This window comes from Leptolyngbya sp. FACHB-671, assembly GCF_014695745.1.
Classification (GTDB): Bacteria; Cyanobacteriota; Cyanobacteriia; order Elainellales; family Elainellaceae; genus JAAUTN01.
Window position 1 is genome coordinate 115,343 of the sequence record NZ_JACJOV010000150.1, and the last position, 40,427, is coordinate 155,769.

Genomic DNA, 40,427 nt, shown 5'->3' on the forward strand with positions numbered 1-40,427 from the left:
AACGTTTCAGGTCGAGAAAAATCGATATGATCTGGAATCCCTACCCCATTGTCTTTCATATTCAACTGAATGGTTGATTTTTCTGCTCCTGTAGAAATTGTAAAAAGCTGTAAGTGTATCGATAGATTGTTCTGGTTCCTGTCAGGAAACGCATATTTAAGAGAGTTGCTCAACAGCTCATTGATGATTAATCCGCAGCGAATTGCTTTATCAATATCTAGGAAAATGGGTTCAATTTCGGTCCGCACTGCAATCTGCGTGTGGCTGAGGTTATAAGTACTAAAAAGGTTTGTAACTAGACTGGGAATGTACTCTGCTAAGTTGATGTGGGACAGGTCTTCAGACTGATAAAGCTTTTCATGGATCAGGGCAATCGACTCAATCCGACTTTGGCTTTCAAGTAAAGCATTGGCGGCTAGCTGATCCTTTAGTTTTCGGCGCTGCAACCGTAGCAAGCTATAGACAATTTGCAAATTATTCTTAACTCGATGGTGAATTTCTTTTAGTAGCACCTCTTTCTCTTTTAGAGACGCTTGAAGGCGCTCTTCGGTGTGTTTGAGGTTAGTCACGTCTCGCCCAACGGATTGAAACTCAACAAATTTTCCCTGCTCGTCAAACAGCATTCGATTGTTCCATTGCGTCCAGCGAATTTCACCATCGATAACTACCCGATTTTCAATCATCACCACAGGATTTTCTGGGCTGATTGAAGCAATGAGTTGGACAACGGCTTCTCGATCCTCTTCAAAAATCACGGGCTCATAGCTTCTGCCAATCACTTTCTCTGACTGGACTCCAAAGTAGCGACAGTAGGATTCATTCACAAACACAATGTCACCGTTTGCTAGAAAACGAGCAATCAATTCTGTCTGGTCTTCTACAATGCCACGATAACGGGCTTCGCTAATTTTTAGGGCTTGTTCAGCTTGCTCACGCTCAGCTTCGATGTGCTTACGTTCAGTAATGTCTGTGACTCGCACTAAATTAAAGGTGCGTTCAGCAACGGCAATCGGTTTGGCTGCAATATTGCCCCAAAAAAAGTTTCCTTTGCAGGTTACATACTCAAGTTCCTGGCTCCAAAACCCTGCTGACTGAATTTGGGAGACGATCGCCTCTAACTCATCAGTAGAAAATTGGTATCGCTGCAAAGTATGCCCCTCGATACCAATTAGCTCGGCTTTGTCAGTTGCTTGAAAAAGTTCTACTGCCCGTCGATTGCAATCTACGGTGTGTAGCGTCTGCGGATCAACTAAGAATAAAGCGTCTGCAGATTCGTTAAAAACTGCCTCTCGCAAATCTTTGGTATAGGTGAGTTCTCTTTCAACTTTTTGACGCTCTATAATTTCTTGTTGCAGCGCCCAGTTTGCCACTTCAAGATCTAGCGAACTGGGAATCGCTAATGCTTTGGGCACCAATGAAAAAAGTGCGATCGCGGTACCTAGAGACACAACGGCTGTGATTGCTTTGACCCCACCCGAGAGCCAGTAGGTTGGATGCCAAAGCGTCCAAACTGACATCAAATGAGAAGTGCCGCAGGCAGTAATGAACGCTGCAAATAAAACAAAGACCCAGTTGAAGGGTAAATCCTTTCGCCGTTGAATGAAACTAGCCAGCGTTAAGGAAATGGAATAGTAAGCGAGGGCGATCGTTGTGTCGGATACGATGTGAAGCCAAACTAATCCAGGTCGCCACAAAAAACAATGCCCGTGAGGAATGAAGCTTCCTGAACTAAAAAGCTCTTTGAGCAGGTCAAGCATAAGCATGTTTCTAGGAGAGAGAGCTCATCTCCACACTATAGACTTTACGGGTGAAACTGTACGAGCGTGTTGTCTTTGCAGAAGATTAGAAGGTTTTAGTCACTCTTACCCATCATCAGAGTGTTGCTACAACACTATTTTTGCCAGGAAAATTTTGGGGCGGGAAGGCAATTACAGCAATTTCTACTTGGATAAACCACATATCCCTGTGGGGGCCGTTCGCGAACGGCCCCTAAGCTATGGCTTACCCAGTCGAAAATGGCTGTAAATTCTTTCTTTCGACCGAAGTTTATCCCAGTCACCAAAACTACCGTGTTGCTAGTTGTGACTTTAAAGATATGGCTGAAGCAGTCTTCAAGCCTTGCGGGCAGAGGAGAAAATTGTGAATCAAATGAAATCCCTACCAAAACCCCTGCGGGTAGCGCTGTTGCTCATTCCGCTGCTGGTTGTAGTAGGTTTTTTGGGTTATCGAGTTGAAATTGCTTTACCTACTGCTCCACCTAAATTGAGCAGTACGTTTACACCAGTAACACAAGTTTCTTCTCAAGAGATTGGTTCTTATGATTTGTTGGGCTACACGATCAGCAAAGCAGAAGCCGATCGCCTATCACTCACCGAGGAAGGGAAACAGCAGCTTTCTCCTGAAAATGGGGCGATCGCCATCACTCAAAATCTAATTAACTTAGGACGCGATGCCTTTTATCGAGAGACTTTTGGTAATGAGTATTTTTTTACAGATGTAGTGGGTGCGATCGATGGTCCCATTAATCTGGTGAGTATGGGGAAGGCGATCGCAGCTTTGGGAGGCAAACACACCACTAATCTGCAAATCCCCCTGGACGAAGATGTAACCATTGGCGGACGTAACTTTGCCGCAGGAACCTTGTTAAACACAGGACTAGACGTACCTGCTGGTTCACCCTTTCCTCTAGGAATGCAAACCAAAATTAAAGGTGGCAAAATTCTGTTGTTGCTAACTCTGAGCAACTGGGGCTGGGTGGCACTTCAATTAGCAATATTCCGCCTGATCCAGAGGCAAGTTTGCGAGTGTTGTTGGATCGAGATTTGAGAGAGTTGGCGATCGCCAATAACCAATCCAACGCTGATCTCCAGGCAACTAACGTAGACGGCAGTGGACATGAATATTGGGTTGACCCAAAAGCAGGATTTTCAACCGAAGAGCAAACTGCTCTGATTCAATTTTTGCTGTCGATTGATGACGATCCAGCCGTACTGCCAAATTCAGCACTGGCAGAAAACCAGTAGATACTGCGTGTAGCGAATACTCCCTCATAGGGAGTATTCGCTACTTGCCAAACTTCCAATACCGTTCCTACAAAACAGGCTACAGGAAAAGGAACGCCCTCGAAGGAGGATGCCCTTTTACCTGTAGCCCTCATCTAAAGCTATCTTTTCATCACCTTAAACAGGATTGCTGGATGATGTGTTTGTCCAACTTGTTGGACAAACGAAGGTTGATTGGACAGTTAGAAACGAACGATACCGTAGTAATAGCTGATTGCCAGAACCAGAATTGTGAGAACGCCTATCGCCGTGCTGATGACCAGCACTTGAGAGGATTTTGGATCTGGATCTTGTTTGTTGTTCTTAATTGACTCGCCGGTTACATTAGCAGGGTTGTTAGGATTAGTTGGTTCTTCAGTTCTCATTGGTATTAATATGAAAAACAATGCTTTTCATGCTGGGCTGAAACCTGCAAAACTTCATCTAACTTAGGGACTACTCGGTTTTTGTAGAAGGATTAGAATTTGCTGGAAGAAGGTAGGAAAGCCGACCCGCTTAGCTGGTGCAGAGGAGAGAGTTTGCTGAGCGATTCTCCTGATTCCGGAGCATGAGGGTTTGGTCAACACTGCTTTAGCGAGAAAGCCTTATGCTGTGAAGCAGGTGAAACAGAGATCTCAACCGATGCATCAAACTCAAGAGCGTCCCAAAGTAGTCATCGTTGGAGCAGGGTGGGCTGGTTTAGGAGCAGCCTACCATCTTGCTCAACAGGGGTATGATGTTACCTTACTGGAGGCAGGAAGGTACCCAGGTGGGCTGGTGGCAGGATGGAAGACAGCCCAGGGGCGATCGATTGAAGCTGGCATTCATGGCTTCTGGTATCCCTACCGCAACATTTTTTCCCTGGTTAAGCAACTCGGTCTAACCCCTTTTACCGATTGGACTCGCTCTTCCCAGTATTCCCCAGCAGGTCTGGAAGTGGAGTCACCTATCTTTCAACAGGAACCTCGGCTACCCACGCCACTGGGCACGTTCTTGTATACACGATTTAAGCGGCTCCCGCTGAGCGATCGCCTCTCTGCCCTACCCTTACTCTATGCGCTGGTCGATTTTGACAACTCAGATGCAGCTTGGCAACGGTATGACCCGGTTACTGCCCGTGAACTCTTTAAGCAATTTGGAGTCTCTGCCCGTCTCTACAAAGAGTCGTTTGAGCCGATGTTATTGGTGGGATTGTTTGCACCGGGAGAACAATGTTCAGCGGCGGCAGCGTTAGGAATGCTGTATTACTTCATCTTGGCTCACCAGTCGGATTTTGACGTGGTCTGGTGTCGCGGTACCGTGGGAGACTTAATTTTTCGCCCCTGGGTTGAGCAAATTGAGCAGAGGGGCGGACGCGTACTGACTCAGCAACGAGTCACTGATTTGATAATCAAGTCACAGGAAGGAGGAGATACAAGCCCTCAAGTGACTGGTGTGGTCTGCGGGGATGAAGTGTTTGAAGCAGATGCCGTGATTTTTGCTGTCGGAGTGACTGGAATGCAGAAAATTGTGAGTAGCAGTTCAGTGCTTCGGAAATTGCCTGAATTTTGCGACTTGATGAATTTGGGTGCGATCGATGTGCTAGCAACCCGGCTTTGGTTTGACCGCAAAGTTCCGGTGCCCTTGCCCTCTAATGCCTGCTTCGGATTTGATAACACTACCGGCTGGACATTTTTTGATCTGAATACGCTGCACGACGAATGGAAAGATGAACCCGGTAGTGTGATTGAAGCAGACTTTTACCATGCCAATCAACTGTTGCCGCTTGATGACGAACAAATCATTGCCAAAGTGCATCAGGATTTGGCAACTTGTGTTCCTCAATTTCACCATGCCAAAGTGATTGATAGCAGTGTTGTGCGGTTGCCTAAAGCGGTCACGCACTTCTCTCCTGGAAGCTACCAATCGATGCTGCCGGGAAAAACAAGTTTGTCTAACCTATTCATGAGTGGGGATTGGATTATTACTCGTCATGGTTCTTGGTCCCAGGAGAAGGCGTATGTCACCGGGTTAGAAGCAGCCAATCGAGTGATTGAGCAGTTTGGAGTGGGGACATCTGCCCCAATTATTGAAGTTGAACCAGATGAACCTCACATCGAATTCGCTCGCTCAACAAACCGCGCCTTGCGGGATTGGACTAGCCAATTTCTGCCGCCTCTGTGGCTCCCTTAGAAGCTTAGGGATGAGAGGTTGCTACTACTCCATGTTGTGATAAGACAATTCGGCGGGTGGAGTGATAGAGATACCGATTCCGATATACATAGACTATAGTTTTGCTTAACTATTGCTAATAAAAATATAAAAACCGCTTATAGCGAACTTTGAATATTGACATTTTACAAAACTATGTTCTCAAACCACGATGAGTGTAACGAAGCAGAAACACTCAAGTTACGAGGAGAATCTTCATGGTTGCAGTTACGCTCCAACCGCTTGCTGTTCAGCCGCCAGCACGTCTGACGATGCAGACAATCGAGATTGCGCCCGAAACAACTGCAATGCGATCGCTTGACTGGGATCGAGAGCGCTTCGACATTGAATTTGTCCTCAACAATGGCACGACCTACAACTCCTTTTTGATTCGCGGCGATAAGGTTGCCTTAGTTGATACAAGTCATCAAAAGTTCCGCTCACTTTATTTGAATCTGTTGACAGGTTTAATTGATCCACAGTCGATCGATTACTTGATCATCAGCCATACCGAACCCGACCATAGTGGATTGGTGAAAGAAGTACTGCAACTTGCCCCACAGATTACCGTTGTTGGCGCAAAAGTGGCAATTCAGTTTCTGGAAAATATGGTGCATCAGCCATTTCAGCACCTGCTGGTGAAGAATGGCGATCGCCTCGATTTGGGTCAGAGTCACGAATTGGAATTTGTTTCAGCTCCAAATCTGCACTGGCCCGATACCATTTTCACCTTTGATCACAAAACTGGTGTTCTTTTCACCTGTGATGCATTTGGAATGCATTACTGCGATGATCACACCTTTGATCAAGATCCAGAGCTAATTGCTGCCGATTACAAATACTATTACGACTGCTTGATGGCTCCCAATGCCCGATCGGTGTTGGCTGCGCTCAAACGAATTGAGAAGTTAGAGATTCAAACGATCGCGACAGGGCATGGACCATTACTGCTTCATCACCTATCTAACTGGGTCGATTCCTATCGGACGTGGAGCCAGGAGCAGACTAAAGCAGATGTGTTCATTGCAGTGTTTTATGCAGAAGAATACGGCTACGCAGAGGAGTTGGCACGGGCGATCGCTCATAGCATCATCAAAACCGAAGCCACTGTTGAACTGGTTGATTTGATGACTGTAGAACTGCAAGAAGTTCGTGAGCTAGTCAACAGTGCCGCCGGACTGGTGATTGGAATGCCACCTCAGTCAAATATTAGCGCTCATGCCGCTTTGAGTACTATTTTGGCGGCTGCACATTCCAAGCAGGCGATCGGATTGTTTGAGTCGGGTGGGGGTGAGGATGAGCCAATTTATCCTTTACGCAACCAGTTTGAAGAAATTGGATTAATGGAAGCGTTTCCGCCAATTTTGCTGAAAGCAGCACCAACGCAGGCAATCGAACAAATCTGCGATGAAGCAGGGGTTGACCTGGGTCAGTGGGTGACTCGCGATCGCACGATCAAGCAGATGAAATCCATTGATTCGCAGCTTGAGCGGGCGCTCGGAAGACTCAGCAACGGACTGTATTTACTCACCACCCAGAAAGGTGATGTTTCCAGCGCTATGGTTGCGACGTGGGTAACGCAGGCTAGCCTGGAGCCGCTGGGTGTAGCGATCGCAGTTGCTAAAGATCGGGCCATTGAGGCGCTATTGCATCCGGGCGATCGCTTCGTCCTGAATGTGTTTCAGGAAGGTAAGTCTCAGCCTTTGATGAAGCACTTTCTGAAGCGCTTTGCACCCGGGAGCGATCGCTTTGCAGGGGTAAAAACCTATGCCGCTGCAAATGGTTCACCAATTCTAGCGGATGCTCTCGCCTATCTCGAATGTGAGGTGACCAGCCGCCTGGAAAATAACGATCACTGGATCATCTACAGCATTGTTCAGACGGGACGCGTTGCCCAGTTAGATGCACTCACCGCTGTGCATCATCGCAAAGTTGGCAATCACTATTGAACCTCAAATTGCTTGCACTACCTCATCTTGGAGTTCTTCAATGCAAAAACCCTTTAGAAATACAACAGGTCACTGGTCAGATTTACTTTATAGCGGCGGAGTCATTCGCATTCTTGAAGCCATTCAAGATCTGATTGTGATTTCACTTTGCATCGGGCTGTTTAGCTTTATGGTGATGCAGCTTCGGGAAATGGTGTTGTCACTATTGCCGCCAGCAGATCTGCAAAATGTCACGTCCGATATTTTGTTTCTGTTAATTTTGGTAGAGCTGTTTCGCCTGTTGATCATTTATTTACAGGAACATCGGGTGTCGATTGGGGTTGCGGTTGAAGTGTCGATCGTATCCGTTTTGCGCGAGGTAATTGTGCGCGGCATTCTCGAAACTCCCTGGACGCAAGTACTAGCAACCTGCTCTTTTCTGCTGGCGCTGGCGGTTCTGCTGATTGTGCGCGTTTGGCTACCACCTACGTTTGAAGGCGTTGATCCCGAAGAACAAGTTTCGCGTCGCCATCGTGCCCGCCATGCCGATGAAACGGCAGAATCTGGACTGCGCGCAGCTATGACTACGCCCATTGCTACTATCCTCGATCGCTCAGAACTGTAAGGATAAGGAGAAGACCATGCTTCATAACACGCTTGCCCAAAGTCAGCGCGATGTTCAGGTTGCCGAAATTAGTTCGCACACTACAATTCTGCGATCGCGCACTTGGGACCGTCTTAAGTTTGAGGTGGAATATGCCCGTCAGCGAGGCACAACCGCCAATTCCTACCTGATTTGGGGCGATCGCACCGCCCTGATCGATCCGCCAGGAGAATCATTCACTCAAATTTTTGTGCAGGAACTAGAGCATCAAATAGATCTTGCAAAACTTGACTACATCATTTTGGGTCATGTGAATCCCAATCGAATCGCAACGCTGACCGTTCTGCTCGAAAAAGCACCCCAAGTCACGATTGTTTGCTCTAAGCCTGCTGCGATTGCTTTAAAAGCAACCCATTCCAACTGGAAGATTCAAGTTGTGCGATCGGATGACACGCTGGATCTGGGGCAGGGGCATCACCTGCAATTTATTCCTGTTCCGACACCACGCTGGGCAGATGGGCTCTGCACCTATGACCCGCAGACGCAAATGCTTTATACCGACAAGCTATTTGGCGTGCATCTGTGTGCCGATGAAATAGTTGATGAAAACTGGAAGCAGCTTGATGGCGATCGCCGCTACTACTTTGACTGCCTGTACGCTGCCCAAGCCAAACAGGTTGAAGCTGCGCTCGACAAGATTGCCCCTTTTTCTGCTAAAGCGTATGCGCCTGGGCATGGGGCGATCGTGCGCTACAGCCTGAGCCGCCTCAGCCATGACTATCGCCAGTGGTGCCAGCAGCAAAAATCGCAGGAGCTGAGAGTCGCGCTGCTGTATGCTTCTGCCTATGGCAATACGGCAACCTTGGCACAAGCGATCGCCCAGGGCTTGATTCGCTCAGGCGTAGCGGTCGAGGCAATCAACTGTGAACAAGCAGAACCTACTGAGATCACGCGATTGGTTGAAATGTGCGATGGTTTCATCATTGGTTCTCCGACTTTAGGCGGTCACGCGCCAACCCAAATTCAAACTGCTTTGGGATTGGTGCTATCAGCAGCGGCGAAAACGAAGTTGGCAGGCGTGTTTGGTTCCTATGGCTGGAGCGGCGAGGCGATCGACTTAATTGAAACAAAGTTGCAGGATGCCAACTATCGCTTTGGATTTGAACCAATCCGGGTTCGCTTTAGTCCTGATGCGACCAGCTTGCAAAGTTGTGAAGCAGCGGGGGCTGAGTTTGCCCAGGCTCTAAAGACAACCCGAAAACTGCGATCGCCCCGTCAAGTCATTGCCCCAACCCAAATCGATCGCACTGCTCAAGCCATCGGGCGCGTCGTCGGTTCGCTCTGCGTCGTGACGACACGATCGGGTGACGACCACAGCGGCATCCTCACCTCCTGGGTGTCACAGGCATCTTTTAATCCACCGGGATTGATGCTGTCTGTCGCTACCGACCAAAACGCTGAGCAGCTCACGTCTCCGGGCGATCGCTTTGTGCTTAACATTCTTAAAGAAGGACGCAACCTGAGACGGCACTTTTCCAGCCATAGCCAACCCGGGATGAATCCGTTTGCCACACTTGACACTCAGCTTGCCAGCAACGGTTGTCTGATTCTCAATGATGCTCTGGCTTTTGTGGAATGCACCGTGCAGCAGCGGATGAGCTGTGGCGATCGCTGGCTGATTTACGCCACCGTAGATGGCGGGCAAGTTCTGGAACCCAAAGGCATCACCGCTATTGCTCACCGCAAGTCAGGTAGCTCTACTTGATCAGATTTGCCTGCGTAGGGCAGCAGGCAATAGGTGCTTCAAAGCAGCTATCCTTTTGTCAAAGGTAAGCCTACGAAACTTTGTGAAACGAATCGCGATCGTGCGATTCCTCAAAATCGATAACTGGTCCCTTAGGTACAATTTGATTTGGATTGATATCAGTCATGCTCTTGTAGTAGCCGCGTTTCGTATGGTCTAAGTTACAGGTCGCTTTGAACTCAGGACGCTGATAGAGATCCTTGAGATAATTCCAAAGGTTTGGATAGTCGAGGATTCGCCGTAAGTTGCACTTAAAATGACTGTAATACACAGAGTCAAAGCGATATAGGGTTGCAAACATGCAAATATCGGCTTCTGTGAGGCGATCGCCGCACAAATACCGCTGCTGACTCAGAACAGTTTCCCAGTGATCTAAATGCTCGAAGAGTTCAATTACTGCCTCTTCATAGGCTGCTTGTGAAGTGGCAAAACCAGCACGATATACTCCAACATTGACTGGCAAATAAAGCGCGTCGATTGTTTCATCAATTCTTTGCTGAAGGTCGCGTGGGTACAAATCAATTTTCTGTGTTGCCAATGCTGCAAACTCTACGTCAAACATTCGCATGATTTGGCAGGATTCATTGTTTACGATGGTTTGAGTTTGCTTATCCCACAACACTGGAACGGTAACTCGCCCAGTGTATTTTGGATTTGCTTTCACATAAATTTCTTGCAGGTATTGAGCATGATTCACCGAGTCAGGAACAGCTCCCGCTGCTTCAGAAAATGCCCAGCCGTTCTCGCCCATGATCGGATCAACGATCGAGACTGAAATAGCAGCATTCAACCCTTTGATTTCTCGCATAATGAGGGTGCGATGTGCCCACGGACAAGCTAAAGCAACGTAGAGGTGATAGCGCTCTGCTTCGGCTTTAAACCCGCTTGACCCATCAGCAGTGACGCGATCGCGAAACGTCGTCGGTATTTCCTTGAACTTACCGCTGGAATCAGATTGATTCCTATGGGCTGTCCACTTGCCTGCGATCATCATGCCTGTAGCCATAATTTTCTCCTAACCATAATGGTTTAACATCAAATGTTTTTGGTAATTTACGGATAGTTTTTGATAAGAATGCGATCGAATTGCCATCAGCGTCACCGTTAAACCGATCAATCCAGTGAGTGTAAATAAAAGTGCAATTCCGCGATCGGTTCCTGTGCCAAACCAACCGCCCAACAGATCTACACCTGCACCTGTTGTCATAAACGGAATGAAGATAAATTGGGCGATCGGACCAATCATAAAGGCGGTGAGTGGTGAGGCGGCTTGCTCGATGCTTTGGGCAAAGCCAAATACTCGTCCCTGACGTTCAAGTGGGATTACAGTTTGAAGGATGGTTTGTTCCGCAGCTTCAACGACTGGAATTAGGCAGAGATACCCAAACATACCGACGGACAGCAGAATAATAGATGCCTGAATCGTGAAGAAAGTGGCAATAATCCACATCACGATATTAGTTAGAAACAACGTTCGCAGAGGGTTCTTCCCTAAGCCATTTCTGGCAACCCATAGCCCGCCTACAATGAAGCCTAAGCTCAAGAATCCCCATAAAATGCCCCAAGCCTGCACTGAAACGAGTGATAGACCATAGGCATCCATCAGCGACATGAAGACTCCGCCTAAGAAGTTGTTGAAGCAATTGAAGAAAATTAATGCAAACAGTCCAGGAATTAGACGAATGACGCGAATTGTGCCACGAATATCAATCTGATTGGCTTGAGTTTCAGTATGGATAACCCTCTGTTCGGGAATAGACATTGTCCCTAAATGCAGAATGGTGAGAAGCGTCAGTCCGATCGCAAAAATCAGCATCCAAGATACGCCGAGAAATCCGATCACCATTCCACTGAAGATAGAAGCAACTAGAAATGCAACTCCATTCGCGGTACCCACTAGACCATTTGCCTTGTCCCGTTCTGCTTCAGAAATTAGGATTGTCACCAGTGTGGGTAAGGCAATGGTGCGAAGGTTTCCGGCGATCGCCCCCACTAACGCAAGAATGATGAATCCCCAAAGAACCACGCTGGCAGGATCAGTAAAAGTAGAGGTCGGAGTAAAAATAAAAATGAGGTAGGCAAGGATATATAAAAAGAGAGAACAAATGCTTGAAAGCATCATCACTGTTTTCTTCTTATATCGATCGACCAGCGACCCCAGGAAGAATCCAGAGATGGCTACGGTTCCTACATAGATGCCTGCCATCGTTGATGTAGCTAGCACAGATTTGGTTTGCAGATACACCCAAAAGGTGACCGCAAACCAAACAAATGTGTTGGTCAGCGATGCCACCAGTGAGTTTGCCAGAATAGCGTAAAACAGTTTTGTCATAAAATATTTGCAGGTAATGATGTAAGGCTCAAAAAGCCCTCGTCTTCATTCTCTACCCATGCATTGTTTTCTGTGGCTAGCTATAGCCCTCTAAGAGTAGCGATCGCCCCTTTTCTTTGCTTCACCCAATCGATTCACCCAATCGAATGAAGTGAGTTTTTAGAACTGTAATTAACTTACCGGGGCGATCGCTGCTGGTTGAGAAAAGGACTGCTGTTCAACGCCAGCTTACTTTACAGCAATTGCTTTAAAGAAGGTGTAGTTGAAGGTGCCGTTTTCCTCTGCTGTAGCGTACAAATCAGTAATGCCTTGCTCCCAGGTCTTGAGATCGATTAATTTCTGCTGTAAAGCTTGTTCTTTTGCTCCTGCCACCATTGCAGTGAAGGTATTTTTAGTAAATCCTTCTACCCATTCTGGTCTACTCGAATCGACATAAACTTGGCGAGGTGTAACTCGGATGTTTTGAAATCCGGCTTGCTTGAGTAATGGGTACAACTGTCTGCCAATGAGAGAATTGCCGCCCATACGAGCCTGAAGTTCTATTAGGCAGGCGATCGCCCGCTGAGCATATTCACTGTCTGGATAGAAATAGGCAGATGCATGATCGCCCTCTATTACGGTGAGTGTCCCGCCAGGTTTCAAAACTCGCTTCAATTGTTGTAGGGCTGCTAATGGCTGTTGCAGATGTTCTAACACAAAGCAAATGAAGATGTGATCAAAGTAGTTTGCTTCAAACGACAGGTTGAGAATATCATCTGTGCGAAAACTAACATTGGATATTCCTTGATGAGCCACAGCAGCCTGTGCTGCCTCAACTGATGCAGGAGAAATGTCTACTGAGATAAACTGTGTTTTGGAATTATTCTGTGCCAGGATAACAGTTTGCGCTCCTACGCCACATCCCGCTTCCAGCACTAGAGCACCTTTGGGATAAAGCGTATCGTGATGCAGTAATTCAGCAAGGGTATTAGCCTGGTCAAGCAAACGCTCGTTCTCTCGGACTGAATATCCGTGAACATAGTCTTGTCTAGTCATAACTCCTCGCCACGCTACGATTAGCGGTTAATTCACTGCATCTTCAACAGTTGCGATCGCCTCCCAGTCTACAGCGATGTCAAACTTGCGTAAAGGGTAGCCATCCCTTGGGGTTCGTGGCTGTATTTGCCACTGTGTTTGGGTTGATAGGTTTCGTTATATAAACACAGGCTATTGGGATGTTTCATCACAAACTGCATCATTTTGCGGTGCGCTTCCCCTCGGAAAAACTGTTTCAGGTCTTGTTCTGAACGCCAATAGCTAACCATGATGACTTCATTCGGGCTGCAAATTCCCGCTTTCACCTGGACACACCCTTCTGCCTGGGTGGTGGAGTTTTTGATCCACCGCAGGTTTTGCCACATCCAGAGAAACCCTGTGCGATCGCGTGCCAACATTCCATTCACAAAGACAACTGCTTGAGGATGTTCTGGCAAATCAACCTGATAGATAGAGTATCCCTTAGCACTCATCATATTTAGGCTCCTTAGCAAGACCCATTAAAGATATATATTCAGTCTGAGAATATTCGCTAAATTGAATATAAAATACATGATATACTCACTAAATTGAATATGTCAACTCCTTCATGTCTCTTACCTATGCCATCTTGTCTGCCCTGGTTGGTGCCCCCAGCAGCGGCTATGACCTTGCCAAACGGTTCAATCCCTCAGTGGAGGGATCGGTAGGGTTTTTCTGGAATGCTAGCTTCCAACAAATTTACCGGGAGCTAAACCGCCTGGAAGAGAAAGAGTGGCTGCAAGCCAAATCAGTGCAGCAGGAAAATCGCCCTGACAAACGTATCTACAGCGTCACACCCGTGGGTGAGCAACAGTTGTGTCAGTGGATTTCTGAGCTGGAAGAAATGACACCGATTAAAGATGAGTTATTGGTGAAGCTTTTTGTGGGGCATTTGGTGCCTCGCCAAACCCTGTTGTCAAAACTGGAGAACCATCGACAGCAGCATCAGCAGCGATTGGCAATTTACCAGGAAATAAAGCACCAGTACTTTCAGGAGCCGCAAGCACTATCGGAGGCTCTCAAGTTTCAATACATGACGTTGCTGCGCGGAATTCACCACGAAACAGGTTGGCTATCCTGGTGTGATGAAATCATGCCGCTGCTAAAATAGGTCGGTGGTACAAAGAAGAAGTATTTAATGAGTTCTATAGGCTTTCGGAGTCATGCCTGTGAACTGGCGAAACTGTTTGCTCAGGTGACTGTGGCTGTTAAACCCACATGAAAAGGCAATATCCATAATGGATTGATCCGTTTGCTTCAACAGTTGCTTTGCTCGCTCTATTCGCTGCTGAAGCAAGTATTGATAGGGAGCAATGCCAATGGATTGCTTAAACTGGTGGCTAAAGTGGAATTGGCTCATGCCTAATAATGTTGCTAAGTCGGCAAGCTTAATATCCTGATTTAAGTGGTCGTTAATATAGTCCAGGACTCGCAGCAGTTGATGCTGGGTTAATCCACCTTCATAGATGGTGAGGTGAGGACGAGTCACAGCATATTGCCTGAGCAAATGCACTGCTAACACGTTGGTGAGTGAATCAATGTAGAGTTTTCCGCCTAAACTTTCTTGCTGGAGTTCTCCCAGTAACATCAGGGCGATCGCCTCAATCTGCGGATCTCGGGCTCGAAACCTGGGAATCAACTCCAGGTGATCAGGATTAATATTCAAAGTTTCTTGAGCAATAGTTTGAATAAAACTGGACGCGAGGCGAATCTCTAAAAACAGATCTTCACTATCCCAACGAGCAAAGAGCGGTATCTTAGCAGGTGTGATAGAAATATCGCCCTTCCCATATAGGCTGGTATAAGTTTTGCCCCCTTTGATATGCATAAAGCGAACTGGACGGGGGGCGAGCGACATACAAATCGTATGTTCGTCATCAAACAGGCACAGTGCCTCACCTGCCGGATGTTGATGCTGCTTCACTAGAATGTTTTCCCAACCCCGATTTTGACTGGACAAGATGGGTGCGTAGATTGCTTCAGTCTGCTGCACGGTTGGAATACTCATGGGAAAGGCACAATATTCTGTATTTTGACTCTCTACTCCTAGAATACCTGCTGCTGAGCAACCTGAAAGCTAACCGCAAGATTTTGATAGTGTCACAGGAATTAGATAGTTAAACGCAGCAGCATTTCTCTAAGTTGAAAGAGTAACGAAGCAGCGAAGCTTTGCAAGTCAGGAGAATCATCAATATGGCACATGTATTGCATCTGGATTCTAGTCCACGCAGCGAACGCTCTCACTCTCGTCGGATGACCCGCGAATTTGTTGAGCAGTGGAAACAAGCTCACCCGAAGGATACAGTTACCTATCGAGACATTGGACATCATCCTGTTCCCTATATAGATGAACTCTGGATTGCTGCTGCTTTCACATCACCCGAACAGCGCACACCCGAACAGTGGGAAGCTATCCGCCTCAGCGATCAACTGGTAGATGAGTTCTTAGCGGCAGATATTTATGTGATTGGCGTTCCCATGTATAACTTCAGCGTTCCTGGTGCGTTCAAGTCCTACATTGACCAGATTGTGCGAATAGGGCGAACCGTTGCGTTTGAACCCAATGGTTCTGCCAATGCTTACAAGCCACTGGTGTTAGGCAAGAAAATGTTTGTGGTTGAAGCGCGAGGAGATTCGGGCTTTCAGCCCGGCGGAATTTACGAAAAGATGAATCACCATGATCCTTATCTCGTCACCGTTTTTGGGTTTATGGGCATCACAGATATCAGTTTTATTCATGTAGAAAATGATGAATATGGCGGTCAAAAGTTAGCAGAATCGATCGCGGCAGCTCGCACCAAAATCAGTGAGCTAATTGCTGCATAGGGCGTAACACCAGATCGGGAACCCGAAACAATGATTGATAAGCTAGCACTGCACCCCCTACCGCAGAGGCATCTTCACCGAATGAGGAGATCTCAAACTTAGCTTTAGGATTGCTGAAGAAACCTTGCTCACCTTGGCGAGGCATCTCGTCTCGTAGTCGGGTCATTAGTGAATCTTTGACATAAGGAAACAGGACGGTGAGTGGACCACCCAACACAATTTGTTCTGGATTGAGCAGGCTGACGACACTGATTAATCCTCGTCCCAGGTTTTCTGCCCAGTCTTGGACTACGGTATGGGCGATCGCCTCTCCCTGTTCCAACTGTTCCACCAGTTCTGATAGGTTAGTGGCTTTGCCGCCCTGTTTCCAATAGCGGTCTAGCAAGTCTTCTTTGCCTACCCGGTGACCGCACTCACTTGCGTTGTCCTGCCCTGGTGGATCACTCATCAGGGCACTGATTTCTCCAGCCGTACCATACGCCCCGCGAAACACACGGTTATTGAGGATAATGCCGCTACCAATACCTCGGTTAATCAAAATATAGAGCAAGCTAGAGCTTTGCATCGCGCTACCCAGATAGACTTCGGCTAGTGCAGCGGCATTGGCATCGTTATCGACAAATAAAGGTAAATCGAGATGGGGTTGCAGGTAGCGGCGTAAATCTACCCCAGACCAGTTGAAAAACGGAGCACGAATCACTACACCATCCAGGTTTAATACTCCTTGAATCGAGAGTCCAATTCCTCTCAAGCGAGAATCACGCGATGGATTCGCCTGACGGACCTGATCGATCAACTGCATTAATTGTGGTAGCACCAGCTCTGGTGCCGTTTCGACGAGCGGTTGCTGCACTTTCGCCACAATTTGAGCCGCCAGATTTAGCATTACGACGGTCAAATGTTCCACTTCGATCGCCGCTCCGATAAAAAATGCCCCTTCTGGATTGAGCATCAAGCCTCTACCAGGGCGACCTCCTCCTCGGCTCACCGAAAACTCACCGCTCTCTCGAACTAACTTCTGGGCAATCAGTTCAGCGGTGATAACAGTGACGGTGGAGCGGGTCAGTCCGGTTAATCGCGCCAGTTCAGCCCGTGAAATGGGAGCATGGCAGCGCAACAGTTCCAGTAATCGGGCTATGTTGATTTGCTTGAGTAAACCGGAATTGGTCGGGGCAAATTGGGGAGAAGCGATCGCCATACCAAAAATTATTTTGATCCAGTTTGTTTTTCTAACAAACAAATTAGCATAGCTTTTATAGCGAGCCTAAATAAGTTGTGAGTGCAGTTTGGTAGGTGAATTTGTCAAAACTCACTTATCTTTTGCATTGTTTAGGACTGCTATATCTGACGTTTAGCAGGGTGAAGTGATGCAGTGCATTTCGAGTTCGGAGACACAAAACTTAGACGGTCAAGCCCTCAATCAGTTAATTGCGCCTTCTCCACCTTATGCCGCTTTGATTTTTGACTGTGATGGCACTCTCGCCAATACGCTGCCAGTGCATTGTCAAATCTGGATGGCTGCCTTTCGCAAATTTGGTGCAGAGGTACCAGAGGCGTGGTATTACGAACGGACAGGGCTTCCTGCTGCAGAGTTAATTGCAGCGTTTAACCAGAGCTTTGGCTACACGATTGACGAGAACACGCTTGATGCAGAGCGGCAGAAGCACTTTGCTGAGTTGATTCACCAGGTGCAAGAGGTCGATGCAGTAGCAGCGATCGCACGGGCAAACTCCGGCAAAGTGCCAATGGCAGTGGCTTCTAATGGGCAAAAGTCGATTGTGAAGCCTACGGTTGAAGCGATTGGGCTGCGATCGCTCTTCCACACGATTGTCACACTCGATGATGTCTCAGTCGGAAAACCTGCTCTAGACCTGTTTCTACTGGCGGCTGAAAGAATGGGCGTTGAGCCTGGTGACTGTATTGTCTATGAGGACAGCGATACGGGGCTAGAAGCAGCACGACGAGCAGGGATGCGCTGGGTTGACGTGCGGGTACTTTGGAGAGAATCATGAGTTCAAAGTGGCTGGAATGGAGTCAACAGCTTCAGGCGATCGCCCAGAACGGATTTGCTTATTGCCAAAATCCCTATGACCTTGAGCGGTATGAGCAAATGCGTCAAATTGCCGCTGAAATCATGGCAGCGCATATCGGGGTAGAGCCAAGCTTTGTATATTCCCTGTTTGAGCAGGAGGAAGGATATGCAACGCCTAAAGTTGACGTGCGGGGTGCTGTATTTCGAGAAGACAAAATCTTATTGGTGAAAGAGCGGGAAGATGGTCGCTGGACACTCCCAGGTGGTTGGGTTGATGTGGGCGAATCGCCGAGTCAGGCAGTTGAGAGAGAAGTGTATGAGGAATCGGGGTATCAGACAAAGGCGACCAAATTGTTAGCCCTGTTTGACCGCAACCACGCTCGTCATGGGCACCCGCCATTCCGTCATCATGTTTATAAACTCTTCTTTCACTGTGAAATCTTGGATAGTGGAATCTTAGACAGTGAAATCTTGGATGGTGCACTGCAAGAGAGTCACAAAAGTGAGAATCATGAAAGTGAAAATCACGAAACAGAGGCAGTTGCCTTTTTTGCAGAACACCAAATTCCAGAACTATCCCTCACCCGCGTTATGCCAACCCAGATTGCTCGATTGTTTGAGCATTTGCGGCATCCGGATTGGGCAACTGATTTTGATTAATCTTTAGAGCGCTTCGATCTGCGATTTCTCTAAGAGATCACAGATCTGAAACCTCTACGTTAATGTGTGGATGATCGAGAGTCGTTTATGAAATCCAAATCTTTTCCCGCCTGGGTTGGTATTGCTCTGGCGTTTTATGCTTTTATTGCGATCGCCATTGCAGAGAGCGGTTTAGGGGTGCTGCTGCCCTCTATCCTAGCTGCCTACAACCTGACTCCGGCAACAGTAACAATTCTGTTTTTTAGCCAAATTAGTGGTTATTTTGTGGCGGCACTCACCAGTAGTTTGTTGAGCGATCGCATGGGTCTAACTCGGATGGTTTTACTGGCAGCCATCTGTGTAACTAGTGCGCTCTGTATCTATGCTTCAACCCCTCATTGGGTTGTCATGGTGATCACGGGAACGCTGTTGGGACTGGGAGTAGGACTGATTGATGCAGGCATTAATACCTTTATGTCTCACAAGCAGGGCAGTGCCAATTTGATGGGGCTACTTCATGCCTTTTATGGCATTGGCGCACTTGCGGGGCCAGCGATCGCTACCACTTTGCTCACCTTGGGGATAAATTGGCGATCGGCTTATTGGCTCTTTGCTGGAATCGTAGCGCTGTTAGTCGCAGGAATGCTCTGGGCATCACAACGTCATCCACTCCTGGATTTACCGGCTTCTCCTCACCAAAGTGCTGGAGGCAATCTTCGTCAGTCCCTGAAAACACCTGTTGTACTGGTTGCAGGTCTATTTCTGTTGCTTTATGTGGGCACAGAAGCCGCGATCGGCATTTGGGCATACTCGGTGCAAACTATTGGGCGAGATACCCCTGTGGCGATCGCAGGCTACAGCGTCACTGCCTACTGGTTAGGGCTAACCATTGGACGCTTAAGCATGGGGCAACTGATGAAACCCATCGGGGCAACTCGGCTGATTGACTATTCACTCATCTTACTGATTGCAGGTTTATTGATTTGGTGGCTGTTTCCCCATCAACTCTGGAGCTTGCCCTTGCTTGGGTTTGCCCTGTCAGCTATTTTTCCCACTACTATTTGGTTGATGCCACGCCGAGTACCAGCAGCGATCGTTCCAGCGGCGATCGGTTTTTTGACCAGTATGGGCAGCGTTGGAGCGGTGAGCATTCCCACGGGAATTGGCTGGATGGCGGACAAAGCAAGCCTGGAGATTGTGCCAATGGTGATGTTGCCACTGGCTGTTTTAATGGTGATACTACAGCGGTGGTTAGTGAGAAACACAGAACTCATTGCCGATACTCAATCGGTCTAACAAGATGCAAACATTAATCCATGAGCTATGAATATAAACATTCGAGAAGAAGTTGCTTCTGATGTGGCAGACATTAGGGCATTGATAGTCGCCGCATTTCTCAATGCCCCCCACACTAGCCACACGGAGCAGTTTATTGTTGATGCTTTACGTAACTCAGGGAATCTGGCTATTTCTCTTGTTGCTGAGGTTGATGGACAAGTCGTCGGACATATTGCGATATCTCCAGTTTCCATTTCTGACGGTAGCCAGAATTGGTATGGGCTTGGGCCGATCTCTGTAATTCCTAAATATCAAGGTCTTGGCATTGGTTCACAGCTCATGAGGCAGGCACTAGCTAGTCTGCGCGATCGCGGTGCATCTGGATGTGTAGTGCTGGGCAACCCTGAGTACTACAGTCGCTTTGGTTTTAAGGCAGAACCAAATCTTGTCCTCCCAGAAGTGCCACCTGAATACTTCCAAGCCATTTCTTTTGATAGACGAATACCCAGTGGACTTGTTTCATACCATGAGTCATTTAATGGATAGTAACAAGTTTGGCAAAGTATTAGGTACAAGCAGACACTATGGCAGCAAGTGATCAGGACAGGCAACAGATTGCAGCAATACTTGAGCAGTATCGCTGTGGTTTTGCCGTATTGAATGCAGAACAGCTCAAAGCTATTTGGGATCAAGATTATGAAAATATCCTTTATCTTGCTCAAGAAGCAGCTCTACCGATGCGGGGTTGGGCAAAGGTCAGACAGTATTATGAAAGCGTGGCTGAGTCTATAAAACAGGTCAGGACGATGACGGTTAGCGATTTGTCGATTGATGTTTTTGGGGATGTTGCCTACGCTTTTTGCACATTTCACTTTGAGGGTGAGGTTGAGGGAAATTCACTTCGTATTGCCGATGGGCGAAACACCTTTATTCTGCACCGCAAGGACGAAATGTGGAAGGTGATTCACTATCATGAGTCTGCTCCTGGTCCCGTGCAGATTGCTTGAACTATTCTCAGCAGCATTGGCGTATTGGTGCTACCAGACCGAAAGGCGATCGCCAATGCATATCAAGCATTCGATGAGAGCGATAACTTAAAAGATGAGTCTTAGCGGGTTGCTGTCAGACAACTCGGTGACAAATTTGCAGTGGTGACTGCCAAGTTAAACCTTTGAGGTCAGATGGGGCAGGCGATCGCACGGTTAGTTTCCGATATTAGCCAGTCTTCCACTGCTGTCTGAAGACTAAACGCGATCGCTAAGAGCTTGTTTGCTCCTAGCTCAATCTACATTTCTGCAAAGGTAGTTTAAGTCTAGTAATGGGAGTTGGAGTGTGCGCGATCACAGGCTTGAGAAAGCTTGCGGATATAATTTAGGCAAGCTGTCTTCTCGCCCTTCCCCGATGTCGAACGATAAAATTGAAGTCTTTATCTCATACTCTAAACAAGACAAAGAGTTGCGGGATAGGTTGCTTTCCCACCTGCGCCCCCTTGAGGGAGCAGGTATTATCACCTGGCATGATCGCCAAATTCTCCCCGGTACTCAGTGGGATGAGGAGATTAAAGCCCGCCTCAATGCCGCAGACATCATCTTGCTGCTGATCAGTGCTGACTTCTTAGCGACTGACTACTGCACTCAAGTGGAGATCCCAGAGGCATTGCGGCGACATAAAGCGGGCGAAGCTACAGTAATGCCCGTCATTTTACGCTCCTGTGCTTGGGATTACACTCCCCTGGCAGCAATTCAGGCATACCCCGAAAAAGCTAAACCTATCGTAAGCTGGCCGTATATCGATGATGCCTATACAGATGTGGTACGTAGTGTCCATATCGCTGCAACAAAGATTAAGGAACGACGTGACCAGCGGCGGGTACAACAAGAACGAACTCAGCGAGAGCAACAACGACAGGCGGAAGAACAGGAGAGACTGCGCCAAGCCGAGCAACTGAGGCAAAAACAAGCAGCCGAGGCTGAATGGCAAAAACAACAAGCATGGGAACAACAACGTCAAGCGCAGCTTGAGGAGGCAGAAAGCAAGCAACGCCCCACCGAGATCTTTGAGTTTGAGGTGGTGACTATCACAAAAGGAGGGTTATTTAAAAAGCCAGAAGTCAATCGAACTCGCAAGCGCGCCAAATGTTACATAGAAGATCTGGGCAACAATATTTTTCTGGACATGGTAGCTGTTCCGGGTAATAGCTTTCACATGGGTTCGACTGAGTATTATAAGGAACAGCCTGTCCACAAGGTGCAGGTTGCTCCGTTTTTTATAGGCAGATACTCGATCACGCAGGCACAGTGGCGAGCGGTCGCAGGCTTACCTAAAGTCATGATCGACCTTGATCTTGATCCTTCTAAGTTTGAGGGAAGCGATCGCCCAGTCGAACAGGTTTCGTGGTGGGAGGCAGTGGAGTTTTGCTTTCGTCTTAACGGCTTCGTAGAAGCTCGCCTCTCTAACAAAACTAACCGCACCTATCGGTTGCCCAGCGAAGCGGAATGGGAGTATGCCTGTCGGGCTGGAACGACCACTCCATTCCACTTTGGAGAGATCTTGACTGCTGACCTGGCAAATTATGATGGTACCGAAACCTATAATTCGAGTCCTAAGGGGCGATTTCGCCAGAAAACAACGCCCGTTGGTAGTTTTGGGGTAGCCAATGCGTTTGGATTGTATGACATGCATGGCAATGTTTGGGAATGGTGTGCTGATCCGTGGCGCGAAAATTATAATGGTGCCCCGACCGATGGGAGTGCCTGGTTAAGTGCTGATCGATCGGCTAGCAGGGTGATACGGGGCGGTTCTTGGTTCAAAGAACCCTGGTCCTGTCGATCTGCATATCGCTTCTTCAACCACCCCCACAACCGCGACAACTATACTGGTTTTCGGGTGGTTTGTGATTTCGCGTGAGGGCTACCTTTCCCTTTCCCCTCTTACCCTCTTGCTCTTTACCCTTCTTCACTTTGCTCTCTTTTCGCGCTTCGCGCGATCAAAATTTTTTCAAATCGAGGCTTCAATGTCACTTGTCCTGAGTTATTGGTCATAGGTTGAGACTAACAATAGTGTGTGGATTTCTGCCACAGTCCACTGGCCATAGCATCTCCAGACATGAGGAGCGACGAAACGGGTTTATGGTATAACTCGAGTGTTCAGATGCCTGTTTGTACGGGTAGGCTGAACGGGGCAGGTTTCGTAGCTGATGCGGGGCGGTTCTTGGAACAACAATCCCTCGAACTGTCGGTCTGCATATCGCAACTACAACGACCCCGACAACCGCAACAACAATATCGGTTTTCGGGTGGTTTGCGGTTTAGCGTGAGTACTCTCTACCGTCAGAGCTGGTCGAAGGGATTTCGATCGGGTGTACAAAGGGAGTCCAGTCTGCTCCGGCGATGGGGAAAGCCCATCCAAAAATAAAACCGAGTCGGATGGTTTGGTAGGTTCGCCGAAGACTCATCCGGCTCATCATCTATCCTGACCTTGGGCATTGCCCACCTACTCTGCTATACCACTTCATCAGACTATAGACCGTTGGTGCGATGAAGGTAGGGAATAGTGTTATTTCAAGATTACCCACCATCCAATATTCAAAAATAGATTTGAATTCAAGAGATGGGCAATGCCTACCTTAATGCTCTGCGGGTGCGATCGATTCCATCAAGTGTGATCTTCCATTTAGTGAGTGGGCATTGCCTACCTACTTTGTGGGTCGCTGCATAGTGGGTGCACTAAAGATATTTAAGTCTTGACGCTATGGGTAGCGTCTGCGTACAATAGTACTATCCACTGGGTCAAGTTCTTGGAGTTCTTATGCCTAGAAGAGTTTTCTTTAGCTTTCATTACCAACGAGATATCTGGCGCGTCAACGTTGTACGCAACCATGCCAAGGTGAAAAGTGGTTATCAAGAAGCAGGTTACTGGGATTGCTCCCTTTGGGAATCAGCGAAGAGAACAAGTGAAGTTGCACTCAAACGACTGATCAACTCAGGCTTACAAAATACATCCGTTACCGTTGTGCTGATTGGAGCAGAGACATCCGAACGCAAGTGAGTCAAATATGAAATTGAGGAAAGTCATAAACGTGGCAATGGAATGCTGGGGATATACATTCACAATATTAAGAGCGTAAACAGAATAGCTGATTTGAAAGGTCGCAATCCTTTTGACAGTTTCACAGTCGAGCAGCACAGCCCGTATGCTTACATTTCGAAGACGCGCGTTAGTATGTCTCAGATCTTCCCAACCTATGACTGGGTTTATAACGATGGATACAATAATTTCAGCAAGTGGGTTGAAGACGCAGCGAGGGCTGCGGGTCGGTAATTAATATGCTTCCTATGGCGAGGCTGGCAGGGGTACAACCAGAAGCAAAATTGTGATTAAGAACGTAATCAAATATGGCAAGTTTGCCCAAGACTTGAGTGTGTTGGGAATCTGTTCGAGGAATTTAGTTGAATTATCCGGCTTGAGGAAATTTCCTCTCACTTTCTCGATCCATTCTTGATCCTCAGGAATGATATACCCGCTCAAAATTCGGGCTAGCCGATTAAAATTATCGCGAAACTTTCGTTCCAGATATAAGTAGTAAACATCCAGAACACCAAATAGCGTAAAAGCGACAAACGCCAACACAAACAAAGCCGCACTGCGATTGGTAAACCCAAAACCTGCGATCGCTGCCCACACTGTTAAACCAACCTTCTTAATTTCTAAGGAATTGTTTGCCATCCGGGCGATCGAATTCTGCAACATCTCGGCTTGTTTAATTAGATATTCCTTATTCTTTTCGACCCAATCTAGACCGTTAGTTGACATAACTTTGAAGTTTTAGTCGTTGCTTTTGAAGAGCACCTTTTGCAGCTTCAAATATCCAATTTGGCAAGCTGAATAATCACAAGATTCCAAATATTCAAACGGATGCCATTCGTTCTTGCCGATTGACTCCATGTAAGTTCCATCCTGTTGCGCCACCTCCGGTTCCATTCCAGTGACATCAGCATAGTACAGATAGCAAATCTCATTTACCTGAGTGCCAACAATATACTGACCCAGCGGCGAAACCTGAACCTTATAGCCCGTTTCCTCATAGACCTCTCGTTGAGCAGCAGCTTCCGCCGATTCCCCTTCATCTAGCGCCCCTGTAACCGGGCAAGGAAACAACCTGAACTTGCCATCCACTTCTCGGTTATCAATACAAAGATGCTGCTGGCGAATTAAAACCTCATACTGTTTTGGTTGTTCGCCAGGCTTTCTTAACAGGAACACTGCAACAGAATCCTTACCCTTACGCTCCAAATATTGAAATCCTCTCGGAGATTCCTTAATTACAATCCATTGGGTGCTAAAAATGACCTTATCTGTATCCATTGCTTGCAGTTCCGCCAGGTCTTGATCGCTTCAGATTACATCAGCAATTCTGCGATCGCTACTCTTTTCTTGTATTTTCAGTTTCCGTAGCCTCTAGACCTTTAACTAATAGTTTTTGTACAGTGCCAAACTAAATGACATCGAGACAAACTCGTGTCGTCGAGCAAAATCTCCTCTGTTGCAGGATTACAGGGAGAATTTGCTCGGTGGACTAGGATCTGTCCATCAGCATTGCCAATCTAACCTGAGGCAAAAGCAAGCCGGATCTAGCTTTGCTTCTTCAACGACACTAATGTGTCTCCACGTCAAATAAAAAGTCAGTGTACATTTGTTATGAAACTATCCTGTTGCTAGTCCTGTCCTGCCACAATAATCTTTTCTGCTAAACCAACCGGGTTAGAAAACATCACCTCATGGCTACCGGGCATTTGCACGAACCGAAATTGCCCTAAGCGGTTAGACATCCTAGGATGCCATCCCTACTCGCCTTGAGGTAAAGCAGTGTCTTCTGTAATTATTGATAATCACACCTGATACTTGGCTCAGCATCTGTTGGATTTCATATTTCATACACAAGAACAGCCCCCGCACATTAATCAACATCAGCTTGTCAAAATCCTCAATCGATTGTTCGTGCAGTGGTTTGAGAGAAGGCTCAATCCCAGCATTGTTAAAGGCACAATCCAGTTTGCCGTAGGTGGCGCGCTGCTTCGCAGATACCGCAAGGGTCGTTTTCTGCACTAGGGCTTGCACGTCTGCTTCACTCGATACATCTGATTTCACAAACAAGCATTCTGCCCCAGTCTCGCGAACCAGAGCCGCAGTTTCTTCACCTTCTACATCGCGTATGTCCGAGAAGACCACTTTTGCTCCAGCAGCACCAAAGGCGTGCTGCTCCGCAGATACCGCAAGGGTCGCGGTTGCTCAACCAATTCCTGGTGCACCTCCCGTAACTAACGCCACTTTATCTTGCAGTATCATTGTGCTTCTCCCATTTCAATCAATATTGACCTTCAGCACAAAATCAAACTCCGATCCGTTTAGCAATGACCAACGCCGTAAAGCTGGTCTAATCTTCTGTAAATTTCAGCACGACTTTGCCCCGTGTTCCTCCCTGCTCTAGATGCTGATGTGCCAGAACAACCTGATCCCAAGACCATACTGAATCAATCACTGGGCGAAGCTGATGACGCTCGATCAGTTTTGTCAAAGCCTCTAATTTTGCTCGGTACTGAGGTGAAAAAACAAAATGAATCGTCAGATTCTTACCCCATGCTTCAAGAAGCGATTGCGGTATTGCAATGTCTACAATGCTTGTAAGCCTACCAAAGGGACGAATGATTTCTAGACTACGCCCAATTGTTTCTCCGCCGATCGTATCTAGAACTAAATCCACACCCAGTCCATTTGTTTCTTGACGAATGACTTTTACGTAATCTTCATTTTTGTAATCAATCACTCGATCTGCGCCCAGTTCTGTCACGAAATCTCGGTTTCTAGAACTACACGTCGCAAAAACGTATGCCCCTATCGCTTTGGCGAGTTGAACTGCGATCGAACCCACTCCACCCGCGCCCGCATGGATGAGAACTGTTTCACCAACTTGTAGATTGCCCCTAGTCACTAGACAATCCCAAGCCGTTCCGCCTGCAAGCGGAAAAGAAGCTGCTTCAATGTGCGATAGATTTGCAGGCTTCAATGCAACAATCGCTGCATCAGCCACATGATACTGAGCGTAGCTACCGAATTCTCCAAAAATTTGCGGCGAGTAATACACGTTGTCTCCCACCTTGAAATCAGTCACAGCTTCGCCAATTGCCTCAATCACCCCTGAAACATCAACTCCAATGATGGCGGGTAATCGAACCAGTTCCTTGTAATCGCCACGACGAGTTTGGTAATCGACCGGGTTAATCGAGGTTGCACAAACTCTGACTAACACCTGATTCGCCTTCAGTGTTGGTATAGGAACAGTTTGAATCTCAAACTTCTCAGCATCACCAAACGCAGTTAATACGGCTGCTTTCATAGATTCCATCTGTGCCAACTCTCCTTGATTGAGAATAAACAGTGCCGTTGTACAAACCGGCCTTCACACTACCAGCACTCAACCGTTCAGAACATCGTGTTATCGTTAGCTGACGCTTCCGGGACGGTCTGAAGCACGTCCCAATGCTCGACTATCTTGCCTTTGTCATCCAGGCGGAAGATGTCGATGCCCGCCCAGTCGTTGTCGTCCGGCCATTGTTGGTAGCAATGCAAGACTACATAATTGCCTTCAGCGAAGACGCGCTTAAACTGGACGCACTTGCCCGGATATTCCTTCGCCATCCTCTCGAAATATTCGATGAAAGCCTGCTTCCCGTCGGTCACCGCTGGGTTGTGCTGGATGTACACGTCGCCGACATATTTCTCGATGGCTTCTGCGGGCTGACACTGATTGAACATCAGGTCATAAAATGCTGTGACCGTCTGTTTGTTCTGCTCAAGTTTATCCGTCATTCGTTCTACACCTCACATTACCCGAAACGCCCAACGGCTCAAATACAGCGGCGGCAAAGAAACTCGAACGCAGCACTAGCGGATTGAGACCGTCTGCTAAACTAGACCAGCCACGATACTTGTTCTGATGAAGATTGAATTACCTTGATTTAGACAAAATCTTCCATAATCAGAGAGTGATTTAAGCCGCTAGCAGCAACGCTACCCTGAAAAACAGCAGCGGCGATCACTTGCATGGGTGAAGTGATGTCACCTGCCGCATAAACACCTTTGACGCTAGTTTCGTAAAAAACAGTGGTAGTCTTGATTAAATTGAATTCATTCAACTCACAGCCTAACTTTTCAGCTAGGTTTGAACGGAGTGTTTGCTTTGGTCGGATCAGTATTCCGCGACGGGCAATTTTCTCGTTTGTCTCAAAAACGATGTTTTCTAATTGTCCGTTATCGCCTTCGAGTCGGATGATTTTCTCTTCGCGAACAAGGATTTTGTGGTTTTCCAACAGTGTCCTTTGATCAGCGGTTAGATCGGCTTTGCCGTTGGTGCAGAGGACTAAATCAGCACTCCAATTTTTCAGCAATGCCGCCATTTCGATGCCCGTTTCGCCATTTCCAACAATGGCAAGCGGCTCGTCGCGCACTTCCCAGGCATGGCAATAGGGACAATGAAACACGCTTTTGCCCCAGAAATCACCGAAGTTTTCGAGAGCTGGAACTTCATCCATTACCCCAAAAGCCAGCAAAATTTTGCGCGATTTTTTTATCGTGTCATCCTCAAACACAACTTCAAACTGATTGCCGGATGGGTTGATTTCCTTGACCCCGATCGCTTGAAATTCGACGCTTTTATATGGTTTGAGTTGGTCGCGCCCGATGCTCAAAAGTTCATGCGGACTGATGCCATCACGGGTGAAAAAGCTGTGCGACTCGTGTGCGGAAGCGTTACGCGGATTCCCTTTGTCGCAGACTAACACGCGACGGCGACTTCTGCCTAAAACCAGTGCCGCACTGAGTCCAGCGGAACCGCCACCGACGATGACGCACTCGTAAATCTCTTTGTTTTGGTTCATCATTTTTTCCTGTGGCATGTGTGTTTCTCCTTCGACTCTGTTCGATGGGAAGTTTATAGGTGGACTTTTACACGCGATCGGGTAGTGCTTTTTAACTAGGAAGCGATCTTAGATTTGTGCCATGCCACCATCGACGAATAGCTCAATGCCGTTTACAAAGCTGCTGTCATCTGAAGCCAAAAAGACAACGGCTTTGGCAACCTCGTCGGGCGTGCCAGCTCGTCCCAATGGAATATTGTTAGCTTGGCTCGCCACAAATTCTTTCAACTGCTCTTCACTGAGTCCCCAGAGAAGATCGTAAGCGGGAGTCGGAATGAAACCAGGGCTGATCGCATTCACTCGAATCTGGCGGTCTTTGAGGTCAAGTGTCCAGGTGCGGGCAAACGATCGCACGGCAGCTTTGGTGGCACCATACACGCTGAAGGCTGGGATACCCTTGATGGAATTAGTTGAGGCATTCAGGATGATGGAAGCGCCCTCTGGCATCAGCGGCAGTGCCTTCTGCACGGTGAACAGTAGACCCTTGACATTGGTGTTGAAGGTTTTGTCAAAGTGTTCCTCGGTGATCGATCCAAGCGGGATGAGTTCTCCACCGCCAGCATTCGCAAAGATTACATCCAAGTGACCTTGCTCTTGCTCGATCGTGGCGTAAAGCCGATCGAGGTCTGCCAGATTTGAGACATCGCTCTGAATGCCAGTCACGTTCTTACCAATCTCACTTACAGCAGTATCAAGTTCAGTCTGACGACGACCCGTGATAAAGACATAGGCACCTTCAGCGACAAATCGCTTGGCAGTAGCAAGCCCGATACCGCTAGAGCCGCCAGTGACGAGGGCGACTTTGCCTGAGAGTTTTTGTGACATAGTGTTTTCCTGGGTATGTGATTATTACTAATGCGATCTCCAAATCGGTAATTTACTTACCAATAAGCCCGCGAATCGTTTCGCCCTGATGACAAATGCCGAACGGACAGACATTCATTAGCTGTCCCGGCACCGACCAGCTCACGATTCGCGAGGACGGTTCGCGCCGGGCTGGTCGAATGCAGTGTCGGGTTATCCCGTCGCCCGCTCCGCCTGATGAATTCAGCCTGGAATACGGGCGATGACCTTGATCTCGAAGTCGAACCCCCCGAGCCAGTTGACGCCGATCGCCGTCCAATTCGGATAAGGCGCTTCCGGGAAGACTTCGCTTTTAACGGTCATGACCGTGCCGAACTGATTCTCGGGATCGGTATGAAAGGTCGTCACGTCGACGATATCGTCAAGCCCGCATCCACCCGCTTGCAGGGTCGCCTCGAGATTGGCGAATGCCAGGCGAACCTGAGCCTCAAAGTCCGGCTCGGGCGAGCCATCGCTGCGACTGCCGACCTGACCGGACACGAACAGGAGGTCACCTGATCTGATCGCTGCGGAATAGGTCTGTGACGTGTAGAGGTCATGCCGACCGGCGGGGAAAACGGCGTCACGCTGGGCCATGTGGAATGCTCCTGTTGTGGGTCGCTGGAAATCTGAGAGTTTTTGTGACATGGTGTTTTCCTGGTTGAGTTTACGGAAAACGTAAGGTATGGTGATTAACGCTTATACGTCAATCAGGCATTCTTGTGAGTGTTCATCCAAGTACGAAAGTGGAATGGATGATTGCGTTTAGATGTGCGCGATAACCTTTAAGACGCAGAGCTGATCAATTCCTCGCTTTTCGCCCAGAGCTGCTTGGCTTTGTTCGCGTCGAGCGCATACGACCTGACACCGTCGGCAAACGGGTTGGGCGTGTCATCAATCGGTGCGATCGCGCAATCTTCGAGATAATGTCCACCGATCTCGTCTTTATTCGCCACGACTGCGGCCCAAACCGATGTCGCGGCTGCCTGCGGAATTTCTTTCAACTCTTTCGGCGGCAGACCCGCTTCGGTGCGCGCTGCGTCAACAGTCTGCAAAAGTCCCTGCAAATCCTCCGGCGAGAGATGGCGGGGTAGATCCGTGAGACTGTTTCCGGGCATCACCGAAGCAGCCCGAATGCCGCGATCGCGATGCCGCCTGTCAAACTCCACAGCGAACAGTGAATTGGCGGTTTTCGATCGGCTATAAGCAACCCATGGATCGTACGCCTGCTGCCCGAAATTCGGATCGTCCAAGTCGATATCGGCACCGCGATGCGCGAGCGACGACAGAACCACCAGCCGTCCATTATCGGCGAGCAGCGGCTCGATCCCATTGATCAGGGCGAAATGACCAAGATGGTTCGTCCCGAACTGGACTTCAAAGCCGTCCACCGTGCGACCGAACGGAGTTGCCATAACGCCAGCGTTAGCGATGATGGCATCGAATGGTTGACCGTCAGCCAACAGTTTATCTGCACAGGCACGAACGCTTTGCAAGGATGCCAGATCGAGTTCGATCAACTTCAGGCTGCCACCTCCTTGCGACGCGGCATCACGAACCGATGCAGTGGCTGGCTCAGCTTTAGCGAGGTTTCTGACTGCGCCGACGACGCTAGCGCCGTGAGAGACCAGCGAACGTGCGGTTTCAAGCCCAATGCCCGACGATGCACCCGTAATGAGAAATCGCTTTCCCTTGAGATCAATGCCCGTAAGCACCTCGTCGGCGGTCGATTTTGCACCAAATGTTTCAGTCATTTCTTTTTCCTTTAATTGTGCGTTTAGCACTAATGGCCAGCATCACGGCTCCAGTTAGTAGCGAGATTCGGATATGAGTCGTAGCAATCATGGTTCTCCTCCCAGCGTGAGTTGGTGGCTCTACGTTGTGTCTGCGCCTATCAGGATCGGGCGGATGGTTCGAAAACAAGCGAGCCATTGGAAAGACACCCTTTTCGAGTGGTGGTGATTATTCAGGCCGTCCTGATGAGCACCAACACAAAGACCGTGGGCAAGTTGTTGATAACGTGGGCGATGACGCCAGGCCAGACTGAGCCGCTGCGGCGGAACATTTCAGCGCTGATGAGACCAAATACCAAAGCGACTGGGAAGACGGTGTTGATGCCGTGAGCGAGGGCGAAGATCAGCGTGCTGCCCACAACGCCAATCAACGGGCTGTAGCGGAGCAGCGCGTTGGTGATGACACCCCGGAATAGCAGCTCCTCGACGAGGGGCACGAGAAGACCAATAAACAGCGTGGCCAGAACCAGGGACAGCACCCCGCCGCTGCCACCGTCACCGAACACGTCCTGAGGGGTGGAGCTATCTCCGGTGAGGGCGGTGTAGGCCATGACCGCAAAACCTCTGACCACGAAGGCGATCACCCCTGCTGCGGCCCCGATCAGGAGCCAGCGCGCCGTGGTGCGGCGCACACCGAAGGCGCTCCACGAGCGGAGGCGCAGCAGCGCCGCTGCCGCAAACCCAGCAAAGGGGGCGATAACAGACAGCGCGGCGAGGGCCAGTCCGTAGACGACGGGATCGAGACCGAGCTGCCTGGACAGCAACACCCCCCCACGTGCGACAGCGCCAAAGACGACGAGACCGACAACGATCTCAAGCCAGCCCGGACGGGAGGGCTTGTTGGGTGAGGACTGCTCTGAAACAGCGGCGAAGGTCTTTCCCTGTCCCTGTGGGGAGTTAAAAGGCACTTTGGACATCATCATCACCTTTTAAGTTCTCTTTGTCTTAGTTCATGTGAGTGTAGTCAGTTCCAATACTCAACTTCTTGCAGATTCCTATGGAGGTTCCGATGGAATTAGTGAACTATTTCAGTGTTACTTTAATGAGTCGCTTGAAGTGCTGTATCCAACATTTTGCACTGCCTTTCGACTACTGCGCTACATACCCACCATCTACCATCAACGTTTCACCTGTTGTGAACGATGCCATCTCAGATGATAAAAACAGGACTGCATTTGCAACTTCAAGCGGTGTTCCAATTCGTCCGATCGGGTGAAGTCCTGTTATGTAGGCTTTGACCTCATCCTGCCCGCCTGTAGCTGCTTCAAACATATCTGTTTCGATTGCTGCTGGTGCAACGACATTGATGCGAATACCCGCTTTGGCATATTGGAGCGCGGCGGCTTTTGTTAAGCCTACTACTGCATGTTTACTCGCGGTGTAGAGGGGTTGGGTAGGAACTGCAACGACTCCAGCCCCAGATGATGTATTAACGATCGCACCACTTCCCTGTTTCAACATCTGAGCGATTTCATGTTTCATCGACAACCAAACGCCTTTGACATTGACGTTCATAATGCGATCGTATTCAGCTTCTGTTTGCTCAATCAATGAGGGGTTTTCGGCGACAGTTCCTGCATTATTAAAGGCAATATCTAACCGACCAAAAACGCTAACCGCCTTATCAACCATTGCTTCAACATCGGCTTCTTTTGTGACATCTGCTTGCACAAAAATCGCCTCTCCGCCAGCTTCCTTGATCAATCGAACCGTTTCTTCACCTTCATCCATTCGACGACCCACCACCACCACCTTTGCTTGTTGTTGGGCATAAGCGATCGCAGTTGCTCTGCCAATTCCCGATGTGCCTCCAGTGACTAACGCCACTTTATCCTGAAGTATCATTCTGTTTCTCCTAAAATCCAAGTCCGGTTGTTCTCTCGTGAAATAGATCGATTCACTGTGAGTTCACCATCAAAAATCAAAAATCAACTCACTGTATATCCGCCATCGATTACCAAAGGTTGTCCCGTGATGTAGCTGGCAGCATCAGAACACAGAAAAACAACCGCTTGAGCAATTTCTGCTGCCTGACCCATACGACCCATTGGAACCGTAGACCCTACATCATCAGTCGAGCCACTACGCAGGCGGTCCATCATTGCAGTAGCAATTAGTCCAGGATTGACAGCATTAATCCGAATACCTTGTTTGGCATAATCGAGTGCAGCAGAGCGTGTCAGCCCCATTACCGCGTGTTTGCTGGCAATATAGGGAGATATTCCTGGAAACGCAATTAACCCACCCATTGACGAATTATTGATAATCACACCTGATCCTTGGTTGAGCATCTGTTGAATCTCGTATCTCATACACAAGAACAGCCCTCGCACATTAATTGACATCAGTTTGTCAAAATCCTCAATCGATTGTTCGTGCAGTGGTTTGAGAGAAGGCTCAATCCCAGCATTGTTAAAGGCACAATCGAGTCTGCCGTAGGTGGCGATCGTTTTATCGACTAAAGCTTGAACTTCTGCTTCATCGGATATATCCGATCGCACAAAAAGGCACTCTGCTCCGGTATCGCGAATCAGTGCAGCAGTTTCTTCACCTTCTACCTCCCGTCTGCCTGAGAATACTACCTTTGCGCCAGCAGCACCGAATGCGATCGCGGTTGCTCGACCGATGCCCGATGTTCCGCCAGTCACCAAAGCAACCTTATCTTTCAGCATCATGATAGTTACCTCTTGCTGTGAATGGCTGTGTCACTTTGTCAAAAACTCAATCAGCAATACGTGTAGGAGCCAGCAATAAGAAGCGCCTCCTACAACCAGGATGAGTACGATCCTGGCTGCGTGCCCCATAAATTCAGTCCCGCCAGTTCCATGCCGATCAATACTGACCTACGGCGATCGGCAACTCACGTTCAATGGTTCGCAATCGTTGCGAAAAATCATTTAAGATACGTTGACGAACTGCATCTGTTTGGCGAACGGGGGCATAAACAATCTGCGGAGCAAGAACGTCAAAACCAACGAATTGCAGCATCCCTCGCTGAATTGGGCGCAGAATAGCATGGATATCACCGTTAAAACCGCCTGCAAGATAGTCCTCTTCTGTGCTACCTGTGGTTAACGAGAGCATTGCTTGCTTACCTCGAAATCTGCCCGTTTCATAAATATGTCCATTACCGTAAACACGCTCCATAACAAAGACGCGATCGACCCACCCCTTCAAAATTGCAGGGACACTGAACCACCACAAAGGGAATTGCCAAATCATCAGATCGCACCATTCCAGTTTTTGGATCTCAGCTTCAATTTCTGGAATGAATCCTCCAACTTCAGTTGCATACATCTCTTCAAGTTGCTGCTTAAAGTAATCAGGATCTTTGACAAACGTAAAGTTGCGGCGATCGGATACAGGGTCAAATCTCATGGTATGGAGATCTGAATATTGAACATCATGCCCAGAGTCTTTGAACGTGTCAATTGCTGTCTGAAACATTGCTCCGTTAAAGCTTTTCGACTCTGGGTGTGCAAGAACAATCAAAACTTTCATGTGAGTTGTTTCCTTTTCTAAGTTTCTAAACTTTTGCTAGGGCTGGATAATCCAGATAGCCTTTTTCACCACGGGTATAGAACGTGGCTGGGTCAGGCGAGTTGCGATCCTGGTTGCAAAATGGCGGGTTTAGGCATTGATATTTGCTGGCTCCTACACTTAGTCGCGATCGTGCCAGCGATCGATCAGTGCGTTTGAGGGCAAGCTCGGATCAAGTACCTTACGCGCACTGTCAACGCCCACGACGGGAAGTGTACCCGGATCGAGCAAGCCAAGTTGAATCAATACACTTGCCTGATCCCAGTAAATGTGTTCGTGGGCTATCTTGCCGTCACGAAACCGAATAATCGCAACTACTGGCACTTCAACCCATTTCCCGGTGGGAGCAACGCCAGGTAGCATCCAGTCAATCTGGATCGTATGAGTGAACTTAGCCACCATTTCATCGACGAGTTGATCCGTTCCGATCGTGCGCGAGATTGGGATCAACTTCATGTCCGGCGGCATCTGTGGAATGAGGTATTTGGAATAAAACTCGCGCAGTACTGGTTTCCTGACTCCCCCAGTCATTACCGGGATGTGGTTAACGTAAGCATCTTCAACCATCGTAGCGAGGGCATCTTCAGTACTGTGAGTGCCAAACTCGTGCTGTAAATGCTCTTCCCAAAGTGCTTGCAAAGACTCCTGGGCTGGTGTCAAATTGGTAGTTGCTTGTAAATTTGCTTGTCCGTCTACAGTTTGCTCGTTGACCATGATTAAATACTCCTGGTTCTATATAAAGTGTCTTGAGTTCCAATGCTTGATTGCTTTCAGATTCTTGTGATGTTAGTGAACTTGTTTCAATGGACGTATAAGCATTCAGCGCCTGTTTCGCAAATCAGCTGGGCGGTTTTTTCACCTTCTGCGCCGTGTCTACTGGAGAACACGACTTTTGCTCCAGCAGCACCGAGCGCGCGCTGCTTCGCAGATACCGCAAGGGTCGCGGTTGCTCTGCCAATACCTGTTGTGCCACCAGTGACTAACGCCACTTTATCTTGAGGTATCATTCTATTTCTCCTAAAATCTAAGTCTGGTTGTTCTCTCTTGAAATAATCGTGCAATAGCTTTAGAAAAAAGCTTAGACAAATCTTGCCAGCAAAAGGCTAAGAGCAAAGGAAAAGGCATGAAAGCTGACATGGGATAACATCGCAGCCTCAAGCGAGTATTGCCAAAAGAGCCAACCAAAAGCAATGCCAGCAATCCCATTGAGTAATATCGCTCGGATAATTACAAGCGGAGTGAGTGGAACTATCGCGGCAGTTGCGGGTAGGTGTAAAAGTCCAAATACTAGCGCTACTATCACAATCGCACCTTGGTATATTCCTTGGCTTGGCAACGTAATGCCTTGTTTTAAAACCTTCCACGCTATCCAAACAAGCAGCGACATTAAACCCCAGCGCATCAGAATTTCCTCAGTGATGCCGCCATAAAGCATTGCTGTAAGTGAACTCAGCCAATTCGGTTCTGTGTTATTGGATGCCTGTAGCGCTTCAGGTAGAGCAGGTTTCATGAACCGATCGAGCAACAGGAGAACGACCGTCGTCGCTGCACCTACACCTAAGCTCCATTTCATCTCAATGACAGAAAATGGAATCTTAGGGGTATGAAGTACCCAGTAGTCAATCAAATATGAGCGTAATCCAACGCGATAGGCACAGCCAATTCCGATCAGAATGCTGATTGCCAGTAGAACTGTAAGCTGTAGTGCTTGCAGCAGCATTAAAACCCACAGTGGTGGAACGTTTGCCAGCATTTCTGGAGACAGTTTCGCCAACTGTTGCTCGACTAAAGGAATAGCCGTGATCGGGTACATCACAATTCCCACACTGCCCAATACAAATAAGATCCCGAATTGTTTCAGAATTGACATTGGGTTCATCTCTAGAGACATCAAAATACTGGGTAGACACAATGCCAAGATAGAGAATGACAACTGTATCTAATCGAGCGGTGAAAATATCCTGATGAGTTTGTTTTGTTGAAGGCACAATTAAGTTTGCCGCAGGTTGCGGTTACGCACGGAGTTCCGCTTTGCACGTAATCGGCTTCATAGTCGATAAAGTTGAACTAGCGTTTCGTACACGCATATTGCTGTTGAATCGCGTTGTTTTTGCACATTTCTAGTGTTCCAGATTGCTCGCTATCCAAATTGGCGTTGTATCCGCTGGAGGCTTTGAGAGCGCTTTAGTCGAGTGATAGTCATGTCTGTGATTCTCCTTAATTGGTTTAATCTGCTGATTCAGGCACACATTGCTCTACGTTCCGCTCACAGGTAGCAAACTTGTGAGTTTTGATCAGTTCGCCGTGTATCCGCCATCGATCGCTAAGGGTTGCCCAGTGATATAGCTAGCAGCATCAGAGCAGAGAAACACAACCGCTTGAGCAATTTCCGTTGCCTGACCGATCCGACCCATTGAAACCATAGATCCGAGATCATCGAACGTGATGCCCATCTGGTCAGCGCTACGAGCCATGAGGTCAGTCGCAATCGGACCAGGATTGACGGCATTGATCCGAATGCCCTGTTTGGCATAATCGAGGGCAGCCAATCGCGTCAGCCCCATTACTGCATGTTTACTAGCAACGTAAGGAGAGATCCCCGGAAGCGCAACAAGACCATTCGTTGACGAGTTGTTCACGATCGCGCCTGCGCCTTGGATTAACATCTGCTGAATTTCGTATTTCATACAGAGAAATAGCCCTCGTGCATTGATCGACATGATCTGGTCAAAATCCTCGATCAATTGTTCATGCAACGGTGTAACAACGAGATCAATTCCAGCATTGTTAAAGGCACAATCGAGTTTGCCGTAGGTTGCGCGCTGCTTCGCAGATACCGCAAGGGTCGCTTTCTGCACCAATTCCCGGACATCCGCCTCACTCGATACATCTGATTTCACGAACAAGCACTCCGCCCCAGTCTCGCGAATCAAATCAGCAGTTTCTTCACCTTCTACACCGCGTATGTCCGAGAAGACCACTTTGGCTCCAGCAGCACCGAATGCGTGCTGCTCCACAGATACCGCAAGGGTCGCAGTTGCTCGACCAATTCCCGATGCACCTCCCGTCACTAATGCCACTTTATCTTGCAGTATCATTCTATTTCTCCTAAAATCAAGTCCGGTTGTTCTCTCTTGAAATGGATCGGTTCACTGTGAGTCCACCATCAAAAATCAAAAATTAACTCACTGTGACTCCGCCGTCGATCGTCAAAGGTTGTCCCGTAATATAGCTAGCAGCATCAGAGCAGAGAAAAACAACCGCTTGAGCGACTTCTTCTGCTTGAGCAATGCGACCCATTGGTACCATCGCTGCAAAATCGTCAGCCGTGATGCTCATCCGAGCAACGCTACGATCAATCATTTCAGTCACAATAAAACCAGGGTTAACCGCATTAACCCGAATGCCCTGCTTGGCATAGTCAAGTGCTGCTGATCGCGTTAACCCCATAACGGCATGTTTACTTGCAACGTAAGGAGATACCCCTGGAAAACTAATCAACCCTACAATTGAGGAGTTATTAACAATCGCGCCCGATCCTTGAGTCAGCATTTGCTGAATTTCGTATTTCATACATAGAAATACTCCTCGCACGTTAATCGCCATGAGGTTATCAAACTCTTCGATCGATTGCTCGTGTAGCGGTTTTCCGGGTGACTCAACGCCTGCATTATTGAAAGCACAGTCGAGTCGTCCATAGGTTGCGACTGTCTTTTGCACTAATGCTTTGATGTCTTCCTCATTCGAGGCGTCTGAATGAACGTATAAGCATTCAGCGCCGGTTTCGCGAATCAGTTGGGCGGTTTTTTCACCTTCTGCGTCGCGTCTGCCTGAGAATACTACCTTTGCTCCAGCAGCACCGAATGCGATCGCGGTTGCTCTGCCAATTCCCGATGTGCCACCAGTCACTAACGCCACTTTATCTTGCAGTATCATTCTGTTTCTCCTGTTTCAATTAAGATTGACCTTCAGCAACGAACTGACGAGATCACCGACGACCAATCCGATCGCTCTAGGAAACGGGTTCAGATGCCTTATCACGTTTGAACACCTTGTAGGCGATCGCCAGGAATATGGGGATTATCACCAGCGTCGATAGCGCCGCGTAGGTCGCGCGGAACTCGCTGACTGTGAACAGAGCTGGCGTGGTCACGGCGGTTCCAGGTGCGTTGATCAGGAGTATGCCGCCGATGTTGTTCGCGAAGTGTACGCCGATGGCGAGTTCAGTGGTTCCGTCAATCAACGAGACCACGGTCCACAACAGACCCGGAACGAGGAAGTAGTTGAAAAAGACCGTGAGCCAGCCACCTGAGATCGCCTCCGGGTTGGCGAGGTGCGGCAGGGTGAATGCCACGGCTGCCACGAGCGCCAGAAAAACGCGGTTGGTCGAGATCATGCTCGCGCCCTGCACAACGTATCCGCGAAAGAAAAGCTCCTCGGTAGTCGTCTGGATCGCGATGAGGACCAGTGCCAGCGGCACGAAGAGCGCGAACGACGCGAGGTCGGAGTTGAAGGAAAAGGTGTCGGGGTAAAGAAGGTATTGTCCCAGCCCGCCTATCAGACACACTGGAACGAACCACGCCACAAACCCCTGACCGACGCGACGCCAGCTTATCTTCTCCCGCGCCGTGACGAGCGTCCGGGGGTAGCGGCGGTGGATACGGGTAACGGCAATGAGAACCCCCACGAGGAAAAACGCGAAACCTACCATAACAAACAGGAACTTCCCGAAAGGATCAAGCACGGTGTAATCCGGCTGTCCGCTGAGCGCGAATGCGACGAGTACGCCAGCACCAGTCCCGACCACCAGCCACGCAAAGAGGATGACCACCAGTCCCAGAACATACCGCCACCCCCGATGCTTACCCCACCTCGCAGCCTCCACGTAAGTCGCGTCTTTCACGTCCGTTCCGCTTCCCTGCTTTCCTGTGATTGCTTTGAACTTCATCTTTGTCTCCTTGACTCGTGCGTCATAGAGTTAGCGAATCTGTTTTGGGGTCATTCCAGTGATTCGCTTAAACTGTTGGGTCAGATGACTTTGACTGGAGAAACCAACTTGTAAAGCAATGTCGGAGATCGCCAAATCTGTTTTTGACAGCATCAATTTTGCTCGTTCCACCCGCTGTTGAATCACGTACTGGTGTGGAGAAACCTCGATCGCTTGTTTGAATGCGGTGGCAAAGTAAGTCGGGCTAAGATTAAGAGTCTCTGCAAGTTCAGCTAGTGACAAGTCTCGATCGAGGTGAGTATGAATGTAGTCGAGTACTTGTTGCAACTGAGTGCGCGTTAAGCCTTTGTTCTTGAATTTAGTAGTTAACGTTGTAGTTGTTAGCATGGTTCAAAAATTGGCAAGTTGTTCAACAAAACAGGCAAAAGCTAGCGATCGCGCATTCGATCACTTACTAGCACTCACAAACAAGTCAGATATGAATAGAGCTTAGTGACTTGCAGCGACAATGGCAGCCATCAACTCTGTTATTTTCCAGCGTCCGGTATATTGAATGTTATTGATAAATAGGGCTGGAGCAGTCGTTACTCCACTCTCTATT

Annotated in this window: 44 protein-coding genes and 1 pseudogene (1 of these 45 cut by a window edge); 17 read left to right on the plus strand and 28 right to left on the minus strand. The window is 48.3% G+C overall.

What is annotated here, in order from left to right; translation table 11 throughout:
• A protein-coding gene (locus H6F93_RS24405; protein WP_190686526.1) for a sensor histidine kinase crosses the window boundary here: on the minus strand, positions 1-1,763 show its 5' portion. Its footprint begins 100 nt before the window's first position; only the first 1,763 of its 1,863 coding nucleotides appear in the window; the start codon lies at positions 1,761-1,763; its stop codon lies off the left edge, out of view.
• Between the two features lie 385 nt (positions 1,764-2,148).
• Here H6F93_RS24405 and H6F93_RS24410 point away from each other — a divergent pair, with 385 nt between their 5' ends.
• On the plus strand, positions 2,149-2,826 hold the full coding sequence (locus H6F93_RS24410) for a hypothetical protein (protein WP_190686528.1): 678 nt from the start codon (positions 2,149-2,151) through the stop codon (positions 2,824-2,826).
• Entirely contained in the window at positions 2,799-3,023 is a 225-nt protein-coding gene (locus tag H6F93_RS24415; protein WP_190686531.1) for a hypothetical protein, read from the plus strand. Before H6F93_RS24410 ends, H6F93_RS24415 begins: the two co-directional genes overlap by 28 nt.
• Before the next feature lie 221 nt (positions 3,024-3,244).
• On the opposite strand, the gene H6F93_RS24420 is transcribed toward H6F93_RS24415, so the two are convergent.
• Complete coding sequence (locus tag H6F93_RS24420; protein WP_190642855.1) at positions 3,245-3,427, minus strand: hypothetical protein; 183 nt, start codon at positions 3,425-3,427, stop codon at positions 3,245-3,247.
• Between the two features lie 256 nt (positions 3,428-3,683).
• Between H6F93_RS24420 and H6F93_RS24425 the strand changes: the two genes are divergently transcribed.
• The 4 genes from H6F93_RS24425 (at position 3,684) to H6F93_RS24440 (ending at position 9,528) form a co-directional block, all read left to right on the plus strand.
• Complete coding sequence (locus H6F93_RS24425; RefSeq protein WP_190686671.1) at positions 3,684-5,213, plus strand: hydroxysqualene dehydroxylase; 1,530 nt, start codon at positions 3,684-3,686, stop codon at positions 5,211-5,213.
• A 236-nt stretch (positions 5,214-5,449) separates the two neighbouring features.
• On the plus strand, positions 5,450-7,180 hold the full coding sequence (locus H6F93_RS24430; protein WP_190686534.1) for a diflavin flavoprotein: 1,731 nt from the start codon (positions 5,450-5,452) through the stop codon (positions 7,178-7,180).
• A gap of 40 nt (positions 7,181-7,220) precedes the next feature.
• Positions 7,221-7,784 (plus strand): phosphate-starvation-inducible PsiE family protein, encoded by a 564-nt coding sequence (locus H6F93_RS24435; protein WP_190686538.1) that lies wholly within the window; start codon positions 7,221-7,223, stop codon positions 7,782-7,784.
• 16 nt (positions 7,785-7,800) lie between these two features.
• Positions 7,801-9,528 (plus strand): diflavin flavoprotein, encoded by a 1,728-nt coding sequence (locus tag H6F93_RS24440; protein WP_190686541.1) that lies wholly within the window; start codon positions 7,801-7,803, stop codon positions 9,526-9,528.
• Positions 9,529-9,598: 70 nt separating this feature from the next.
• Here the strand turns inward: H6F93_RS24440 and H6F93_RS24445 are convergent, their stop codons facing one another.
• The 4 genes from H6F93_RS24445 to H6F93_RS24460 all read right to left on the minus strand — a co-directional run bounded on the left by H6F93_RS24445 (position 9,599) and on the right by H6F93_RS24460 (position 13,410).
• A complete protein-coding gene (locus H6F93_RS24445; protein ID WP_190686545.1) occupies positions 9,599-10,573 on the minus strand; it encodes a glutathione S-transferase family protein in 975 nt (324 codons plus the stop codon).
• Between the two features lie 9 nt (positions 10,574-10,582).
• A complete protein-coding gene (locus H6F93_RS24450) occupies positions 10,583-11,899 on the minus strand; it encodes an MFS transporter (RefSeq protein WP_190686547.1) in 1,317 nt (438 codons plus the stop codon).
• 228 nt (positions 11,900-12,127) lie between these two features.
• On the minus strand, positions 12,128-12,934 hold the full coding sequence (locus tag H6F93_RS24455; RefSeq protein ID WP_190686552.1) for a methyltransferase domain-containing protein: 807 nt from the start codon (positions 12,932-12,934) through the stop codon (positions 12,128-12,130).
• 68 nt (positions 12,935-13,002) lie between these two features.
• Positions 13,003-13,410: a monooxygenase family protein gene (locus tag H6F93_RS24460; protein WP_190686555.1), complete on the minus strand. Its 408-nt coding sequence runs from the start codon at positions 13,408-13,410 to the stop codon at positions 13,003-13,005.
• Positions 13,411-13,523: 113 nt separating this feature from the next.
• Between H6F93_RS24460 and H6F93_RS24465 the strand changes: the two genes are divergently transcribed.
• Complete coding sequence (locus tag H6F93_RS24465; protein WP_190686559.1) at positions 13,524-14,066, plus strand: PadR family transcriptional regulator; 543 nt, start codon at positions 13,524-13,526, stop codon at positions 14,064-14,066.
• Positions 14,067-14,090: 24 nt separating this feature from the next.
• Here the strand turns inward: H6F93_RS24465 and H6F93_RS24470 are convergent, their stop codons facing one another.
• Complete coding sequence (locus tag H6F93_RS24470) at positions 14,091-14,963, minus strand: helix-turn-helix domain-containing protein (protein ID WP_190686562.1); 873 nt, start codon at positions 14,961-14,963, stop codon at positions 14,091-14,093.
• A gap of 185 nt (positions 14,964-15,148) precedes the next feature.
• On the opposite strand from H6F93_RS24470, the gene H6F93_RS24475 reads away from it, so the two are divergent.
• Entirely contained in the window at positions 15,149-15,781 is a 633-nt protein-coding gene (locus H6F93_RS24475) for an FMN-dependent NADH-azoreductase (RefSeq protein ID WP_190686564.1), read from the plus strand.
• On the opposite strand, the gene H6F93_RS24480 is transcribed toward H6F93_RS24475, so the two are convergent.
• On the minus strand, positions 15,759-16,979 hold the full coding sequence (locus tag H6F93_RS24480; protein WP_190686567.1) for an ROK family transcriptional regulator: 1,221 nt from the start codon (positions 16,977-16,979) through the stop codon (positions 15,759-15,761). The genes H6F93_RS24475 and H6F93_RS24480 overlap by 23 nt on opposite strands.
• A gap of 169 nt (positions 16,980-17,148) precedes the next feature.
• Here H6F93_RS24480 and H6F93_RS24485 point away from each other — a divergent pair, with 169 nt between their 5' ends.
• The 8 genes from H6F93_RS24485 (at position 17,149) to H6F93_RS35920 (ending at position 23,777) form a co-directional block, all read left to right on the plus strand.
• Positions 17,149-17,793, plus strand: coding sequence for an HAD family hydrolase (locus H6F93_RS24485; protein WP_190686571.1), 645 nt, complete (start codon positions 17,149-17,151; stop codon positions 17,791-17,793).
• Positions 17,790-18,473: an NUDIX hydrolase gene (locus tag H6F93_RS24490; RefSeq protein ID WP_190686573.1), complete on the plus strand. Its 684-nt coding sequence runs from the start codon at positions 17,790-17,792 to the stop codon at positions 18,471-18,473. The genes H6F93_RS24485 and H6F93_RS24490 overlap by 4 nt, the downstream gene beginning before the upstream one ends.
• 87 nt (positions 18,474-18,560) lie before the next feature.
• Positions 18,561-19,748: an MFS transporter gene (locus H6F93_RS24495; RefSeq protein WP_190686575.1), complete on the plus strand. Its 1,188-nt coding sequence runs from the start codon at positions 18,561-18,563 to the stop codon at positions 19,746-19,748.
• A gap of 27 nt (positions 19,749-19,775) precedes the next feature.
• On the plus strand, positions 19,776-20,276 hold the full coding sequence (locus H6F93_RS24500) for a GNAT family N-acetyltransferase (RefSeq protein WP_190686577.1): 501 nt from the start codon (positions 19,776-19,778) through the stop codon (positions 20,274-20,276).
• 38 nt (positions 20,277-20,314) lie between these two features.
• Positions 20,315-20,737, plus strand: a complete 423-nt coding sequence (locus H6F93_RS24505; protein ID WP_190686579.1) for a YybH family protein — start codon at positions 20,315-20,317, stop codon at positions 20,735-20,737.
• Positions 20,738-21,131: 394 nt separating this feature from the next.
• Positions 21,132-22,637 (plus strand): SUMF1/EgtB/PvdO family nonheme iron enzyme, encoded by a 1,506-nt coding sequence (locus H6F93_RS35415; RefSeq protein ID WP_199313987.1) that lies wholly within the window; start codon positions 21,132-21,134, stop codon positions 22,635-22,637.
• A 243-nt stretch (positions 22,638-22,880) separates the two neighbouring features.
• Positions 22,881-23,144, plus strand: coding sequence for a hypothetical protein (locus tag H6F93_RS35915; RefSeq protein WP_524538009.1), 264 nt, complete (start codon positions 22,881-22,883; stop codon positions 23,142-23,144).
• A 393-nt stretch (positions 23,145-23,537) separates the two neighbouring features.
• A complete protein-coding gene (locus tag H6F93_RS35920; protein WP_199313988.1) occupies positions 23,538-23,777 on the plus strand; it encodes a TIR domain-containing protein in 240 nt (79 codons plus the stop codon).
• A gap of 285 nt (positions 23,778-24,062) precedes the next feature.
• On the opposite strand, the gene H6F93_RS24525 is transcribed toward H6F93_RS35920, so the two are convergent.
• From H6F93_RS24525 to H6F93_RS24560, 7 genes and pseudogenes are all read right to left on the minus strand, one after another.
• Positions 24,063-24,542: a hypothetical protein gene (locus H6F93_RS24525; protein ID WP_190686585.1), complete on the minus strand. Its 480-nt coding sequence runs from the start codon at positions 24,540-24,542 to the stop codon at positions 24,063-24,065.
• Between the two features lie 12 nt (positions 24,543-24,554).
• Positions 24,555-25,094 carry an NUDIX hydrolase gene (locus H6F93_RS24530; protein WP_190686588.1) on the minus strand — a complete coding sequence of 180 codons (540 nt, stop codon included), beginning with the start codon at positions 25,092-25,094 and terminating at the stop codon, positions 24,555-24,557.
• Between the two features lie 465 nt (positions 25,095-25,559).
• Positions 25,560-25,970, minus strand: a pseudogene (locus H6F93_RS24540) (SDR family NAD(P)-dependent oxidoreductase); the annotation flags it as partial.
• A gap of 193 nt (positions 25,971-26,163) precedes the next feature.
• Positions 26,164-27,132: a zinc-dependent alcohol dehydrogenase family protein gene (locus tag H6F93_RS24545; RefSeq protein ID WP_190686591.1), complete on the minus strand. Its 969-nt coding sequence runs from the start codon at positions 27,130-27,132 to the stop codon at positions 26,164-26,166.
• Between the two features lie 77 nt (positions 27,133-27,209).
• Positions 27,210-27,596, minus strand: a complete 387-nt coding sequence (locus H6F93_RS24550) for a nuclear transport factor 2 family protein (RefSeq protein ID WP_190686594.1) — start codon at positions 27,594-27,596, stop codon at positions 27,210-27,212.
• Between the two features lie 149 nt (positions 27,597-27,745).
• On the minus strand, positions 27,746-28,681 hold the full coding sequence (locus tag H6F93_RS24555; protein ID WP_190686597.1) for an NAD(P)/FAD-dependent oxidoreductase: 936 nt from the start codon (positions 28,679-28,681) through the stop codon (positions 27,746-27,748).
• 90 nt (positions 28,682-28,771) lie between these two features.
• Entirely contained in the window at positions 28,772-29,527 is a 756-nt protein-coding gene (locus tag H6F93_RS24560) for a glucose 1-dehydrogenase (protein WP_190686602.1), read from the minus strand.
• 95 nt (positions 29,528-29,622) lie between these two features.
• Between H6F93_RS24560 and H6F93_RS24565 the strand changes: the two genes are divergently transcribed.
• Positions 29,623-29,772, plus strand: a complete 150-nt coding sequence (locus tag H6F93_RS24565; protein ID WP_190686606.1) for a hypothetical protein — start codon at positions 29,623-29,625, stop codon at positions 29,770-29,772.
• On the opposite strand, the gene H6F93_RS24570 is transcribed toward H6F93_RS24565, so the two are convergent.
• The 13 genes from H6F93_RS24570 to H6F93_RS24630 form a co-directional block, all read right to left on the minus strand.
• Positions 29,750-30,193, minus strand: coding sequence for a RidA family protein (locus H6F93_RS24570; protein ID WP_242043602.1), 444 nt, complete (start codon positions 30,191-30,193; stop codon positions 29,750-29,752). The two genes, H6F93_RS24565 and H6F93_RS24570, sit on opposite strands and share 23 nt — an antisense overlap.
• Before the next feature lie 137 nt (positions 30,194-30,330).
• A complete protein-coding gene (locus H6F93_RS24575) occupies positions 30,331-31,299 on the minus strand; it encodes an SDR family NAD(P)-dependent oxidoreductase (protein ID WP_190686609.1) in 969 nt (322 codons plus the stop codon).
• Between the two features lie 212 nt (positions 31,300-31,511).
• Positions 31,512-32,261, minus strand: a complete 750-nt coding sequence (locus H6F93_RS24580; protein ID WP_242043603.1) for a CPBP family intramembrane glutamic endopeptidase — start codon at positions 32,259-32,261, stop codon at positions 31,512-31,514.
• 166 nt (positions 32,262-32,427) lie between these two features.
• Positions 32,428-33,183, minus strand: coding sequence for an SDR family oxidoreductase (locus tag H6F93_RS24585; protein WP_190686611.1), 756 nt, complete (start codon positions 33,181-33,183; stop codon positions 32,428-32,430).
• Positions 33,184-33,266: 83 nt separating this feature from the next.
• A complete protein-coding gene (locus H6F93_RS24590; RefSeq protein ID WP_190686614.1) occupies positions 33,267-34,013 on the minus strand; it encodes an SDR family oxidoreductase in 747 nt (248 codons plus the stop codon).
• A 157-nt stretch (positions 34,014-34,170) separates the two neighbouring features.
• Positions 34,171-34,839: an NAD(P)H-dependent oxidoreductase gene (locus H6F93_RS24595; protein WP_190686617.1), complete on the minus strand. Its 669-nt coding sequence runs from the start codon at positions 34,837-34,839 to the stop codon at positions 34,171-34,173.
• 159 nt (positions 34,840-34,998) lie between these two features.
• A complete protein-coding gene (locus H6F93_RS24600) occupies positions 34,999-35,592 on the minus strand; it encodes an ester cyclase (RefSeq protein ID WP_190686622.1) in 594 nt (197 codons plus the stop codon).
• Between the two features lie 86 nt (positions 35,593-35,678).
• Positions 35,679-35,885: an SDR family NAD(P)-dependent oxidoreductase gene (locus tag H6F93_RS24605; protein WP_190686625.1), complete on the minus strand. Its 207-nt coding sequence runs from the start codon at positions 35,883-35,885 to the stop codon at positions 35,679-35,681.
• A 71-nt stretch (positions 35,886-35,956) separates the two neighbouring features.
• A complete protein-coding gene (locus tag H6F93_RS24610) occupies positions 35,957-36,748 on the minus strand; it encodes a CPBP family intramembrane glutamic endopeptidase (protein ID WP_190686628.1) in 792 nt (263 codons plus the stop codon).
• Positions 36,749-37,172: 424 nt separating this feature from the next.
• On the minus strand, positions 37,173-37,976 hold the full coding sequence (locus tag H6F93_RS24615) for an SDR family oxidoreductase (protein WP_190686630.1): 804 nt from the start codon (positions 37,974-37,976) through the stop codon (positions 37,173-37,175).
• An 82-nt stretch (positions 37,977-38,058) separates the two neighbouring features.
• Complete coding sequence (locus H6F93_RS24620) at positions 38,059-38,814, minus strand: SDR family oxidoreductase (protein ID WP_190686633.1); 756 nt, start codon at positions 38,812-38,814, stop codon at positions 38,059-38,061.
• Between the two features lie 76 nt (positions 38,815-38,890).
• Entirely contained in the window at positions 38,891-39,826 is a 936-nt protein-coding gene (locus tag H6F93_RS24625; RefSeq protein WP_190686636.1) for a CPBP family intramembrane glutamic endopeptidase, read from the minus strand.
• Positions 39,827-39,856: 30 nt separating this feature from the next.
• Positions 39,857-40,213, minus strand: a complete 357-nt coding sequence (locus H6F93_RS24630; protein ID WP_190686638.1) for an AraC family transcriptional regulator — start codon at positions 40,211-40,213, stop codon at positions 39,857-39,859.
• Positions 40,214-40,427: the final 214 nt, after the last annotated feature.

What these genes read in the sequence shown, in the direction of transcription:
- H6F93_RS24410 (WP_190686528.1), top strand. Translation starts at nt 2,149, where the DNA reads ATGAAATCCCTACCAAAACCCCTGCGGGTAGCGCTGTTGCTCATTCCG.
- H6F93_RS24420 (WP_190642855.1), bottom strand. Translation starts at nt 3,427, where the DNA reads ATGAGAACTGAAGAACCAACTAATCCTAACAACCCTGCTAATGTAACC.
- H6F93_RS24425 (WP_190686671.1), top strand. Translation starts at nt 3,684, where the DNA reads ATGCATCAAACTCAAGAGCGTCCCAAAGTAGTCATCGTTGGAGCAGGG.
- H6F93_RS24430 (WP_190686534.1), top strand. Translation starts at nt 5,450, where the DNA reads ATGGTTGCAGTTACGCTCCAACCGCTTGCTGTTCAGCCGCCAGCACGT.
- H6F93_RS24435 (WP_190686538.1), top strand. Translation starts at nt 7,221, where the DNA reads ATGCAAAAACCCTTTAGAAATACAACAGGTCACTGGTCAGATTTACTT.
- H6F93_RS24440 (WP_190686541.1), top strand. Translation starts at nt 7,801, where the DNA reads ATGCTTCATAACACGCTTGCCCAAAGTCAGCGCGATGTTCAGGTTGCC.
- H6F93_RS24445 (WP_190686545.1), bottom strand. Translation starts at nt 10,573, where the DNA reads ATGGCTACAGGCATGATGATCGCAGGCAAGTGGACAGCCCATAGGAAT.
- H6F93_RS24450 (WP_190686547.1), bottom strand. Translation starts at nt 11,899, where the DNA reads ATGACAAAACTGTTTTACGCTATTCTGGCAAACTCACTGGTGGCATCG.
- H6F93_RS24455 (WP_190686552.1), bottom strand. Translation starts at nt 12,934, where the DNA reads ATGACTAGACAAGACTATGTTCACGGATATTCAGTCCGAGAGAACGAG.
- H6F93_RS24460 (WP_190686555.1), bottom strand. Translation starts at nt 13,410, where the DNA reads ATGATGAGTGCTAAGGGATACTCTATCTATCAGGTTGATTTGCCAGAA.
- H6F93_RS24465 (WP_190686559.1), top strand. Translation starts at nt 13,524, where the DNA reads ATGTCTCTTACCTATGCCATCTTGTCTGCCCTGGTTGGTGCCCCCAGC.
- H6F93_RS24470 (WP_190686562.1), bottom strand. Translation starts at nt 14,963, where the DNA reads ATGAGTATTCCAACCGTGCAGCAGACTGAAGCAATCTACGCACCCATC.
- H6F93_RS24475 (WP_190686564.1), top strand. Translation starts at nt 15,149, where the DNA reads ATGGCACATGTATTGCATCTGGATTCTAGTCCACGCAGCGAACGCTCT.
- H6F93_RS24480 (WP_190686567.1), bottom strand. Translation starts at nt 16,979, where the DNA reads ATGGCGATCGCTTCTCCCCAATTTGCCCCGACCAATTCCGGTTTACTC.
- H6F93_RS24485 (WP_190686571.1), top strand. Translation starts at nt 17,149, where the DNA reads ATGCAGTGCATTTCGAGTTCGGAGACACAAAACTTAGACGGTCAAGCC.
- H6F93_RS24490 (WP_190686573.1), top strand. Translation starts at nt 17,790, where the DNA reads ATGAGTTCAAAGTGGCTGGAATGGAGTCAACAGCTTCAGGCGATCGCC.
- H6F93_RS24495 (WP_190686575.1), top strand. Translation starts at nt 18,561, where the DNA reads ATGAAATCCAAATCTTTTCCCGCCTGGGTTGGTATTGCTCTGGCGTTT.
- H6F93_RS24500 (WP_190686577.1), top strand. Translation starts at nt 19,776, where the DNA reads ATGAATATAAACATTCGAGAAGAAGTTGCTTCTGATGTGGCAGACATT.
- H6F93_RS24505 (WP_190686579.1), top strand. Translation starts at nt 20,315, where the DNA reads ATGGCAGCAAGTGATCAGGACAGGCAACAGATTGCAGCAATACTTGAG.
- H6F93_RS35415 (WP_199313987.1), top strand. Translation starts at nt 21,132, where the DNA reads ATGTCGAACGATAAAATTGAAGTCTTTATCTCATACTCTAAACAAGAC.
- H6F93_RS35915 (WP_524538009.1), top strand. Translation starts at nt 22,881, where the DNA reads ATGCCTGTTTGTACGGGTAGGCTGAACGGGGCAGGTTTCGTAGCTGAT.
- H6F93_RS35920 (WP_199313988.1), top strand. Translation starts at nt 23,538, where the DNA reads ATGCCTAGAAGAGTTTTCTTTAGCTTTCATTACCAACGAGATATCTGG.
- H6F93_RS24525 (WP_190686585.1), bottom strand. Translation starts at nt 24,542, where the DNA reads ATGTCAACTAACGGTCTAGATTGGGTCGAAAAGAATAAGGAATATCTA.
- H6F93_RS24530 (WP_190686588.1), bottom strand. Translation starts at nt 25,094, where the DNA reads ATGGATACAGATAAGGTCATTTTTAGCACCCAATGGATTGTAATTAAG.
- H6F93_RS24545 (WP_190686591.1), bottom strand. Translation starts at nt 27,132, where the DNA reads ATGGAATCTATGAAAGCAGCCGTATTAACTGCGTTTGGTGATGCTGAG.
- H6F93_RS24550 (WP_190686594.1), bottom strand. Translation starts at nt 27,596, where the DNA reads ATGACGGATAAACTTGAGCAGAACAAACAGACGGTCACAGCATTTTAT.
- H6F93_RS24555 (WP_190686597.1), bottom strand. Translation starts at nt 28,681, where the DNA reads ATGCCACAGGAAAAAATGATGAACCAAAACAAAGAGATTTACGAGTGC.
- H6F93_RS24560 (WP_190686602.1), bottom strand. Translation starts at nt 29,527, where the DNA reads ATGTCACAAAAACTCTCAGGCAAAGTCGCCCTCGTCACTGGCGGCTCT.
- H6F93_RS24565 (WP_190686606.1), top strand. Translation starts at nt 29,623, where the DNA reads ATGCCGAACGGACAGACATTCATTAGCTGTCCCGGCACCGACCAGCTC.
- H6F93_RS24570 (WP_242043602.1), bottom strand. Translation starts at nt 30,193, where the DNA reads ATGTCACAAAAACTCTCAGATTTCCAGCGACCCACAACAGGAGCATTC.
- H6F93_RS24575 (WP_190686609.1), bottom strand. Translation starts at nt 31,299, where the DNA reads ATGACTGAAACATTTGGTGCAAAATCGACCGCCGACGAGGTGCTTACG.
- H6F93_RS24580 (WP_242043603.1), bottom strand. Translation starts at nt 32,261, where the DNA reads ATGATGATGTCCAAAGTGCCTTTTAACTCCCCACAGGGACAGGGAAAG.
- H6F93_RS24585 (WP_190686611.1), bottom strand. Translation starts at nt 33,183, where the DNA reads ATGATACTTCAGGATAAAGTGGCGTTAGTCACTGGAGGCACATCGGGA.
- H6F93_RS24590 (WP_190686614.1), bottom strand. Translation starts at nt 34,013, where the DNA reads ATGATGCTGAAAGATAAGGTTGCTTTGGTGACTGGCGGAACATCGGGC.
- H6F93_RS24595 (WP_190686617.1), bottom strand. Translation starts at nt 34,839, where the DNA reads ATGAAAGTTTTGATTGTTCTTGCACACCCAGAGTCGAAAAGCTTTAAC.
- H6F93_RS24600 (WP_190686622.1), bottom strand. Translation starts at nt 35,592, where the DNA reads ATGGTCAACGAGCAAACTGTAGACGGACAAGCAAATTTACAAGCAACT.
- H6F93_RS24605 (WP_190686625.1), bottom strand. Translation starts at nt 35,885, where the DNA reads ATGATACCTCAAGATAAAGTGGCGTTAGTCACTGGTGGCACAACAGGT.
- H6F93_RS24610 (WP_190686628.1), bottom strand. Translation starts at nt 36,748, where the DNA reads ATGTCAATTCTGAAACAATTCGGGATCTTATTTGTATTGGGCAGTGTG.
- H6F93_RS24615 (WP_190686630.1), bottom strand. Translation starts at nt 37,976, where the DNA reads ATGATACTGCAAGATAAAGTGGCATTAGTGACGGGAGGTGCATCGGGA.
- H6F93_RS24620 (WP_190686633.1), bottom strand. Translation starts at nt 38,814, where the DNA reads ATGATACTGCAAGATAAAGTGGCGTTAGTGACTGGTGGCACATCGGGA.
- H6F93_RS24625 (WP_190686636.1), bottom strand. Translation starts at nt 39,826, where the DNA reads ATGAAGTTCAAAGCAATCACAGGAAAGCAGGGAAGCGGAACGGACGTG.
- H6F93_RS24630 (WP_190686638.1), bottom strand. Translation starts at nt 40,213, where the DNA reads ATGCTAACAACTACAACGTTAACTACTAAATTCAAGAACAAAGGCTTA.